Raw genomic sequence first — 57,671 nt, 5'->3', positions numbered from 1 at the left:
GGGCACTTGAGTGGGCGTAAAGCGAGCATTTTACGCGGCTTTGCCCCGGGGGGGCGGAAAGACACCCGGGGCCATGCTAGAGCCGCCCGTCTTGCGGCCATGCCAGGAGGTTGGCCGTAGTCGTCCATCGAATGCAGAGTCATGTTCGGCGAGGTTGGCTCCGCGCCAATTTTTCCAGTTGCTAAGGTCCGCTTTCGACCCAAAGCGGACATTTTTGTTTCCCTCGGACAGGGGGATTTTGAAATGGATAGCCAGCTCGAAGGCGCTACAGCAGATGCCCATATCGCAGCTCGGTTGCTTGCCCAATTCCTGAGGAGTGATGGGTTGAACGGGTAGGCCGAAAGGTTCGAGAGGATTGCGGTAAGCGTTGAGGGTGGGCGGCGCCGCGCGCCGAAAGTCGGTGACCTGCCTTTTGCTAAGACGGTGCTACGGATCCAGCCCTATTCAGAAGAGGCGTTGATTTCCATATCGCCGTGTTACTCAGAACTGGAGGGCGTCGGGTATGCTTTCGTCATGACACCACGCCAGATCCATGCCGCCCGCTATGTCACGCCGTTGCGCGAAGGCGGCTCGTTGCCTGCCGTCATCGAGGGCGATGACGACGGCTTGTACGTGCTCAAGTTTCGCGGCGCGGGGCAGGGAGCGAAAGCTTTGGTCGCCGAATGGATCGCCGGCAGTCTCGCCCGCGCATGCGGGCTGCCCGTGCCGGAAATTGTGTTCGTCGAACTCGACGCCGATCTGGCGCGCACCGAGCCCGATCCCGAGATCCAGGATCTGATCCGCTCCAGCGCCGGGCTCAATCTGGCGCTGGACTACCTTCCGGGCGCGATCAATTTCGATCCGGTGGCCGAACAAATTGACGGGACATTGGCTTCGCAGATCGTGTGGCTCGATGCCTTCGTTAGCAACGTCGATCGCACGGCACGCAATCCCAATCTGATGGTGTGGCACAACAGGTTGTACTTGATCGACCACGGCGCCGCACTGTATTTCCACCATGCCTGGAACGGTCGCGATGTCGATCCCACAAAACCGTTCCCATTGATCCGCGATCATGTGCTGCTGTCGTCGGCCGACCGTCTCGCCGCGATCGATGCGGCGATGGCCGAACGCCTGACGCCGGCGGTGATCGAAGACATCGTCGCAGCCGTACCGGACACGTGGCTGCAAGGTCCGGATGCATTTGCCGATGCGGCGACCCAGCGCGCGGCGTATAACGATTACCTCGTCCGCCGCCTCGCGGCCCCGCGGGCCTTCGTACAGGGAGCCATTGATGCGCGCGCATGACAGCTACGACTACGCTGTGATCCGCGTCGTGCCGCGGGTGGAGCGCGAGGAATTTATCAACGTCGGCATTCTGCTGTCTTGCGCGGCGACGCAATACCTGGAAGCTCGCATCGAGCTTGACGAGGCGCGATTGCGCGCGCTCGATCCCGCCATCGATCTCCCCGCCGTGCGGCGTCACCTGCAGAGCTTTCCGATCATCTGCCGCGGCGGCCCCGACAGCGGGCCGATCGGGCAACTGCCGTTGCGCTCACGTTTCCATTGGCTGACCGCCAAACGCAGCGCGATCATCCAGACCTCGCCGGTGCACACTGGGCGTTGCACCGACCTGCCCGCGATCATGGAGCATCTGCTGGAGCGGATGGTTCGCGTCGGCAAAACCTAGATCGCCGGACGGCGTTATCGATGACAGCCAATAGCGTCTGACCGTTAAACGACGAGCGAAGGCCGCACAAGTGCATCAAAGAGAAAGCCTCCGCGTGAGCGGGTTTTTTCGTGGACACGGCGGGAACAAGTGAGGCAGGGTGTTGACGCGCATCCAGGACTGGCACATTTCCGCTTTCGACCCAAGGCAGACTTCGCAGGGCGCATCTAAAGAGGAAGCATCATGCGAAAGACGGGGATATGGCTTTCGATGGCACTGGCCGCTGCACCCTCATGTGTATTCGCCGAGGGCTGCGTGACCGGCGTAGGAGTCGTCGGCACGAGACATGCGGACAGTTCGGCCATCGGCGAAGTTGTTTTCGTCAACACATATGCAAGCATCAAGGCCTGTAACGAATCGATGGCTGAGGCCTCCAAGAATCCGTTCGCCCACCCGGCGCCGGAAGGGTCGGCGCCTTTTGCTAGCTTCACCTTTGTATGCAAGCTGCCCAGCAGTTGCAATCCGCCGGGTGCTGGCCAAGTCCAGCCATTTCACAAAGTGCTCGTCTGGGCGAAATAATGGAGTTGGGAATGCCCGCCTTCGACCCATAGCGGACACCGAAGGCTAGGGACATTGGGACACCAACTGGGATCGGTGTAAACAATGAGGAGATCTATCGCATGATCTCTCGGATTGTCCTGTTGCTCGCGTTGAGCGTTGCCAACACGCAGGAAGCACAGCCTCTCGCCCATGCATTCCCCAAATGTCCAGTAGTGGAGAACGACTCCCAACTCGCGGAAGCCGCTGCCTTCAACAAGAGCTCTTGGCAAGGCCCAATTGGCGTCCAAGGAGTTGAGCGCTCAAATATGAAGACCAATGCCGATGGGGCGCCGATTCCCTTCGGGAAGTTCAATGATCAGTGGCTTGAGTTCAAACGTTCGATGAAGCCTGGTGATCGCATCTACTCGGCAGCGCACACCGAGGGGGTGTATCTCCAGGTCTATATGTTGGTCAGGGGTGGGTGCGTCGCCCGATTTGGCACTATGACTGTTTTGAGCTGAGAGGCCACGGCCTGCTTTCGACCCAAAGCGGACACCAACACATGGGGATAGACGTGACCAAGAGCCTCGTTTGCTGCGTTGCGGCACTGGTGTCCGGCTGCGCTATCTTCGGCGGCGACAAGCCGATTCATGTCATGGGTCTAGTGCCGGTGCAAAGTTCTGCGGAGCAATCGAGCTGCTTCCTCACAATGTTCCACGCAGAGTCAAATCAGCCCGCCTCCAGTCGTGCTGTGCAGGCTAAGTTTTCAACTGAGTTCGTAGTTCCAGCGCAAGCCAAGCCCTACTACTTTGTAGCCAAGTGTCAGGACGGTCGCGAGTATCAATCAGCAACAATTGATGCAGGCGGTTCGGGAACCTACGGCAAGCTTTTCGATTTGGGCACACTTGCCGAAAAGTAAGAGGTCTAATGTCCGCTCTCGACCCAAAGCGGACATTCGTGAGGCGGCTCGTCACAACAACCGCATCGCCCGAAAGGCTGTGAGACACTATTCGTGCCGCCATCGAGCAATCGGAGGTCACATGTTTACCGTATTTCTGATCTTGGCGATTTTGGTTGTTTCAGTGGGTGGCGCAGCAGTGGCGCCACGCCTGTTTCATCTCACCAAGAACGACAAAGACAAGTAGTTCGTTTGGCGGGCGCAAGCTTGTTGCTCATCTGATTGAAAGTCCGCTTCCAACCCAAAGCGGACACCAGGCAAGTGCATGGAAGATTTCCAGTTCCATACCAAGGAGGTTGGTTGGCTATGAAAATGCGTTCGATGTCGTTGAAGTCGATGAGCACCCCGGTGATCGCCATGGCGATCACCGCTTCGTTTGTATCGGTCGTTGCGGCGGACGGGATTCACGATCCTCTCGCCAACAGTCCGCAGGGCGGCGTGGTCGTCGAACCTTCTTCTCACGATGGCGGAACGAGCGCCACGGTCTCCTTCGAGTATTTTCCTAACGGGAGCATCCGGCGTATTCAGATGCACTGCTCTCAGGGCACGGTTCCCCGCATTGAATCCGAAGGTGGGGTCATAAGGCAGTCCTGCCAGCAGGTTGCCGATCAGTCGGGCCAGCCGGTGCCATCACGATAGCGGATGGGAAAAGAAGGGTACGTCCGGTGTGTTTGACTGTCTTCGACCAATGGCCTCTTCAGCCTCGGCCTGAGACATGCAGGCAGGCTGGTGAAGTGGGCTGCGCCATGTTCGCTTTCGACGCAAAGCGAACACCCTGCACTAAAGCAAGCGCGCGAAACGCGGGCTAAACCCGTGGCGATGCATCTCGATATATCTGGACGCTGCGCCTGCTGATCCGCGTTCCGCCAGGAACATGCCCCTACCCTGATTTCGGGGGTACCCCCGTTGACCGGGGCGGTTCGATAATGTGACGCTTCTCACTTCGTCCCTGCCACGGGGCGTGCGCTCGATCCCGTTCACGGCAGGGGGCTCCGTGTTCCAGTGCGACCATTCCATGGCGGGCCTGCTGCGCGCGGGCGCCACGTTGCCATCCGCGCCGTTGCGCCAGAATCCTCGTTTTCGTGCGGGCATGAGCGGGCCACAGGCTGTTCTGTCCGGGGCCTTTCCGGGCGGGATGCGTGCGCGCCGTGGGTTCTCCGTGCTCATCGATGACGCGCCATGCCAGCGCATCGCGCATGGCGTGTCCGCCAGGGCCATCCACGATTTCCTCGGCGAGCCGCCGTTCTCGCACGATGGAAATCACGTCGTGCACGACGCCGGCAACGCCGACATCCATGGCGGCACGTTGGCGCGGCAAGCGGTGCGTGCCGCGGTGAAAGCCGGCGAATGGACGTCCATCCTGGCGTCCGGTCTGTTCGGTTGCTTTGCCAACGGCGCCTGCTGGCGCCATCCCACGTTCAATCCACGACGTGCGCGCATCGCCTGAGCGCGCGCGGTGGTCGCCATTTGCCATAGCTCAAGTTCACAGGGGAAACACCATGAATCGCATTTATCGCCTCGTCTGGAACCGTGCGAGACAGCAATGGCACGTTGTCAGCGAGATGGCACGTGCGCGTGGCAAGGCGGGCCGCACGGTCGATGCACGGGTGCGCCAGGGTGGCGATCATCGTTCGGGTGTGTGGCCGGTGATGCTGGGACTGGCCTTGCTCGGTGCGGGGGTGCCCGTCGCCGCCGCGCAACAGCTCAGCGGCCAAGGGGGCACGGGTACGCTGGGAAAGGGCAATGGCGGTAGCAATGACAGTGGCGGCAGCTCGAACACTGGCGTGGCGGATGGGTCTGTCTCGTCGCAAGGCACGGGTGGCTCCGGCGGCGGAACCGGCGGTGGAGCCGGTGGCGCGGCGGGCTATGTATCCAATGCCAACGGCATGTGGACGTCCTCCGTCACGGGTGTGGCAGGTGGGGCGGGTGCAAGCAATGCGGGCGGTGGCGGTGGCGGCGACGGGGTCTACATCCCCTCCGGTGCGCAGCAGAACGACTCGATTACCGTCTCCACCGTTGTGACCGGTGGTGCCGGTGGTGCCGGCGGTGCCGTGGGTGCCGGCGCCACGCTTGGCGCGGGTGGCGGCGGCGGCGGTAATGGCGTGGAGGGTGGGCTCAGCCAGCTCACCAATTTGGGAACCATCCAGGGCGGGGCTGGCGGCGCTGGCGCAGGCCCCTCTGCCACGGGGGCGGGTGGCGGCGGTGGTGGTGGTGGCAGTGGTGTTGTCGCAACGGGAGCGACCATCACCAATGACGCAAGCGGCAAAATCTACGGTGGTGCGGGCGGGGCCCCCGGCGGCGCTGCCACGGGTGGTGCGGGCGGCGCGGGTATCACGGGCAGCGGACTCACCGTCGAGAACTACGGTCTGATTGCAGGCGGCGCCGGTGGCGCGGGGGTTTCACAGGGGCGGCCTATCGGTCACGCGGGTGCTGCCGGCGCGGCGGTGGAATTCACGGGCGGCAGCAATTTGCTGGGCATGTACCAGGGCTCGCAGATGACGGGGTCCATCCAGGTCGACAACGGCGCTATCGCCCGGATCGATGCGTGGAGCTCCATGACGCTCAATGGTGGCGCCGTGATCAATGGCGCGACCAGCATCAACGTTCTCGGTGCCTACGTGCTGACGGAAACCGGTGTGATCTCCGGTAGCGCCGGCCTCAGCCTTTTGGCCGGCAAGCTGGTCCTGGCGGCCGCGGAAACCTACGGCGGTGGCACCGCCATCTACACGGGTACCTTGCAGGTCGGTACGGGGGCCGCCGGTGGTGACGGCGGGCTGGTCGGCAGTGTCATGGACAATGGCGTGCTCGTATTTGCCAACACAGGCGCCACGACCTTCGCAGGCAATATCACCGGCAGCGGCAGCGCGATCCAACAAGGCAGCGGCACGCTGACCTATACGGGCGTCAGTCAGGGGGTCGCCTGGAGTGTGGCGTCTGGCAGCACCCTTCAGGCTGGCGATGGCACCACGGCCAGCAGCATCACCGGTGCCGCTGGCGTCTTGAACCGCTGGGGCACCGGCGGCACGGGCGCAGCCGGTATCGCCGCGCTGGGCGGCTCGACCGTCAATGTTCAAACAGGGAGCACGGTCACCGGTGGCGTGGGCGGTGCAGGCGCGATGGTGTCGGGCGCCTTTGGCGGTACCGGTGGCGCGGGCATCACGGGCAGTGGTTTCACCATGGCCAACACGGGCAGCATCAACGGTGGCCAAGGCGGTGCGAGGGGCATGCTTCCCGGTAGCGGGGGCGTGGGTTTCGTATCCACGGGCGGAAGTTCGGTACTCAATGCCGGAGGCATCAGCGGTGGCGTCATGGGCGATGGCAGCGCGCCGCCTGCCAACGCGGTGGCTTTTTCCGGTGGCGGCAACACGCTGATCCTGGAAAACGGCTTCAGCTTCACCGGCAACGTGGTGTCCACCAGCGGCAGCACGAACGGCGGCGACACGCTGACGCTGGGCGGTAGCGCCAACGGGTCGTTCGACCTTTCCCAGATCGTGGCCGCTGCGCCCGCCAGCTGGACGGGCACCGTGCAATACAGCGGCTTTGCGAACCTCGCCAAAACCGGCAGCGGCACGTGGATCGTCACCGGCAGCACGGCGTCCCCCGCGCCATGGACCCTCAGCGGCGGCATCTTGCAAGTGGGCAGCGGCAGCAGCGGCGGCGATGGCGCGCTTGGCGGCAACATCACCGACAACGCCGCGCTCGTGTTCGACAACACGGCGGCCACGACCTTCGCCAGCGCCGTCTCGGGTACCGGCACAGTCACCCAGCAAGGCACGGGCGCCTTGACCTATAGCGGAACCAGCCAGGGTGCGATCTGGAACGTCGCCTCCGGCAGCGCCCTCCAGGTAAGCAGCGGCGCCACCATCACGGGCGGCAACGGTGTGGCCGGTGCCAACGGCGGCAATGGCGCTGACTCCAGCAACGGCAGTGTTCCCGGCGGCGGCGTCTGGGGCGGCACGGGTGGCAATGGCAGCACCGGTGTCGACATCACCGGCAGCAACGCCATGCTGACCAACCAGGGGTTCCTCAATGGCGGTAGCAGCGCCATGGGTGGCAACGGTGGCGCTGGCGGTGCGGGCTGGTCGTCCTCCAACTCACCCATGGGCGTGGGTTTTGCGGGAACGGGTGGCAGCGGCGGCGGGGGTGGCAGCGGTGGTCAGGGCGCGACGGCTCTTTTGCTGTCGGGGGCGGGTGTCACGGTGACCAATAGCAGCACGGTGGCAGGCAGCGGCGGCAGCGGCGGCGGCAATGGCGGTGCCGGTGGAACGGGCGGTTATGGCGATTTGATCCCTGGGCAGTTGTCCCAGGGTGGTACCGGTGGCCTCGGCGGCCGTGGCGGCGCCGGTGGTAGCGGCGGCGAGGGTGCCAGTCTCGGTAGCACCGGCATCAGCCTCACCAACACCGCTGCCATCACGGCAGGCAATGGGGGTAACGGCGGCAGCGGCGGTAGTGGCGGCAATGGCGGCTCGGCTTACGGTGGCCCGGCCGATGACGGTCCCAATGGTGCCGGTGGCCAGGGCGGTTCGGGCGGTAGCGGTGCCGTGGGCGTCAGCCTTGCTGGCAACGGCACCACCCTGACCAACAGCGCCAGTGTCACGGGCGGCGCGGGTGGCAATGGCGGCGCCGGAGGCAACGGGGGCGCGGCGCCCACCATCAACGGCGGCCAGGGCGGGGTTGGCGGTGCAGGCGGCAACGGCGGCGCCGGTGTCAGCCTGAGCGGTAGCGGCGCCAGCCTGGTGAACAGCGGCAGCATCAGCGGCGGTGCGGGCGGCAGCGGCGGCAACGGAGGCGCTAGCTCGTTCTCCGCCGGGAGTGCGGCCAACGGCGCCGCGGGTGTGGGTGGCGTGGGCGTGGTCAGCCTGGGCGGCGCCTCCATCATCACCAGCGGCGCGATCAGCGGCGGCGTGGGCGGTGGCGTGCAGGCCGACGCCGTGGATCTCTCCGGTGGCGGCAACACGCTGACGCTGGAAAACGGTTATGCCTTCACGGGCCATGTGATCTCCACCAGCGGCAGCACCAACGGCGGCGACACCTTGGCGCTGGGCGGAAACACCAACGGTACCTTCGACCTTTCGCAGGTGGTTATCGCACCACCCGCCAGCTGGGCCGGCACCGTGCAGTACGCCGGTTTTGCCGGGCTTGCCAAAACCGGCAGCGGCACGTGGATCGTCACCAACAGCACGTCCTCCGCGGCACCATGGACGATCAGTGCCGGTACGCTGCAGGTGGGCGACGGCACGCACGACGGCGCGCTGACGGGCGCGATCACCAACAATGCCGCGCTGGCGTTCAACGACATTCATGCCAGCACGTATGCAGGCATCATCTCGGGCCCGGGCACGGTGCATCAGCAGGGCACCGGCACGCTGACGCTGACCGGCGCCAACACCTACACCGGTGCCACCCTCATCAGCGCGGACACCCTGGTATTGGGCAGCGCGGGCAGCATCGCCCATTCATCGGATGTAGTCGCCAACGGCATGTTCGATATCTCCGCGACCCCCGGGGCGTCGATCGTTTCGCTGGATGGCAACGGCACCGTGAACCTGGGCAATCAAACCCTGACCCTGACCCTGGCGGGCGGCCATTTCAGCGGAGCCATCGGCGGAAACGGTAGCCTGGTTCTGCAAGGCGGCACCGAGACGCTCACCGGCGCCAACACGTGGGCCGGTGGCACCACCATCAACGCCGGCACGCTCGTGGTCAACAGCACCAGCCTGCCCGGCAACGTCACCAACCAAGGCGCGCTGGTGTTCGACCAGGCGAGTAATGGCACCTTCGCGGGTGCGATCGCCGGCCATGGCAGCCTGGTCAAGACCGGTGGCGCCACCTTGATCCTCGATGGCGACAGCCATGCCTTTGCGGGCGCCACCACCGTCTCCGGCGGCACGCTGGAAGTGGGCGATGTATCCACGCCATCGGCGGCGCTGGGTGGCGATGTATCGGTGGCCGCCAGCGGCATCTTGCGTGGGCACGGCAGCATCGACGGCAACGTCACCAACGCTGGCATCGTATGGCCGGGCGGTTCGGTCGGTGTGTTGACCATCAACGGCAACTACATCCAGAGCAGCAACGGCGTCTTGCAGATCGACGTGACGCCCACGCAGGCATCGTCCCTGCTGGTGAACGGCAACGCCAGCCTCGCTGGCGCCCTGGACCTGATCTATGCGCCAGGTACTTACACGGTCAACAAGACCTACACCCTGGTGCAGGCCAATGCCTTGACGGGCACCTTCAGCACGGTGAACTCATCCGGTTCCGTGCCCACCGCGCTCTATCCCACGGTGAGTTACACCGGCACCGGGGCTGATCTGACGCTGGCGGCAGCCGCGCCAGCACCTGCGCCAGCACCGGCACCTGCGCCTGCACCTGCACCGGCACCTGCGCCTGCACCTGCACCGGCACCGGCACCGGCACCGGCACCGGCACCGGCACCGGCACCTGCGCCTGCACCTGCACCTGCACCAGCACCAGCACCAGCACCAGCACCCGCACCAGCACCAGCACCCGCACCCGCACCCGCACCCGCACCTGACCCCGGCGGCCCCGCTTCTCCGGGGCCCGCTATCCGCGTGGCTCCACGTGATGGCGCGCTATACGCGAACCTGATGCGCGCCGCCAATCAGGTCGGTCAGCAGACGGTGGGCACCGTGCTCGATACCGCCTTGCTCCCCGACTCGCACTGCGATGACATCACCGCGCCTGCCCAGAACCAAACGGCCTGCCGCTCCAACGTCTGGGCACGGGCCACCGGCGACAGCCAGCAACTGGATGGAACCCCGGGTCTGCGGAGCACCGCCTTCGGCCTGCTGGCGGGCGCGGAGGACGAGTTCGCCGGTGCAGTGCACCTGGGCATGGAAGCGGGCGTAGGCCGCATCAACGGCAACGATGCGCTGGGCGGCTCTGGCCACATCGATACCGCGCATGCCGGCCTCTATGCCTATGGCAACCTCGGCTCGCTGGTGCTCTCTGTCACGGCTAGTGCAGGCATGGCGAACTATCACGTGCAGCGCAGCACCGGCATCGGCCAAAGCGCGACCCAGCCGGACGGCACCACGTATGCCGGTGGCGCGCAGGTAGCGTGGCCCCTTCAGTCGGGCGCCTGGACGATCACCCCCAAGGCGGGTGCGCTCTACCAGCACCAGCGACTGGATGGCTTCAGCGAAACCTTGCCGAACAGCAACCCGCTGGCCAGCGCTTACGCCATCCACGGCGAGCAGAGCACGTACTCCACACTGCAACCGTATGCCGGCGTGGATGTCAGCAGTTCGTTCCAGGCGGGCGGCGTGATGTACCTGCCGCAATTCACCGTGGGCTATCGCTATGACACCCACCAAGGATTACCCAGCGTGCGCGCGACGTCGCAGGATGGCACCGAATTCACGTTGGCAGGCAACCCGGCCGGTCGCGGCACCGTCACCGTGGGTGCACGAATTCACGCACAGATCGACGCCACGCTGAAGGTGTACGTCGACTATTCGGGCGCGTTTGCCCAACACCTGCATGACAACGCGCTGACGTTAGGTGTCAGCAAGCAGTTCTGATTTCTGGATAGCTGATGGTGTGGCTCGTCATCCGCAGGGAACGCGGGATGACGAGCCAGCAGCGAAAGCAGGCAGGGGCCCCGCCACCGGGTGATGGCTAACCGCCGCTACCCGGCCACGGCATGACGCCAGCCGTATCGCTCGCGCCGCTGCAGCACCTCAGAACCGATCTGTGGCGGACAGATAACGCCACTGCCCCGGCGGCAGCCGCGACATGGAAATGCGGCCGACACGCAAGCGCTTCATCGCGAGCACCTTCAGGCCCACGGCGTGGCACATGCGCTCCACCATGTCCGGTGCGACGCGCTTCAGCGCAAAGCGCAGGTGGGTTTCGTTCTGCCAGCTCACCTTGATCGGCGGCAAGGCATAGTGGTCAAAGCGTAGCCCGTGGTTGAGCAGGGCAAGGCCATCCGGTGCCAGCTTGCCGCTCACTTCCACCACCAGCTCCTGCTCGATGCGGTCGGCATCCTCTTCCAGGCGGCGCTTCACCCGCCAGTCCTGCGTAAACACCAGCAGTCCGCTGGCGCTGTCCGGCAGCGACAGCGGCGATTCCAGCCGCGCAAAGTGACGCTTCAGCAGGCGCACGCCCGAGGCATCGTCGGCGGCGTGGTTCTCCACGCTTACCAGCGCCCGCGCGGCATCCGCCGAGAGGCCAGCGGGCTTGTGCAACACCAGCGTCGCCGGTTCGGCCGCCTCGAGCCGGGCATCCGGGTCGATCTCGATGTGCTGTTCCAGCACCTTGAACTGCGGCTCCTCCACGGTCACGCCATCCACGCGCACCCAGCCGCCTTCGATATACATCTCCGCCTCGCGCCGCGAGCACTGGGCGAGGGCGGCGACACGTTTGGCGAGTCGTACAGGTTCGGTCATCGGCGTGGCCTGGGAAGCAAGGTCGCCATTATAGGCGCCGCCGACAGCGCGAACCCGTGGGCGGCGGCAGGGGCCACGCCGCCTGCACCGGTCAGCGCGCCGGTGAAAGCACCACGGAGCGTATGGCCACCGGAAGACGGCTGCCCTGCTCAAAGGGCGACGGCGGCGTCACTTCCACCTGCATCGCGTAGGGGTGCGCCGCGCGATCCCGGTGTACCGGGATCGTCTGGCTGGCGACGTCCTGCGTGCCAGCGGGGGCGCCTGCCAGGTTCAGGCGATAGCGCTGCCCATCGATCCACACATCCAGCGGCGTGGGCTGTGGCAGCGGCGTGTAGGTGACCGTGCAGGTGTAATCCGATGCCTTCGCATCGATCTGCCACATCAGCTTGTACAGCGTGGCGGGATCTTCATAGCCTTCGCCGTTGTAATTGAGATAGTGCGAGGCCTGCGCGGGCTGCAGCTGAAAACTACCATCGCGCGCGGCGGCAATCGTTGCCGGGCGCACATGCAGCGCCCCCTTGAACGGCAGCACCACGACCGGCATGAAGGCCTCCACCGTGGTGCCGCCGTTATCCGCTGCCGGCCAACCGGCAAGACGATCCAGCGGAATGCTTGCGCCGTCGGCATCGTGCCGTACCGCCACCGTGGCATCCGGCGAACCGAGTCGATAAGCCCGCCCAAGCGCGGTATCGACCAGACCCGGCAAGTGGAGCTGTCCATCCGCCGGGGGCTTCGCGACGAACAGATAGATCGCCTGCGGGCCCACGGTCGCATAACCAAAGTCCAGTGCCGCAAACGGCTGCTTGCGGGTGCCATAGATGGCTTCGCCATTGCGTTGCAGCCACGCGCCGATGCCGTGCAACACCTGCGCCTCATACGGCACAACCGAGCCATCCCCTTCCGGCCCAATGTTGAGAATGTAGTTGCCGCCCTGGCTGACAACGCGAACCAGCCGCGTGATGTTCTCGCGGATCTTGCCGGGCAGGTCAGCTCGTGGCTGCCACGAGCGATAGCCCCAGGTTTCAGGAAACATGGAAGCCGGCGCTTGCCACGGCAGCTCCATCGCCACATCGGGTTCGCTGTTGTCGCCCATCACCGCGAAGTCGCCGCGATGATTCCAGACGCGTCCGGAGATCATCGTCTGCGACTGCAGCGCATGCACGGTCTGCGCGAAATGGGCGCTTTGCGCCGGCGTCGGCTTGCCCATGTCAAACCAGATCTCCGAGATGGGGCCGTAGTGGCTCATCAACTCCTTGAGCTGAGCGACGTTGAACGCCTCCTGCGCTGGCGTGATCGGATTGCTGTTGCTCTCGATGTACGTGTTGCCACCCGGGTGATGCCAATCGATCGTCGAGTAATAGATGCCGAATGTCAGGCCCGCCCGCGCGCACGCCTCCGCCAGCTTCTTGACGATGTCCTGGTGATAAGGCGTGCCATCCACCACGTTGTACGGCGTCTGCGCCGTCTGGAACAAATTGAATCCATCGTGGTGCTTCGCCGTGATCACGATGAACTTCATGCCGGCTGCCTTGGCCAGGGCGGCGATGGCATCGGCGTCGAAATGCACGGGGTCGAACTGGTTCGCCAGCGCTTCGTACTGCTTGGGCGGCACCTGCGCATTAGCGAGGATCTGCTCGCTATAACCCTTGTCCACACGCTGGCCATGCCACATGCCACCGGCCAGGGAATACAAGCCGAAGTGAATGAACATGCCGAACTTGCGATCCTGCCATGCGGCCAACGTGGACGCGTTCGGGCCAGCGCCCGACGGCGCCTGCGGTTCATCCAACGGGCGTCGCGCCGCCGTCGGGCTGTCGGACATCCGCGTCTCCGCAGGCGCGGCCCACAGGCCCAGTGACAACACCAACATACCGGCCACCACACACCGCACGATGCCTTTCCCCGTGAACCCACCCGCCATACGCGCTGCCCCCATCGCCCCATCCCATCAAGACATTCATAGCCCGCACTTCCCGAACAGCTTGCCGCAGAAAGCGCTTGTTTAGATCGATCCAGCCGCCATGCCCAAAAAAAGGCATCACGCGATGCCCCGATACTCAGATGCCCGGCAACCCCCATCCCCGCCCGACTCTACCCCGTTTCCGCCGCACGACGCTTGTTGCGTTGCAAAAGCGTGGACGCCACCAACGCGCTCATGGGTGCTACAGCAGCCGGCTGCTTCGCGTGGACTAAATTCGTGATGCGGATACGCAGCACCCGCCACCTCCGCACACGCGAAAGGCGTGTTCCTCCACGGCGTGTCGCAGTGTCCGTTTCAACCCGTAGCGCGCCGTGGTTGGGCGCGACACATGTACGCCATGTCGATCCCGTGCATCCTCGCTCGTCTGATAGGTAGGACCTGGCCAAGCCCGGCACCGTGGCTGGCATCCAGATCCGACCCATAGGGAGGCTCTCATGACTACTGATGGCAAAGTTGCGGCTCAACGGTACTTGATTTCGTTCGACGACGGCGCGATGGACTCTATCCCCGAGGAAGACTTGCCATCGGTGGGCGAGGCGGCACACAAGGTGCTTCGCGACGCAAAGGCCGCAGGCGTCTGGATCTTCGGCTGCGGTGTAGGCCGCCAGCAATCGACCATTGTCGCAACCGACGGGACGATCACCGCCGGTCCCGTGCAGGAGACAAAGGCAGTTATCGGCGGCTTCTCGATCATCGAGGTTTCGTCACGCGAAGAGGCACATATCTGGGCTGCCAGATTCGCCGCTGCGTGTCGCTGCGCGCAGGAGGTTCGCGAGATCATGTTCGATCCGGAGTCCTGACAGCGGTTTGCAGGGCTGTGCGGCGCAATCACTCATGCAAGCCGATGCCGCCTCGCGGCCCGGCGTGATCCACGCCATGCATGTCCGCCTCGACCCAAAGCCGGCCTCATGAAAACGAGGGCAGAGACAAGATGAGGCGGCGCGCACCGGCGGCGCCTGCCCGGGGCTGGAAGCTGGCGGCGGAGTGGGGTTTCCTCCCTCCTGGGCAGCTACGGTCGGGAGCTGACGAAAAGTACACTCCGCCCCCCCCTTTTCCGTTTTCAAATCGACCGCATCAGCTCAACCGGATGCATGCGCAGCCAACGCTGCAACGACAGGCTGACCACGGCCCCTGCCAACAGCAGCATCAGCGCCACCGACAGCAGCAACATGGTCGGCCCGAAATCCAGGTAGACATGTCCGAACGTGGCGCTATAGGCCAGGTCGAACAGCAAGCCAAGGGCCAGCCCTGCCGCGACCAGCAAGCCACTCTCGAACAGAAAATGCCGCAGGATGTCCTGCTTGCTGGCGCCTAGCGCACGCCGCGTCGCGATCTGCCGGCGGCGGCGTGAAACCCAGTAGTTGGTCAAGCCGAGAATGCCGCAGAGGGCGATGACCAGCACAACACCCATCACAACGGCCAGTGCGGCCACCGCTTGTCGATCCGTCGCGAAATAGGCGGTGCGGATGCGGGAATAGGGGGCGAAACCCCAGCGCGCCTTGCCGGCATCCGCCTTGTTCAAATCATGCGTGACACGGTTCAGCTCGGCCACCGGCCCGGTATAGCGCACCAGCAGCAGCGCGTCATCACTGGGAAATTCAGGCAGCAGAAACGTGGAGCCGGACTGCACCGCGCCCATGTAGGCGGGGGCTTCCAGCGGATTGGTCACGCCAATCACCGTATAGAGTTGATGGGCCACCCGAACCTGTTTGCCAACCGCCGGCTCACCACGGAACAGCCGCTGGGCCAGGCTGGCGCTGAGCAGGATCACATGGCCGGATTCGCCAAAGCGAAGCGCGATGTCGTCGGCCTGAAAACGGCGCCCCTGCCGCAGCCGCAGGCCAAGCACCGTGGCGAAATCGGCGTCCCCCTGGTAGGCGTAACCCTGCAACGGCACGGTGCGGCTTGCATCATCCGGTGCGCTGATCGGCATCAGCTGGGCGCCGGTGCCGTAAAAGGGCACGCTGGAGCCCAAGGACACCTGGCCCGGGCCGGCCAGCGCGCGGAATCGGTCCGCGGCCTCCAGCAGCTGCGAACGATGCACGGGTTGGTCGGTACCCGTGCCGCGCACGACATACAAGCCGTGCTCGTCCACGCCGCTGTCCTGATTCATGCCGGCGACACGTGTCACGAGCATGCCGGAGGTGGCCAGCACCACGGCAAAGGTAAAGGCGTATTCCAGCACGAGGATGCCGGCGAGCACGCGGTGGAAGCGCCATATCGAACGCCAGGTGCTGCCGAGCGCGCTCACTGCGCCACCTTGATGATCAGGGCCGGATCAGCGCGGCTGGCCAGCCACGCCGGCAACACGCCTGCCAGGATGCTGCAGGTGACCATGAGCAGGAGCATCACCACAAACATGATCCCGTCCATCTGTGCCATCACGGTGTAGCGCGCATCATCCAGTGATAGCTGGCGCAGGGCATATAGGCCGCCAAAGGTCAGGCCCACGCCCAGCAGGCCACCGGCGCTCCCCACCAGCAAGGCATCGCAAAGGTATTGCCGGACGATATCCAGGCGGCTGGCGCCCAGCGCACGCCGGATGCCGATCTGCGAGGTGCCGCGCATCAGCCGGGAAAGCTGCATGCCCGAGGCATTGACCACGCATAGCGCCAGGAAAACCAAGCCCAGCCAGCTACCGCGATCCACCTCGGAGGGAACCACGTCCGCAACGATCTGCCGGACATTCGATAGCTGCAGCGCGCGTGCCTGCTCCGGGGGAAAGAGCTGCGGCAACTGGCTTCTTACCGACTGCGTCAGGGCCCAGACATCCTTTGGCGTGGGGGTGAGGTACCACACCGACAGCCAGTTGCAGCGGGACGCAAGCAACTCCATGGGCACGCATAGCTGCGGATGGTCCCGTGGCATGGACTGGAAGATACGCATGCTGGCAGGCGCATAACGCACGGCGGTCACAGGCAGGAATACGCCTTCGCCACCCACGCCAAACGCGCCCAGCGTCATGTCGATGTAGTGGGGCTGGGGAAACCACGGGCCCGCGACGCCGATCACCGTGTACAGCGTATCGCCCACGCCCACTTGCCGCCCCAGCGGCGAAGCGTTTGGAAAGAGCCGTTGGGCGACGTCTTGGGCGAGTACGGCCACGGGGGCTGCATCCCGCTCCTCCTCGCGTGTCCAGCTTCGCCCGCTCGCCAGCGGCACATCAAACACGTTGAAAAAGTCGGCGGTGGCATAACGCACACCCAGCCCGCCATCGATGGCGATGCGATGCTCGCCGACGGCGATGCCGTCGATATCGCCATAGCCTGTCTCCACGGCATCCGCCGTGCCGCCGCCCAGCCGACGCAGCTGCTCGGCCTGCGCGTAGGTGACCCAGCCGCCCATGCCCTGCATGACCTGCGGATCCTGCAGCTTCAACAAACGCTCGCTTTTGCCCGGAATCGGATCCATCGCCAGCGCGTGACGCAGCGTGATCATCACCATGCTGGCCGACAAGCCGACGGCCAGGGTGATCACCATGAGCAGGGCCAGCCAGGGCGTGCGCCGCAGCCCCTTCAGCGCCAACGAAAAGTAATAGCCGGACATGAGTGGCGACGCGCCGCGCAGGGACTCTACAGGGAGTCCTGGCAATTTATCTTGAAGGTGGCGGAGGGTTCCAGCTCCAGCGCGTTCACCGTATAGGCGCCTTGTACAGATGGCTGGTTCGCGGCATCGCGCACGGTCTGCTCAATGTGGTGGCGCACCTTCAGTGAGTTCGCGCAGGCTTCACCCTGCAGGCCAAGCTTGGCCACCAGCAACGTATACGGCGTTTTGCTGCTCACCAGCGCCTGCGGGGAATAACCCATGTCGGCAAGATAGCCCTTCAAGGTGGCGTCCGTGCGGGAAAGCTCCGGCTTGCTGTAATCGGCAAAATTCCGCGTGCCAATGGCCGACACGATCTTGTGCGTGATGTCGGCGGTATCGCCCACATGCATTTCCATCACGCCGGCCAGGGAGCCGGATGATGTGTACACGTACACCACCAGCGGACTGGGAATAGGCAAGTGCTCGTGCAGGTAACGGGCCCAATCACCCTTGGCTTCCGGCGGCGCAGACGCCGCGGCATCTCCCGTGGACGCATGGGCAAGCCCCATCGCACACGCTGCAAAAAAGCCCATGGTCCTCAAAAATCGAGACATTGATCGTTTCCCCATTGCATGAATTGAAAGTCGTCGCCGCTCCCGGACTGGCCTGTGCCGACGAGCGCGATCGGGCCATTCGTCTGCCCGGCCGGCCATCCGCGTGCGACGGAATCAGGGTGCGGCTAAACCAAGGCGGCCTCTCGCCCGGACGGCTGTCGCCAGCCTTCCTCGGGTTCCCCTTGCACGGTGGCGAATGGCTTGGCCATAGCAGGCGTTGCGCTTGAATCGGTTCGACAACGGCCCGCCCGGCATCGCCGTGCGGGCCGCTGATTCAAGCCGGCATCACGTGTTGCCGACGGGCTGCGACTGGAGCTTGATGCACTTATAGAGAACGTAGGTTGTGCCGTTGACCACGGTGGTGCCTACTTCTACTGCAGTGGTACCTGCAGGACAGCCGGCAAACGCCGGCGCAACGGACACGAACACGGACGCCAATGCGATGGCGCATATCGCCAATTTCCTCATGTGTTGCTCCCTGGGGACGCTCAGACTACGGACGCTATGGCTGGTCCCCTTGCAGCCGCAGCGTGCAGTAACTCTTCCCTAAGCTACCAACGTAATCGAGTTGGCGCGTTCACCCACGCTAACAAGAATCGGGGTTTGCGGGAAGGGTTGTTCCGTCACGATGCTTCAATCTGGACGTCCAGGTGGCTGGCCATGCCAGCGCTTTGGAAGCGGTTCGCAGGGTGTGCGGTGAGCAAGGACGGGCTGATCCGCGTCCAGCGATAAGCCTGGCGTAAGGTCCACTGTCGGCCCTCGGCGGATATGTCATCGGCGATGGCAAAAGGTGAGAATCCACCACCAAGGGAACGCTATCAGCCGGATACAAGGGATGGCAGCACGTAGCACGTAGCCCGGATGACGCCGCTGGCTCCATCCGGGCTACTGGGCTAACCAAACTCCGTGGAGTCTCAACCTCGTCATTCCGGCGCAGGCCGGAATCCAGTAACGGTATCGCTCGGTTTTTGCGGAGAGCTAATCAACCTCGTTACGAAAACCAAGCCTAGCGGCCACTGGATTCCGGCCTACGCCGGAATGACGATCAAAAACACGGCCTTCGAGGCGCTCGGTCACAAGTAGCCCGGATGAAGCGCAGCGAGAATCCGGGAGGACCGTGCGAAGTCGATCCAGCTAAACCAAGACAACGGCGCCGGTTACCCCATGCACGACCGCAAGCGTGTCGCAGCGTGATCCCGGATGACGCCGCTGGCTCCATCCGGGCTACTGGGCTAACCAAACGCCGTGGAGTCTCAACCTCGTCATTCCGGCGCAGGCCGGAATCCAGTAACGGTATCGCCCGGTTTTTGCGGAGAGCCAATCAACCTCGTTACGAAAACCAAGCTGGTCATCCAGTGGCGGGAACGTCCGGTTTTTGCGGACCCCGATGCGAACTGAAGAACTTCGATTTCAACCCTTACTTCTGCGTTGAACATATAAAAACGAGCAAGGGCATGCTCGACGCGCTGATGCGTGGTGAAGGTTGACGACAGTGCAACGATGATGGACGTGGCTGATTCAGCCTGACGGCGTCCTGACCTGGGAGCATTCAGCGTTGATCGTCGGGCGCCATGCCCCTCTCGACATGCCGATGGCTGGTTTGCTGGCGCTGGCCCTTGATGGGGGCGGCGGTCAACTTTCGCTCTATCGACGAACTTTGTCCGACCCGTTATCGTGCCGCCCATTGCGGGGTCCATCGCGTGGATAGCGCCATGCATTGCCGATACATCGCCTTCGGTGCCGTGGTGATCGATCTGGTCGGCCGGCGTACCCGTGTCACCGGCGAAGATGTCGCGCTCGAACCGAAGGCGTTCGACGTGCTGGTTTTGCTCGCGCAGACGCCTGGCAAGGCGTTTACTCGCGACGAGATTCTGGATGCGGTATGGGGCCATCGACATGTCACCCCCAGCGTGCTCAATCGGGCGGTGACGCTGATCCGCCAGGCGCTGGGTGACAGCGGCAAGGTCCTGCACACGTTGCATGGCATCGGTTACCGGTTCGATGGCCAGGTGCAGTATTGCTTGACTCGCGAAGAGCTTCCGGGGGCCGGGCCGGCTGGCGGCCCGGCGGACCAGGCGGAGACGCCCGCACCAAGCGACGATGAGGTAGCGCCCACGGCGGTTACGCCGTTGGAATCCGCGCCGGTATCGATCGACCCTGAGCTGCCGCAGCCGATGGCGGAACCGGTCGTGGCGTTGCCCGAGACAGTTGCCGCAGCGCGACCTGCCGCACGACGCGGGCGTCTGCTGTTCGCCGTGGGGTTGGTCGGCGTCATCATCGTCTTGATCACCGGGTACGTGCGACATCACGAAGGGACCAAGGCGCCGATATCACCCACCCTGGTTGTTCTTCCGTTGCACGTGATCGGCGATGACAAGAACGAAGCGGCGTTCGCGGATGGACTGAGCGAGGAGTTGACCACGCACCTTGCTCGCATCGAAGGTCTGCGCCTGATTGCCGGCAACTCGGCGGAGCGTGCGCAGCGCGCGGGCTTCGATGCCGCGCAGCTGGCGGAGCGCCTGCATGTGACGCACGCCATCGAAGGCAGTCTGCGGGAGGCGGGCGATCAGCTGCGTATCGATCTGCGCCTGATCGAAGTGCCCAGCGGCAAAACAATCTGGGCGCAGGGTTATGACCGCAAGCTCGCCGATGTCCTCGTGGTGCAGCAGGACATGGCACAGAGCGTCGCCTCGACCTTGTCGCTGCGCATGGGCCTGGCTCACGAAAGCACGCGTGTCCCCGACCCGCAGGTACTTCGTGAATTTCTGACGCTACGCCATACCTTTCTGAGCGAGGCCGACGACACGGCCTATCAGAAGGCAGAGGTGGATCTGAATATATTGGCCGCACGGGCGCCTGACTACGCGCCGGTACACGGCCTGCTCGCTCTGAATCTGGCGTCCGACTTCGAAGGCGAGGGCAAGGAGAGCGAGGCCGTGCAGGAGGCCAGGCAGGCGCTTGCGCTGGACCCTGGCGATTTCTATGCGCATGCGACCCTGGGCACCATCGCAGAGAAGCAACGTGACTGGCGCACGGCCAAGAAGGAATACGACACCGCGTTGATGCTCAACCCGTCCGACGTGATCATGCGCAACATCATGGGGATGTGGCTCGGCAGGTTGGGCTATGGCGATCTTGCCGTTGCCCAGTTCCAGATCGCTTACGCCTCCGACCCGCTCGGCTACTGGGTGACCTACAACCTGGGTACGCAGCTTGACGCGATTGGCCATCACGATCAGGCGCAAAAATATCTCGACGAGCTGCCCCGGTTGGAGCATGCGTCGGCCAGGCTCACCGCCGCGGCACGCTGGAGCAATGCCGTATGGCGCCATGACCTTGCTGCCGCGCGCGAGCTGGCCGCGCGGATGCCTGACGAAACGGGCATGGGCACGGCGTATGCCACGGTGACGCAGGCCTTGCTCGATCCCTCTCGCTGGCCGCAGGCCAGCGCCGCCATCGCGGCCTACGAAGCCAAGACCGGCGAACCCGCGCGGCTGCGTCTGTTCGAACCACAGGGGGATGCCGATGCTTTGCTGAGGCATTTCGAAACCGGCACCCAGCGTCCCGATGGCGAACTTGTGTGGGTTCCCGAGTTCAAGGCGTTGCGCCACGCGCCCGCTTTCCAGGATTTCCTCCGGCGCATGCAGTTCATCCCTTTCTGGAACGTCAACGGCTGGCCGCCGCAGTGTCGGCCCGAGGGCGAGGGCGCGCGCTGTGATTGACGCGCCCGTTGTCTTTGCACATCGCTGCGGGTGAACCCACGGCGGTGCCGGTCGCCGTGCCGTCCCTGGCAACGGCGACAGCCTGGGGCCGTGCACGGGTGTCACGCGTGCGGGGACACGAGGGGGCAGATCAACACGTTCCCGGTAACGACTTCATAGGGATTGGTCGCATTGGGATCGGTATTGATCGGCAGGAACTCGCCTTTCGCCTCCGCCTCGTCGAGTGCGGTGACGCTGGTTACCGGCACGAAATGGGGATCGCTGAGCACGCTGGGGTTGTACATCAGCACGATGACCTTCCATGGCCCCTTGAACTGGCCCGCCGTGCCATTGGTACCCAGTCCCGGCGCACCGGTCAGCACGTGATCGTGATGGACGAACGCCAGTGGCAGCCCCGGATGCATGCAAGGGTTGCACTGCGGCTGGTAGCCGGAGGCGAGCGTGATAGGCGCTGTCGTCCCCGGGGGCGTCGGGTAGGCGAGCAGGTACAACTCCTGCGACTGCGCAAACAGGTTCAGGCTTGGATCCGTGATCATGTGCGGGGCGATCATGTAATAGGTCTGCCCATCGACATAGACCTGGTCGATAGGGGGCTTGTCCGCGCGGGCCACGGCGGCCGTGGCAAGCAGTTCGATGGCCAGGACCAGGGCGCAGATCACGCGGAGGTTTCGACGCAGAAACCCCTTGAAACCGGTGGCCTGATATCCGGTCGACCCTCGCTCCGCGATTAACAAAGATGAACGGGCACGCATGGCGATCCTCCTGACATCGGCGCTGGATGCGCCGGCTGCAGGCAGCATGGCGGGCCGCCTTCGCGCTTGCCTTAGGGCGCGATGAGGAAATCCTTGGGGATTTCAGAGTGGCTGCTTAGGTTCGGCGGAAACGCCGTTCCATCACGCCTTGGGTAGGGGCCGCGTTGGCGTCGGCGCTCGCTTTACCTGCCTTCCGTCGCAGCCCCATACTCCGGGCGCGCCAAACATCAGGGCGCACCTTACAGACAACTGACGCACGACAGCCACGGCTTTCAGGGGGAAACCATGCTGCTGTACGGATTCATCGGCCTTTGGCTTCCGCAGATCATCAGTTTCGCCAGCGCGCTCTTCGTTCTTGTCATGATCTTCAAGGCGTGGCGGGCCACGGGCAGCCAGGGCCTGCTGCTGCTCGCCATCGTTACGGCGATAGGCGAGCTCGAGTACCTCGCCATGAAGTTGGTTCCGCCCGTGATCGTGATGCAGCGGGTCATCTTCAGCACGTGGTTCTCCGCGCTCATCGGGGCTGCCATGGCGGTCGCATGGTGGCTGCACAACAAGCATCTGGCGGCCCGGGAAGCGACTGACACGGACGATTGACCGGCGACAGCGCGGGCGTGTGGCGCGCCATCCCGCGCGATGGGGCGCATGGAGTCAAAACCTAGGGAGGGGACGCGATGAAGCAGCGCATGATCGGCGTGGTTATCCTGCTGCTGGCCTGGTTCATGTACCACACGGCGGTCCATGTGCCATTGCAGCAGATGAAAGCGCACGCGCCGGAGATCAAGGTATGGGTGAAGGCCCTGGTCTTTCTTCCGGCCCTCATCGGCATGGGGCTTTTTTATCTGGTTCTTGGCGAGAAAATGGAAGACAGGGCGACCGGTGTGTTCGCCTTGGCCGCCATTCCGATGTTGGCCCTGGGGCTCTGGTGGTGGACCTGGTTCGAGCACCAGAAGGACATCTATGGTTACGGTGGGCATCCGCTCCCGTCCGCGCCGCCCGTCGCCGTTGCCGATGCCAACCCTGTCCCGAATCCAGCGCGGGCGGACGTCGTCCCGCCGCACGCTGCGCCACCCCAGCTACCGACGCAGGAACTGCACGACCTCTTCGCCGCCGCCAGCGACAGCGGGGAAGCACGCGGCATGTTGGTCCCGGGTGAACGCATGCGCAGGTCGGTGCCCAACCTGCAGATCACCGATCTGGTCCGCGTCGTGATCAAGAAAGGCGACGACCTGGTTCCTGCCGGCTGCTCCCGCTACCACGTGACGATGCAGCAAGGGGGTGACGTGATGCAGGTGCCCGGCGAACCACGGGTCCTCAGGCCGTACAGCCTGAACCTGACGTATGCACTCAACTATTGCCTGGACCGGACGACGCCCAGCGAGGGCTACGACATTCACGTCGAATCGTGATTCATCGATGGCGGCGGGGCATGGACCGTCGTCATCGTTGAGCGACGGAAGGGCGCGCAGATAGCAATCGACGAGTCGGCATTCGATCCCGGCTCGTGCGACCACTTTTTTTCCAAAGCAGGCATCGCGACATGCCACTTGGCGGCCACTCGTCATGGTCTCGAGCCGTGGTGCCTGAGAGTATGATTCGTGGGCCTTGTTCACTGCCCATGCGGCGGTTGCGAGCGTAAGCAAGGCCGATAGCCATCGACAAAGTCATCATGTCACTGCGTGAGCTCAACAGGAGGTCAGCGTGTGCCGCATGAAATGGATAGCATCGACGTTCGTCATCCCATGGTGTTTCGGCGTGGCACTGTTAGCCGGTTCGATGGCATCCCATGCTGCGGTCGACGAGGCGGGAAACCCCACGGCGGTATTCACCGCACCGGCACGGGACGGGTCGCACGATTTCGATTTTCTCATCGGTGACTGGAAGGCGCATGTGCGCCGGCTGCCTGACCGCCTGAATAATTCGACGGCGTGGGACGAGTACGACGGCGTCTCCAACCATCACAAGCTGCTCGATACCAACGCCAACTTCGAGCAGTTCGACGTGACGAGTGCGGACCGGAAGTTGCACATCAAGGCGCAGACCTTGCGCATGTACAACCCGGACACGCATCAATGGAGCATCTACGGCCTGGACCTGGACAAAGGCGAACTGGACGCGCCCGTGGTCGGCGAGTTCCACGGTAATCGCGGTGAGTTCTACAACCACCAGGCATGGCGTGGCCGCGTGATTCTTGTTCGCTGGATGTGGTTGAACGTTTCACCCAGATCCGCGCGGATGGAGCAGGCGTTCTCTCCCGATGGCGGCAAGCATTGGGAGGTGAACTGGATCTGCGAGTTGTCGCGTTAGGCGCCGCTTTGCCCCGGCACGAATGGCTTTCGTACCCTTGGAGCAACGTATGAACAAGCAGATGGCGGATCGGCTGCGCGGCAGCTTGGTGGGCTTCCTCTTGATCGCTCCCCTGGCGATGGCGGCGACGCCCGAGCCATCCGACGGCTCACACGATTTCGATTTCGAGATAGGCACCTGGAAGACCCATGTGTCGAAGCTGGTCCATCCGCTGAGCGGCTCCCGTGAGTGGGCGCAATACGACGGCACGTCCGTGGTGAGCAAGGTATGGAATGGGCGCGCTAATCTGGTGGAGCTGGAAGCGGACGGGCCGCAGGGCCATCTCGAGCTCGCCTCTTTCCGCCTCTACAACCCGCAGGCACACCAGTGGAGCCTGAATGTCGCGAGCAGCCGGGGTGGGGCGTTCGGCACGCCGACGGTTGGCGAGTTCAAGCATGGCCGCGCCGAGTTCTACGATCAGGAAACCTTCAACGACCGCACCGTCCTGGTCCGGTTCGTGATCTCCGATATCAAGGCCGACTCATGCCACTTCGAGCAGGCCTTTTCCGCGGATGGCGGCAAGACCTGGGAGGTGAACTGGATTGCCGACGATACGCGCGTGGACCTTGCCGCGCATCGTTGATCAAGGCGGCTAGGACAGCTTGTTCGCGACCCTGCCCGTTGAGCTCGCCGAGCATGGCGGCGTCAGTCTTGATGCCATGCCACCGATGCTGGTGTGCGTGGAACACCACGGTGCGCCGAACGGCAGGCGTGTTGCGTTCGCCCTGGACAACGGCTGGCACGTCCGGGCGATCCTGGTGAGGTTCACACGACGCCCACGTGCGTGAAAGCAGCTCGTCGAATCGCCGCGCGCCGCGGTGAGACATCACCCGAGTAAGGTGGTGGCGCGTGGAACGATGGTTGCCGGTCCATGTTTGATATGAGCTATTACACACGTGAACAACTCCAGGAGATCTTGAGCGAACTCGACGCCGCCATCCCGCAGATGAAAGCCAGCCATCCGGACGAGACCGAACTGGTCATGGCCTTCGCGGAGAGGGCCAATGCGGCGGGCAGGAACGTCAGCGATGCCGATGCCGGCTGGTTCATTGAGCAGCTGAGTGCCATCCAGCACCGCCACAGTATCTGCGGCTGAATGCCCCCACGACGCGGGGCCGGTGGAAGCGCGGTGACGTTCGCCCCGGGGCGGTGAGTGCCGCCGCTCGCGATGGTGGTAAGGTCCGTTGCCGGTACGGGAACGGCAGGCGGGCTGATGCGCCCGGCGGAACGGACACACCCACCAGCAAGGAGGCGGTGATGGCATCGAGGGCAGGCGTTTGGGGGATGTCCCTTTTATGGCTGTGGTCAGTTCCCCTGCCATCGCTTGCCAGGGAAGCGGACCGCAACGCGCCCATCACCACCGTCGCCAAGGTGACCAACGCCTACGACAGCCCCAACTCCGTGACGACCCTGACAGGCCATGTCAAGGTGACGCAGGGGAGTCTTGTCGTCACGGGGGACAGCGTCAAACTTTACTTCGACGCTTCCCAGCAGATATCGCGCGCCGTCGTCACCGGCCATCCTGCGCACATCCAGGAGCTGGATGAGCAGGGCCGGCTTATCCAGGGTGATGCGGAAACCCTGGACTACGACAACGAGAATCGCATCGCCGTGCTGAGCAAGGGCGCCGTGGTGACCATGGAAGGCCAGGGCGAGGTGCACGGCGACAAGCTGACCTACCACTTCGATAGCACCGCCTTGATCGGGGAGAGCGGCGAAGAGGGTCTTGTGCACGGGACCATGCTGCCGAGACACACCCCTGGGCAGGGCGCTGCCGGCGTGGCGCGGCCTTGAAGCCTCTGCGAATGCATCGGCAAGACAGCTGGACGGATGGATGGCCGGGAAAGCGTGCCGTCAGGATCATGGCATCGGCGGCACGCGACGCGCTCAGGTGCGCGGGCCTTTGAGGTAGACCTCGTCGGGCACCTTTTCCAGCCAGTGCACCGCCACGCCGTTCACCGACTCCTGCACGGCCACGTGCGTCATGGACGTGGTGGGCGTGGCGCCGTGCCAGTGCTTGTGGCCCGGCGGGCAGATGATGATGTCGCCGGCCTGGATCTCGACGATGTCTTCACCCTCGCACTGCGTCCAGCCCTTGCCGGCCGTGACGATCAGCACCTGGCCCAGCGGATGCGTGTGCCAGGCGCTGCGGGCGCCGGGTTCAAAGGTGACGATGCCGCCGGAGAGGCTCGCCTCGCCAAGCCCTCTGAAGGGCATATCGATGCGGACGGTTCCCGTGAAGTACTCGGCCGGGCCCCGGGTGGAAGGCAGGGAGCCGTTGCGGATGAGCTGCATGGATCGTTCCTCTTGGGGTAGGGGATCTGGCCGTCCATCCCGGGCAGGCGGGCATGGACGCGCCGTTCACGGCATGCCTGGCGCCCGGCTCGCACGGTGTGGGAGAGCCGCGCTGTCATAACGAAATCCACACCTGAACTATGCCGCGCCTCGCCACACGATGGGTGTAACCTGACCGGGAACCGGAGCGACAAGGGAGGTCCAACAGATGGACGTCGAGTCCGCCTCTGCTGCGTGGATGGCGTTCGGTACGGTCGAGATCGATACCCTGGGCCATCGCCTGTTTGTCGATGGTGAAGAGGTCGGGCTCGAACGCAAGGCATTCGCCGTGCTCGTGCTGCTGGCACGCGAGCCAGGCCGCGTATTGGGTCGTGATGAGATTCTCGACGAGGTCTGGGGGCATACCCATGTGACGCCCGGTGTGCTCAGCCGCGTGATCGCGGTGCTGCGCCATGCGCTCGGCGAGAGCGCAGAAGAAAGCCGTTATCTGCATACCGTGCATGGCGTCGGCTTTCGCCTTGACGCCCAGGTGCGATGCGCCGGGTCGCGCGAGGAGTTGATGGGCGAACGCGTGCTGGCCGACGCGGCGCTGGCATTCGTGCCGGTGCTGGCCTCCGCCAAGGTGGCCGCGCCACCGGTTGTCACGCCGCCCGCTGTCACCGTCGCCGCCGAGGCCGCCACCGAGGCCGCACCTTCGCTGCCCGGCAAGACGCGTCGGCTGGGGAGGGGGCTGCTTGCCACGATCGCGGCATTGCTGGTGGTGGCGGCCGCGTGGTTCGGCTGGCACGCCATCGCGCGTCACCACGCGGACACGGCGGCGGCGGTCGATCTGAAGTCCATCGCCGTGCTGCCGTTCGAGAATCTCAGCACCGATCAGGGCAACGCCTATTTCGCCAGCGGCATGCAGGACATGATCCTCACCCAGCTGGTGGGTATTGGCGGGCTCAAGGTGATTTCGCGCACCTCGACGGAAAAATACCCGAGCCATCCCGAGGATGTGCGGACGATTGCGCACCAGCTTGGTGTGGCGACGCTGCTTGAGGGCACCGTGCAGAAGGTCGGCAACCAGGTGTTGATCAACGTGCAGCTGATCGATGCCACCAGCGGCAACCACCTGTGGGCCAAGGCGTATACGCGCACGCTGGACAATGTATTCAACGTGGAAGGCGAGGTCGCGCAGAACGTGGCGGAGGCGCTGAAAGTGCAGCTCACCTCGGCCGAAACCGCGCGCATCGACAAGGTGCCCACGTCCAACGCGCAGGCCTACGACCTGTACCTGAAGGCGGGCATGCACGCCAACCGCGCCTACGATGACCCGTCGCTGTCCTCGTCGGAGGCGCCGCAGGCCATCGCGCTGTATCAGCAGGCGCTCGCCAGGGATCCCGACTTTGCGCTGGCGGCGGCGGCCTTGGCGCGTGCCCACATGCAGCTGTATTTCTTTGGCCCCGACCGTACGAACACGCGACTGGCCGAGGCGAAAGCCGCCGCCGACCGCGCCCTGGCATTGCAGCCGAATCTTGGCCAGGCCCATTACGCGATGGGCTTGTATGACTACTGGGGGCATCGCGACTACGCCGGCGCTATCGCCCAGCTGGAAATGGCGCGGCAGGCCATGCCCAGCAGTGCGGCAGTCGAGCTGCTCATCGCCGCCATCGCGCGGCGCCAGGGTCACTGGGACGAGGCGGTGGCGCGCTTCCACGCGGCGACCCTGCTCGATCCGCACAGTGAATTTGCCTTCAACCAGCTCGGCGTGACCTATCAGAGCCTGCGTCGCTATGCCGATGCCGACAAGGCCTACGCGACCGCGCTTGCATTGAGCCGCAACCCGACCGGCGAACACATGGCCCAGGTGTTCAACCTGATGATGTGGAAGGGCGACCCGGCACCGTTGCGCGCCGCGCTGGCAGCGCTTACGCCGGGCAGCGACGCCTACACCAGCAACGTCATGGGCATGTATTTCGAGCGCACGCTGGTGCACGACTATGCTGGAGCCATCAAGGTCGCCGAGTCGGACAAGGCGGAGAACTGGGACGATCCGGACAACATCGTCCTGCCGCGGCGCCTGTATCTGGCGTGGGCTTTGCAGGGCGCGGGCGACACGGCCAAGGCGGCAACGACCTTCGGCGAGGTGGCGGAGCGCACGCGTGCCGCCCTCATCGAGCGTCCGGATGATGCCGACCTGCATCTTGCGCTGGGCTTCGCCTATGCCGGACTTGGGCGAAAAGCCGAAGCCCTGGCGGAAGGCGATCGTGCCGTTGCCCTCATGCCGATCACCGAGGATGCCCTCACCGGGGCGGACATGCTCGAGCACCAGGCGCAGCTGTACATGCTGGTCGGCCAGCACGATAAATCCATTGCCCTGCTGGAGCGCCTGCTGTCCATGCCCACGGGCGCCATCCTGTCGAGCGCGCTGCTCCGGCTGGATCCCGTGTGGGATCCGCTGCGCGACGATCCGCGCTTCAAGGCCTTGGTGTCGACGTCGGCCAGCGGCAGTTAGCGGGCGCTCGCGGCGAGGGACGGGGGCATGCCCGCACAAGCGCGTGAGCGCCACCACCGTCTGCGCTGCCCATGCTTGCGCCCGGGCGTCGATGCGAGTTGAATCGGACTCACTCCAGCTCCTTCGCGCGGGTGCATAGAGAGATATGGAACATCATCCGATGTTGACGCCGTTCTGGTTTCACACCGACCATGGACTCGGTTATGGCGTGACCGCACGTTCCATGATGGATGCAGAGTGTCTTTTGCGTGACTTCGGCTATCCCAGGGAAGGCGAACTGGTGATGGCCATCGTGACCGGCATCACCCACTCCCAGCTGGAGCCGCACCACGTAGCTCCCAACGCCGGGCCGATCATCGTGCGTGGCGTATGGTTTCCGAATCACACGTTCAGTGAATAGCATCCGTGCGGGCTGCCCATGAGCTGGCGTTGAGAGCCATGCTTGCTGGCGAGCCGGCGCAGGCATGCCGCTGGATGCTGGCGGATGCCATGCGGCGACACCCTGGGCTGTGTGGATGGGTGTGGTTCTCCACCTGAGGAGGTTTGCATCGATGTCCCGTTCCATGAAGGGGCTGCACCGCCCTGAAAGCACACCGTACCTGCCGCTGCGCTTTCGGCTTTCCTGCGGCGTGATCGCCGCACTCGTGCTGTGGGCGGGGTTCGTGTTGCTCCCGTCGCTGGTGCCGGGATACGACGGGGTCAGGCAAACCATCAGCGAAATCGGCGAAATGGATTCCCCCGCCAGGCTTCCCTTCGCGGCCATGCTTTGCGTCGTCGCGATCTGCGTGTTGCTGTTTGCCTGGGGCCTTGCGGACGTTTCGGCCAGGCGGGGGCGATCATCGGCGGCGGCTTACCTGACCGGATGCATGGCGATATCGTGCGCTGGCGTCGGCATCTTCGCCTATCCGCACCCGCTGCATGGCGTTTTTGGATTGTCCGAATTCATTGGCTACCAGGCCCCCTGGGTGCTCGCCCTTACGTGGCGTCGCGAAAAGATACCGCGCGCACTCGTGCCGTTCTCGTGGACGATGGGTGTGCTGCTTTGGCTGGCGATCATCGCGAACCTGAGCGTGCTGGATTTTCACAGTTGGCTCTGGAAGCTCGAAAAGCCGGTCTACGGCATCATCCAGCGCCTGCTGTTCTTCACGTGGAGTCTCTGGCTCGCCGGCATCAGCGTGATGGTTCGGAGAAGCCGCGACGTTGCGGATGACGCGGCTTGAGGTCCGCTTTCGGCCCAAAGCGCACCTAACGGACGGGACGACAAAAAGAGGGGGCGGTCGTGCCATGCATTGGGAACAGGGCTAGCTCTCGCCGCCTCACGTCCGTCATTCCGCTGCTAGAAATAGGGCTTAGCTTGGTGGCTTCCACAGGGAGGGTCGAGGCGTGCGAATTCTGTCTGGGTTCGTTTCAGTACCACTCATTGCGCTTTTTGCACTCTCCTCCATTTGGCCATTGCCTTCCAAGGCGGAAGAGGCCGAATGCAATCCCAACTGGATTGCACCGGGCCAACGCACCGTAACGCCAGCGCGAATCACGGGAGAGTCGAAAGAGCATCTCGTGTTGCATATCAATCGTGACACCCCACTTCACAAGGACACCTCGACACCGGGCGCGGACTACCTCATTTCTGGTGATCCGGTTGACCTGGTCACTACCTGCGGCGATTACTCGTATGTACGGTTTCACGGCCAGAAGCAGGTCTCCACCGGATGGGTGGACAAGGCACGTGTGAAAGTCGAGGGTGATCCGTACGTTCCTCTTCCCCCCAATGCAAATGCCCTCTGTCAGGCGGCAGAAGATGTCCTCAACAGCGACCACGCCCACGGCAAACTTCCGAACCCGCCAAGCGAAGAGCTGGATCCCGAAGTCGGCAGGCGATTCGACCTTCCCGGACAGCCAGCAGCGGCGACGCCCCAAGTAGCCCACGTCATATCGGGCGGCAGGTCATTGGCGGTCGTCACTGCTGATTGGGGCGGGACGTGCCACGCCTTTGAGACTACGGTACTCAGTGGCGACATGACATCGCTACTTACCCCTAAAGACAAAGCGGATCGCGACCCCTACAACACGGGTGAAGAACATTGGGGCTTTGGCAATGACGAAACCCTTGTCTCCGTACTTGGTCAGCCAATGATCATGACCGCTGCCGAAGGGAGCACTTCGTTCTATCTGTCGCTCGTCGACAGGAACGGTGACCTTGTCGCCACCTGTCACGGAGAACTTGTCGCACAGCGCGAAAGAAGCATCATCGCTAGTCATGATGACGCGGTTTGTCATGCGATGTTGGCGGGAAGGCAAGAGCATTTGAACCTTGGTAAACCGTCCCCAAAAGAATCATTTTCTCTATCGGGACGGCTCAAGGAAAATTTTGGCAACCCTTCCCGGGGGGAAGGCGACGAAGCGACACAGCTAAGATTTTTCTTCCTTGGCGGCACCGTCACCTATTCACTAGATCAAACCGGCGACGTCGATCTCAACAATAGCGGCCATGCCCAGCGTGTGGGAATTGTGTCCTACAAGTTCGGTGATTCACAGGCGGGCTGCGGGACTGCGAAGGACAGTCAGTCATTCCCTGTATACATCGATGCTCACGGTGTGGGCGACCCCGGAGCTCCCGCCAACCAGGACATTGGCGACAAGCTCCCGCAAGGATTGGGAAACGCGAAGCTCTCGAAATACGCTGGAAGGACCTATGTTGAACTGTCCGACGGACCCGACAATCCATCGGCCGAGGTTTGGCAGATCAACGCGCATGGTCCGAGTCAGGTTTGCGCCTTCCAAACCACACGATATGTAGTTTCGCCCATCAACTAGTATCGCGAGTTGGTATTGTGGATGGGATCTGGAGCCGTCCGCTTTCGACCCATAGCGGACCTAAATTGAACCCATGGATTAAGGGCACGATGAGAATTTCTAGCTTATATGTCGGGATTTCGCTGATCCTCATTGTCGTTCTATCGTTTCGCGTCGTTTTGCGTCGATGGAAAGTCCGCGTCGGATTGGGTGACGGTGGCGACATGGAGTTACGCCAAAGAATTCGAGCACATGGCAATGCTGTCGAATACCTTCCAATGGGCTTGCTGGCACTCCTAATGCTCGAAATTGGAGGTGCTGGCCCGATGGTTCTACATGGTTGCGGCGGAACATTCATTTTTGCGCGCGTTGTGCATGCCATTGGCCTTTCGCGCAAAAGCGGCGTGTCGGTGGGGCGCGAAATCGGAATGCCCCTTACGTGGCTTGCATTTCTTGCGATGGCTTGGTTACTGCTATCTAGATATCTGCACGGTCCCGGTGCGTAAGGACAAGCACGTCCACGACGTCCGCTTCCGACCCATAGCGGACATTCTGGCAAACGGTGAAACTAATCACGGAAGTAACTTGGTTGGTACCCGTGTACGAGCAAACGATAGCTTCCCGGGTCGGCTATAGAGTCAAACAAACAGGGGAAATGGATGCGGAGATATCTACTGGTTGTCGCAGGCGCGTCGCTGGTCGCGGCTTTGGCTGCATACGGCTTCATGGTGAGGCCAGTCCCCAAGAATGCGATGTACGAGATTCCCGGTATGGGCGTGAAGCTTGCCCTGCCCAAGGGCGTGAGCCCGCCACCCTTTGGAGCGATGTTCCGGAGCAGCGACCGGACAATAACCATCACCGTATCCGTGAGTTCAACGGACCTCCCCAGAGAGAGTGAGGAGGCTCTGGAGCAAACCTACCCCGAGCCCGTCACGACGTTTCATGGCGACACGCTGGATGGAATATTGCATCGTCGAACGCGGGGGGATGGCCGGACCTGGGATGGGTGGTGGCTGAATGTCGAAAAGGGCAAGCAGCATCTGGACGTTATGGTCAGCTATCAAGGAAATGACCCGAAGAAGTTCGAGGAACTGAAGTCGGTTCTTTCCACCATCGTGTGGGATGGAAGGACACCCGATCCGGAAACCGTGTTCGGCATGAAAGTCGATGCCCCGGGATTGCAGCTCGTGAGGGAAAACTCCGGCGCATTGATGTATAGCGCAAACGGTGGCCCGGATTGGCACCAGCCCTTTATCCTCCTGATGGCACTTCCCAACAAGCTGGAAGAAGACAAGCTTGGAAACGGCGAGATATGCGGACTTGCCGCCACCAAGTTCTTTGAAGGAAGGAGTGCGTCAGAGCCTCGATACAGCCAGACGGGAGGAGTCAGGATGTGTGATGTCCATGGGGAAACCAGTGATACGGGCGTGAACTACTACGCCGCGATGGCATTCCCGGATGGGGCGGCGATCCAGGTGGTTGCGGAAGGAGAGCCTGATGCGATTCGCGCAGCCATTCAAAGTGCCAAGCGGGATTCAAGGCTCTAGCGGTCTGTATGGCGTCCCCTTTCGACCCATAGCGGGCATCTTCACTAATTTTGAAAGGAGCTCGACCGTGACTGGACCGACTGTCACTGGCTATACCCGGGACACCGGTGATCGAGCGTTCCTCTTCTTTGTTACAGATGACGTCCATGTCCCTTACAAAAAGCTCAAAGAGGACTTCGGACGGCTGGGGCTGGCGCCTGGCGCGCACGGAGGCCAAGTGGCATTTGGAGAGTTTTACGAGGTCTTTCTTCTCGCTGGCGAAAAGGTATGCCTGATCATGGATTCAGATTCAGGCGAAATTTATATCAGTGCGGACAATCAGAAGATCATCGATTTGCTCGTTCACAAGCTTAGCTCTCTGGGTGGATATAGCATCGATTCGACACCTTCGGCGTGAGCGGAAGGTATATTCGAGATGGTCTGCTTTCGACCCAAAGCGAACATTCGGTGAACAATGATCAGAATGTTGACGAAACGCGAGTTCCATTCAACAAGCTAGATGCCAAAACTCGATACCGGAGTCGCAAATGAAGATGGCAATACTGTTTGGAACGCTGATCCTACTCGCTGGTTGCGCCGATCACTTTGTGGCGCCCACGAGCGGTCCAGTTGCTGAGGCCAATTTCGCTGCTGCTGGACTTGACCACGGAGCAACGATTCTCGTTCAGAACTTTGACAACGAGTCTTGTGCGCCAAGCAGGAATGGAACTCGTCTTGCTACCTTCACAACCACTGCTATTCAAGGCAAGGGTGATTCTCATGATGGAGTTGCTCGAACAATTCCTGCAGGAAAACCCGCTATATTCACTTATGCTTACAACGATGGCTCGTCGGGTGTCATGGACAAGACGTGCTCAATAACCGAGTCGTTCGTACCGACTGCGGGTGCTCGTTACCTTGTGAAATTCCATAAGCTTGATAAGACATGTGATCTGTCGGTGACTCGACAGGACGGTAACGATCCAAAGGCGGTAGAAGGGCTTCATCAGGTCAAGCCGATATGCCTCAATGGGCTTACGGGGTAGTCTGATCTATCGAACGTACAAGAGGTCCGAAGACCCAGATCTCTATTGGATCGGCATCGTCCTTCCGTCCTTGTGCATTGCCGGAATCGTCTACGGGATCCTTTTCACATAACCGACAAGGATGGCCTCACGCAGCGGCGTTGGAGGGTATCGTTATGTCCGCTTCCGAAGAATCGCCAAAAAAGGGAAATCCATATGGGCACGTATCAAGCGCCAGGCGTGCTTAGGCGCTGGACCAGGGATGTTCCTGGTGGCGACCTTCACGAACTCACCATTCTGAGCAACGATCAGGTCTGTGTGGCGTCTGGTCGGTATGCCCACAGCTCTGGCGCGGTCTGTTGTACATGGCGAGACTTTGAGGACGGAGCCTTGAATGCTCTTGCTGTCGAAAGTTTGGGCAAAGAAGTCGTTGACGACGCCCTCGCGTACATTTCCGGACATCGGGCCGGCTAGGACTTCCTAAGGTCCGCTTTCGACCCAAAGCGGACACTCCTCCGCGACTAGTTGAGCGCACATTCATGGCCGAACTATGTGAGCACCTTCGTCCTCTCTTCGACGATGCGCTTGCCAACGGTTGCGTTGTCGGCGAGGTGTCGGCCGGGTGGTCGAATGCGGATGTTGTGTTGCAGCTTTTGCCAGCGATGCCTGCGCTCTTGAGGCGTCAAGTCACCGTTCCGGTTCGCTATTACCAGTCAGCCAGGACGCCCCACAACCGGGCCGATGAGGGCTTTTTCTGCGCGGCCTGCCGTATGGGCCTGACTTTCCCTTTGCAGGGGCTTTGAGCTGAAGTGCTAGTGTCCGCTTCCGCTTCACAGCGGACCCTGGCCAGCCAGGGGGCAGTCGCTCGCCTGCAACAAAGGCTGCCGCTCCATTGGGAACGCGGGTAAAACAGGATAAGCGCGGGAACCACCCTGATTTCGGGGATGCCTCGAGGCTTCAATTCCCCGTAAGCTCGCTGACTGCGTCCGCGTTTTGCCCGGGGACGCGCGTCGCACGCAACACTCCTGGCGAGCCATCCAGGCACGGGGGATGTCGCAAGATTCCGCGTGCACCCGGGTCATCTCCCAGGGCTCGGCGATCGGCCGGGGTGACGGGTTGAGGTTAGACTGGCGGTAAATCGCAGGCGCTTTCACCGGGGACCCGACCGCTCGGGGCAAGTGGTTGCCTGCTGCATGAGTTCGCCTAGGGATGTCCCAACAGGGGGGGATAGGGTGATGGAATCGAGTCGGCTATCGATGCCGGGCGCCGGCCTGCGTCGCGGTGCATCCTGGGCGGGACTACTCGGACTGGTGCTGTTGTTGTGCCTTGGGCTCTTCCCTCCGGCTGTACACGCGCAAGCTGGCTGTCCGACAAGCTTGACCGTGGTATCGGGCGGATCATCCATGTTCGATACTTACCTTTGCACGAGCAACAAGGGCACGAATGGCGCGTTGTTCCTCCCGACACAGCCCGGCCACGGCACGGTAACGCAGGACGCCAACGATCAGTTCGTCACTTATCAAAACAATGGTGATACCTCGACGTCCGATTCGTTCGTGTGGCAGGACTTCTTCGGTGTCAGTCACCCGGTCTCGGTGACGATCACGCCGGCGCTCAGCATCACTACCGGCAGTTTGCCACCCGCTACCGTGGGCGGTACCTACAACCAGGCCATCATTGCCAGCGGTGGCGTCACGCCCTATACCTTTTCGATTAGCTCAGGCGCCATGCCGGCGGGGCTGAGCCTGAGCAGCGGCGGCTTGATCTCCGGTACGCCTACGGCGGGTGGCACGTTCTCGTTCACGGTGAAGGTGACCGACGCCAGCAGCAACACGGCCACGAAGGCCTATACCAACGTCACCGTCGCCGCGCCGATCATCAGCGTGACGCCTTTGTCCCTTCCTTCGGCGACACAGAACTCGGCCTATAGCCAGACCATCACCGCCAGTGGTGGAACGTCCACGTACACGTATGCGGTGACCAGTGGCAGCCTGCCGCCGGGCGTGACACTCTCTAGCAGCGGGATGCTGAGCGGTACCCCGACCTCGTACGGCGGCTACCCGGTCACCATCACCGCCACGGACAGCAGCACTGGTACCGGCCCCTACACCGGCAGTGCCGGCTACATGCTGGTGGTCAACGCGGTGACGCCGACCATTACGACGGTCACGGTGCCCAACGGCACCGTAGGGATTAGCTATAGCACGGCTCTTAACGCTTCCCACGGCAACGCACCCTATACGTTTTCCCTTGCCAGCGGTTCCTTGCCGCCGGGTTTGTCCATCAATGCCGCTGGCGTCATTTCCGGCACGCCTACGGCCGGTGGCGCCTACACGTTCACGGTGAAGGTCGCGGATGCCGCCAGCAGCACGGCGACGCAGACCTATGCCGGCGTGACCATGGCGGCGCCGGTCATCACCCTGTCACCTGCGACGCTGCCGGGCGCTACCCAGGGCAGCAGCTTCAATGCGTCCATTGCTGCCAGCGGCGGTAGCAACCCGTATACCTATGCGGTGACCAGCGGTTTGCTGCCGGCTGGCGTGTTGTTGAACGCCAGCACGGGCGCGCTGAGCGGTACACCGACGGTGTTCGGCAACTTCAACTTCACCATCACTGCCACGGATAGCAGCGGCGGCACCGGGCCTTACACGGGCAGTCAGCCGTACAGCCTCTCTGTAGCCGCGTCGATGCCGGTGATTTCTTCAGCCGCCTTGCCAAGCGGTACCGTGGGCACGGGCTACAGCCAGACCATTACTGCCAGCAACGGCAATGCGCCGTATACCTTCAGCATCAGCGCAGGCAGCCTGCCACCTGGCCTGGTACTCGCCAGTGGCGGCCAACTCTCTGGCACGCCCACGGGGGGCGGCAGCTACAGCTTTACGGTCAAGGTGACTGACGCGTCCAGCAATACGGCAACGCAGGCCTATACCGGCGTGACCATCAATGCGCCGGCCCTGACCCTGTCGCCGTCAACGGCCCCCGCCGCCACGGTGGGCATGGCCTACTCGCAGAGCTTCAGCGCGGCCAACGGCACGGCACCTTACGTCTATGTCGAAAGCAACCCGCTGCCTCCGGGCCTTTCGTGGAACGCCGCCACGGCGACCCTGTCGGGTACGCCGACCCAGGCGGGCACTTTCCCGATCACCATCCAGGTGACGGACAGCAGCGGTGGGAGCGGTCCGTATACCCACAACTTCACTTACATGCTGCAGTCGAATCCGCCATCGCTCGCCATGGCCCCAGCGGGCAATTCGGTGCTCAGCGCCGTCTATGCCACGGCCTATTCGCAGAGCTTCACGGGGACTGGCGGCACGTCGCCATACTCATACCGGGTGAGCAGCGGCAGCTTGCCGGCGGGCTTGTCGCTGAGCAGCAGCGGCGTGCTTTCCGGTTCCCCCACACAGTGGGGCAATTTCAGCTTTGCGGTCACGATGATCGACAGCTCCACCGGCGTGGGGGCACCCTTCAGCGTCACGGCGAACTACAGCATGACGGTGGCGTCATCGTCCATCACGCTGTCTCCGACAACCATCGCCAGCGGCACGGTCGGCGCAAGTTATACGGCAACGTTGAACGCCAGCGGCGGCATCGGACCGTACAGCTTCGCCATCACCGCGGGCAGCCTGCCCGCCGGGATGAGGATGAGCAGCAACGGCGCGTTGAGCGGCACGCCAACGGCGGCGGGCGCGTTCAACCTGACCGTGACGGCTACTGACGCGAACAGCTTCACGAGCAGCCAGGCATACACGCTGACGATTGGCGCACCCACTCTGGGGCTGAGCCCCGTCACGCCGGCCTTGCCGTCGGCCACGGCCGAGAGTGCGTACAACCAGAGCTTCTCTACCACGGGGGGCGTCGGGCCGTATCACTACGCGGTGACGTCCGGCGCATTGCCGGCGGGGCTTAGCCTGAACTCGTCCGGCGTGTTGGGGGGCACAGCCACGATGGCGGGGGTCTTCAGTTTCTCCGTCACGTCTACCGATAGCAGTACGGGCACGGGTGCGCCGTTCACGGCCACGCGCAGCTACACCCTGACGGTGCAGGCGCCGAGTCTGAGCATTTCGCCCGGCACCTTGCCCAATCCGCAGCAGGGCACGGCCTACAGCCAGTCGCTCAGCGCAAGCGGCGGCACCGGCGGTTACAGCTATTCGGTCAGCGCGGGAGCGCTGCCGGCCGGCCTGGTGTTGAGCAGCTCGGGCCTGCTGTCGGGCACGCCGACGGTCAATGGTCCGTTCTCGTTCTCCATCACCGCGAGCGACAGCAACCACTTCACGGCGACGCAGAGCTACAGCATCGTCGTGGGCGTGCCTGTCGCGCCCACGGCTGCGGCAAAGAGTGCAAGCACGCCGTACAACACCGCGGCGACGATCAACCTGGGCGGTTCGATCACCGGTGTGGATATCACCGCCGTCAATATCACGACGGCACCCGCGCACGGCACGGTCAGCGTATCGGGTGAAACCGTGACGTATACGCCATCGTCGACCTTCTACGGCGGCACCGACAGCTTCACGTACACGGTGACCAATCCGGGCGGCACGTCCATGGCCGCGACGGTAACGGTGCTGGTGGGAACCCCTGCGGCGCCCACGGTGGCCGCAACGTCGGCAAATACGACGTACAACACGGCGGCGAGCATCGACCTGTCCACGGTTATCAGTGGCGTGGATGTCACCGCGGTGCATGTGGCGACCGGGCCAGCGCACGGTACCGCGTCGGTATCGGGCATGACGGTGCTCTACACGCCGTCGTCGACCTTCTACGGCGGTGCCGACAGCTTTACCTATACCGCGACCAATCCGGGCGGTACGTCGACATCGGCGACAGTCACGGTGATGGTTGGGGCGCCCGCGGTAGCCACGGTGACGGCCAAGTCGGCAAGCACGCCCTACAACACGGCCACGGCCATCGATCTGTCGAGCTTGATCAGTGGCGTGGATGTGACGAGCGTGGCCATTGCCACGGCGCCGGCACATGGCACGGCGACGCTTTCCGGCAAAACGGTGACCTATACGCCGGCATCGACCTACTACGGCGGCACCGACAGCTTTACCTATACCGCCGCCAACCCGGGCGGAACGTCGTCGCCGGCAACCGTCACGATCACCGTGACGCCGCTCAGCGTGCCGACGGCCAGCGCCCTCGCCGTGACGACGACCACCGGCACGCCGGTGACGATCCAGGCGGAAACGGGGGCTTCCGGCGCACAACCGTTCACCGGCATGAGCGTGGCAAGCACGCCGGCGCACGGCAGTGCGTCGATCAGCGGAGAACAGATTCTGTATACGCCGAGTGCGGGTTTCGTCGGTACCGACAGCTTCACGTACCTGATCACCAATCACTTCGGCAGTTCCGTGCCGGCGACGGTCACGGTGACGGTAACCGCCGCTGGCAGCACGTCGGGACGAAGCAAGACCGTGCTTGCGGCCACGGGCAAACCGGTGACGGTGGACCTGAGCCAGATCGCCCCTGGTACCTACGTGTCCGCCACCGTGCTGGGCCTTTCGCCAGGGGCGGCGGGCAGTGCGGCCATCGGCGCGCCAGCATGGCTGACCTTCACGCCTGCGAACAGCTATACCGGCCTGGTACAGATCACGGCGGTGCTGACCCCGGCCAGCGGACAGCCGATCACGGTGGAGGTACTGGTACTGGTGAGCAGCCAGCCTGATCCGTCGAACAATGCGGATGCACTGGGCATTGTCCATGCGCAAGCGCAGGCGGCGCTGCAATTTGCCAATAGCGAGCTGGACAACATCGGCCAGCGCCTGTCCAGCCTGCACGACGGTTCGGCGGAGCTGTTCAGCAGCCACGTGGCGGTAAGCGTGGATGGCAAGCCGTTGCAGGCGGGCGGCATCAGTCCGGATGCGCGCCGGTGGGGACATACAGGCAGCAGCGGTGTTGGCAACCGCGATGCCTTGATGCAGGCCTGGGGGCGTACCGGTATCGGCGCCAGCGGTGCCGATGGCACGGCAGCACCGGCGTCCGATGGCAGTGCGGACGGTGGCGGAAGCGTGGCGGACGGCAGCCAGGGTGGCGCGGGTGCGTCCGCGGCGACCAAGGCGGGAGGTCCGGAAGGCCTGGGCGTGTGGATCAACGGCCGCGCCGATTTCGGTGCATTCAACGCCTACCGTCAGTCGGCCGGTTTCGACAGCGACAATATCGCCATCAACACGGGCGTCGACCAGCGCATCGGCGAGAACGCGCTGGTGGGCATGAGCCTGGGCTATGCGCACGACAACAGCAGCATCGCCCATGACGGCACGCGCAGCATCGCCCAGGGGTACAGTGCATCGCTGTATGGCTCTTACGCACCGACGTCACGCACCTATGTGGACGTCATTCTCGGCGGCGGCGGCCTGCGCTTTGACAGTCGTCGTCCCGATCCCGACAGCGGCGGCTTGTTGACTGGCCAGCGTACCGGTAGCCAATGGTTCGGTTCGTTGACGGGTGGCTATGAATACCAGTATCACGATGTGCTGCTTTCGCCGTATGGCCGCTACCAGTGGTCGCGCAGCGAGCTGAATGGCTATGCCGAAAACGGCGCGGCCAGCGCCGCGCTGGCCTACGGTAGCGAAACGGTACGCAGCTCGCTGTTGGCGGTGGGCCTGCGGGCGAGCGGCCAGGTGAAGTTCGACAGCGCCGTACTGGTGCCAAGGGCACGACTGGAGATCGGTCACGACTTCCAGGGCACCAGCAACACCTTGTTGAGCTATGCGTTCATCCCCACCGCTGGCAGCTGGAGCGTGTTGTCCAATCCGTATTCGGCCAATGGCACCAGCGTCCAGTTCGGCATCGGCGCCGGCCTGCAGCTGCCGCGTGAACTGAGCCTGGGCATCGACTACGGCTACATGCTTCAGCCGCATGCGCACGACCAGATGTTGCGATTCGATCTGACCAAGCAGTTCTGACGGGGCGGGCTCTCTTCGGGCGCGATGAGAGCCCGGCCTCGTGCTGGCAGTCTATGCAGACAACTGCGGAAACGCTGCAATCACCACTCATGTCGAGCCCTCGATCAAGACGGTACGGAATCTATCGAGAGCTCGATGACACCCCCTTTCGACCCATGGCGGATAATCCCTTCGTTGGGATGCGAGGAAAGGATCTTCCATGAGGCACATACGCGTCATCGCGATGCCCCCGGGTGAAGCGCCTGAGCGAATCCGTGCCGCCTGGATTGGCGTGGTCCTTCCGCTTGCGGAGACCAAAGGATCGCAGCCTGGCATCTGGATCACCCAGGGTGTGCTGGGCAAAGACCGTGGCCTGCTGGCTCGTATCAAACGCCTGCTAGGCATGCTGGTCGTGGAACAGCCTTCCGTAGCCTACGCCGTGGACGTGTTGGCCGCGATGGAATCGTTGCGGGCACACTCGCCATCGGCCGCCATGTGGTGGGAGCGCCACACCCCACACTTGCTGGTGCCAGGCAAGCGGTTTTGTTTTTCGGCGGCATGTTGCGAAGAAGTTGGTACGCAGGCCTGAGTCGTAGAAGGACGCTCGGACGCGAGTCCAGGCGGCTCGTCGGGGAAGCAGGCAGGGCCTACGCGTGTGTCCCGTGGCCGCTTCTGAGCCAAAGCGGACCGTTTCCCCAGACGCCCTGTGTCGATCCCCCAGGCACTCGTTCGTCGCATACTTGAAGGTGACCACTCCGGCCACCCCTTCCGCCAGGGAGACAGTCATGTCCTACATTGATGGTTTCGTGATCGCCGTACCCAACGCCCATCGGGAACAGTTCATCGAGCACGCCCGTACCTTCGACGTCATTTTTCTGGAATACGGCGCCATCCGGGTGATGGAATGCTGGGGCGATGACGTGCCAGATGGCAAGCTCACCGATTTTCGTCGCGCTGTGCAGGCAACGCAGGATGAGTCCGTGGTCTTCTCTTGGGTGGAATGGCCCGACAAGGCCACTCGCGATTTCGGCATGGGAAAACTCATGGAAGATCCGCGCATGCCTGCCGCCAGTGATATGCCCTTCGATGGCAAGCGCATGATCTTTGGCGGCTTCAAGCCGGTGGTTAGCGTGCCTGACTAGCGAGGGCTTGAGCAGCGCGCTTTCCCAAACGGGGGGAGGTTCACTTCTGACGGACTTATCGGTGAACCTGGCCCCGTTGTTGAAGGATGTTGAGTGTCCGCTTTCGACCCGAAGCGGCCCTGCCGGTGCAGCATTTGATGTCCGGCTTTAGGTCGGATGGTTGTCCTGACGTGCACATCCGTCTATTTGATAGCTTGGGAGTCAGGCGCATGACTGAGCGAGCGATCTCTGCGGTGCTGAATCTGATCGTGCCGGCCTGTGGTGGCATCTTGATTGCGCTTTGTATCCGGAACAGACGCGCACCGTTCGTCGCAGCAGCTATGGCGTGGTTCGCCTATTTGGCTTTCAACCTTTACACGGACGGTCACTCTCGCGAGAGCGAGCTATTGCGTGGCACATGGCCATTCTTCCAGCTCACGGCTGGCACCTTTGTGGCATTACTTGCAGCCGCCTGCGCGGCTGGCACACTTAAGGTTCTTGGCAACGCTCGTAACTATTCGTCCAAGCGGAAGAATGGGCCGCCAGCCGCGTAACTCAGGCGTTAGCCACCAGCAAGGGGAAGAGTCCGCTTCTGACCCGAAGCGGACATGGGCCATAACGCGGGCATGACCAAGCGCGAAGCTAGGCGTCGTTTCGTTCCATGGGTTACATTGGCCCAAGGGGACAATCCAGTAAGGCTCGGCACATCGCACATTCTTGCGAATGGCGCGGCGTGCGCAGGCCACATCGGGTCAAACGCTCCCCGCACTTCACATCGGGGAAGCCTATGAAGATGTTCGATGAATGGATTCGTCGCCAGAACGCCTCGGCAAAACGCCGGCATCGTCGCGAGGACGCAGGGTCGTCCGGCCGGGCGTCCTCACCATGCTGCTTGGCCATCGCTGCAGCGGCCTTGATGGTTGTGTTGGCGGGTTGCAGCCCATCGTCTCCTTCATCATCTGCGACAACTCCCGCTGCTCCCTCTCCCGGCGCGGTGGCCTCGCCCGACAGCCTGGCAGCCAACGCCGTTGAGTGCATGCACAAGAATGATTTGGCTTGCGCAGAGGCGAACTGGAGCCAGTACGTCAAACTAAGGCCGATGGATGTGCGTGGTATTGCCAGCCTCGGCGTTGTCCTCAACAAGGAGGACAAGAACGAGCAAGCCATCGAGGCCTTCGAAAAAGACATCAGCATGGGGGCCGGGGCATACGATCTCTTTGCTTTCTATGCGGACAGCCTGTCCAAGGTCGGCCGCATCGACGAAGCCATCGACTGGTCGTACAAGTGCCTGACGCTCATGCCATCGCTGGTTGACGTTCGCGAGAAGCTGGCTCAGTTGCTGGTGCTCAAGAAGCGTAGCTATGAAGCGCTGACGCTACTTTCAGAGTTCGATCAGTATCTGGACGAGCATGGGCGGGAACCCCGGTTCCTTGGCAATCGCATGGCGATCGAATCCGCCATTCATGATCTGGGGTCGAGCAACACGCAGGAAGTTCAAGCCCTGCGGCTGGTGAAATTCCAGGATACCTATTACGCACCGGTCAGCGTGGGCGAGTCCGGCGTTCATCCTTTTGTGGTGGATACCGGCGCAACCACGGTGGTGGTGAACGACGACTTTCTTGCTGCCGCCAAGATTCCTTACAAGACGATACGTATGCAAGCCGAAGCGCAGCTTGCCGACGGTCGCGTGGTGGGCGCCAGGGAGATACTGATCGACCACCTGAAGGTGGGCCCGATGGAGCTCAACAAGGTCAAAGCCATGACATGCCAGTCCTGCGAACTATTGCTGGGCGCCAACGCGCTGTCGGCTTTCACCATGACCATGTCGCAAGTGAAGGGCGTAGATGTTGCGACGTTGACACCGCACGGCTAACTCGCGACGTCCAAACCCTCATCAGCGGCGGCCGCCTGAACATCGGGCGGCGTGGCGCGAAAGGTCCTGCTGTTGGTTTGCCGTGCCGATGGGAATGGCCGCCGCCGCCCTGTCGTCGGAAAGTTAGGGCATGCAAGATGAAGGGAGCGCCATGATTTTTAAGGACAGTGCCAGCTTTCGAGCGGTTGGGGCGGATACCGCACCATGGCTGGAACAGTGACATCGGTTGCCAATGGGGGGCGACATGAAATGCGAGAACTGTGGAGAGGTGACGGGGGACGAGCGGTTCTGTGGTGCGTGCGGGCATGCCCTGGCACCAAGCTTCAGCTTGCCGATGCAAGAGCTGGCTACTGCCGATAGCCCGCGAACGCCACTCGGTGGAAGTAGACCCGCCGCCAGCGAGGCAAAGCGGTCGTCGCCCGACGTGTCGGTCGGCCCCTTTGCGCTGAGCATGGCTTTGTACTTCGTGGCCATTTTCGTCAGCTACTACGGCTTCGTTAAGCGTGACGTGCCAATAGCCCTGGGCTGGGCCCTGGGGGGATGCATCATCTGGCCGGGCCTGATCGTCGGCATCTCGCGTCTGTTGGGTGCCAGGCGGCCACGCCGCAGTATGCTCATCTGCGTACCGATCCTTTCCGTCCTGTCCTTCCTTGGCACCTCGTCCCAACACGGGGACGCAGCCGACAAGAAGCAACTGCATGAGGCCGTCGTGGCCATCCAGGCGCAGGAAAGGGGCGATGCCACCGCCATTTCCCCGCAGGCGCCGCCGCAGCAGTCCCCAGGCTCCCGGGCGGACGGCACGCAGAGTCTCCCGCAAGCCATGAGCAACATTGCCGGTCGGATGCATGACCAGCTGCTCAGGAACAAGGAACGCCATGACCAGATGGCCGCCCTGCATATCGAAACCGCCTTGAGGCCGGCCTCTCTGGTGCGAGCCGAATCGATCGCTGACAGTCGCGAGCGTCTGGAAAAGTACTTTCAGATTCAGCAACAGATGTTTGCTGACTACGACGAGACGTCGGCTGCGGCGAAAGACGAGCTGAGCAGACTCCCGCCAGGCGAGCGCGAGCAAGCGCTCGCCGGCCTGGCGAGAACTCGGCCGCGTGCCGTCGCTGCCATGGGCAATTTCAAGCGCGTCGAGCAGCAGCTTCATGCCGATTTCACCGAGATCCTCGATCTGGCCGATGCCAACCTTGGCAAAACGAGGGAACAGGACGGGAAGATCTACCTTCCGCCCGCCGCGTTGCAGGCCTACCGCAGGCTGGTGGGTGACGTACGAGATCTCACGCAACAGGAAGCAAACGTCCGGGACGAGCTGCGAAGCATCCAGGCTGATAGCGAGCAGATGTTGGGAAAGCTTGAGCAAGAGACTCGCGGCTCGTAGCCGACGAGCGGAAGGCGTAAAAAGTGCGAGGGTGCGGCTTAAAGTGTGCAGAATGAAGGAAGCGCACGCTGACCCCGTTTTTTTAATGCCGTGCAGGTCCGCTTTCGACCTAACGCGGACACTGCGAAGTACCTAGTGCTTTGACAAGGATGATAGAGCAGTGAAAGGTGCGCCCAATGCCATGCATTCGACGAACGTGAACGCAAAGGCCTCCGTCCGCTGGCCGTTACGGATCTTCGCGGCGTTGATTGTTCTAGCCGGCGGGGCGGCAATCATCGGTGAGGTATTTACCGGCTCGTCGCACCACGCGCCTTCACGATGGCAACTGCTCGCTAGCCTCCCTGGCACTCTCTGGCTAGTGCGACTGGCTTGGCATGCTGCCGTCCGAGGTATGTCGCCCGCACACCCTTGCTGGCCGTTCGCTACTGATCGATTACTGTTCTGCTACATGGCGACGTGGCTGGCCGTCTATTTTTATGCATGAAAGGTTCACTTTCGACCCTGAGCGGGCAAGGTGGCTGGACACCAAATAGTTGAAGGAGGGGAGTCGTTGAAAACGACCTATGCCTGGCTAATGGCAGCAACTGCCTTTGCGTCGGTAATAGCTCTGACCATCTTTCTGTGGATCGTTAGCGCGAAACTGCTTCAGCCTCATTGGGTGAGAACGGTCATTGCTATTTGTGGCGGAATGTTCTCGCCGAGGGTTGCCCGATTTGCATGGCTGAAGGCTCGCCGCGGGGAAGCCTGAGTGTCGGCTTTCGACCCAAAGCGGACATCATCTAAATTGAGAGTGCAGCCTCAAGGGGAGAGGGAACATGTTTCCATTGCAGTCAAAGAATCTACGCCGACTCGCCCAGATCCGCTCGATTCTCTACGTCGTTATGGCGGTCGTGGGTTTCGTGCTACTAGGCATCAGTATGCTCAGGGAGCACTGAGCCAAATGGGCGTCAGCTTCCGACCCAAAGCGGACCTAAATCTCTGACGATCCATAGCCAAATCAATGGAACATTGAAGACAACATCCGCTTCAGGCCTTGACCATCTTCCACGGCGATCCAACATGAAGCCATTGCTACTCAGAGACATTCTCGCCATCATCGGCGCTTCAGCCTATGTTCTGATCTTTTTCAAGATCGGAAATCTTCTCTATGGCGAGATCCAGTTATTCGCAGCAAGAATTCTTCGCCAGGCAGTTCAAGTTTCAGTCGGTGGAGCGCTTGAATCCTTGGCATATATGGCTGGAGCGTTAATGGTTGGCCTGATCGCCAGGCGTCGCGGCTTTGTCTATGGGGCTGCGATCCCCGTCGTAGTTCAGGCCTGCCTCTACGTTTGGTACGGCCCCATGGGTCATACCAATATTCCGCCAGAGTTGCGTGAGCGATATCCCTACCCGTTCTGGCTGTACTTCTTTCCGATCTTCGCCTGGGTGATCCAGACGGGTATTGGCGGCGTCGCAGGTGTCCTCCTGGCCAAGTGGGCGAGTGAAGGAGCCGAGCGAAATCGCTACAGGTTCTTGCTGGCAGCCGCCTTGGTCATCCCCCAGGTGGCTGCATGGTGCTACCTCACGCACGCCATCATGTGGGGCTCCGATTCATACCCGCTTCAAACGATCGAGTTCATCCCCGCGACCATCGTCTTTCTTCTTGTCGGGTACGCCTCCATCCGCAACATTATTAAGAACAGCGCCCCTCTGCCGAGCACTGCCTGACGATGCAGTCGAGTGGATGCGCTTATGGTGCGCCGCTCACTCAGGGCGTTGAATGTCTGCTATTGGCTAGGAACGGAAGTGGCGCAAAGCTTGGTGGACTTCCAAAGCAGAAATGGGGTCAGGTTCACTTATAGGGCTTGTCTGCCTAAGGTCTGCTTTCGACCCAAAGCGGACACTTACAATGACGCGAAATTGAAGCGAGGGCGCAAGATGGACAGCAAAATGAGTCGGCCGATTAGTTGGCTAGCTCTGTTCACGATGGTCGTGGTTGTCTTGTTCATCAGTTGGCAGTCCTACCAGGACAGCCAGAGCTATACCTTGACACCCAAGCAAGTGTTGATCGACGAGTTGAGGGCCTTACCAGTTCCTTCTGGCGCTCAGTCGTTAGGTGATCTGAAGCTGACCGACAGATCGACCTTCTACTTCGTCGATCAGCGATATTCGTCCTCGGTCAGTCGCGATACCGTCGCCAAAAGCTATACGGATGCGCTTCTTGCTGAAGGTTGGCGGCCAGTTTTGGCGAGCAGCAACGAATATCACTCTCTCTGGTTCTGTAAGAGCGGTGTCCATGCGTCCATCGACTTCTTTGGTGACCCGAACTCGCCCACGTATAAGCTATCGCTAACAACTGGAGGCTGGGTCATCCAGACTTGTGGGTAAGGCGGTTCTAGAGAGTGTCCGCTTTCGACCCAAAGCGGACCTTGTGGGAACCGCTATGATCGCGGCAGATCTCGGGGGAATCAGCGACCATGACCGGCACGATCGTAATCAGCTCCACTCAATCGGCCGACGTGCGGACGATCGATTTTTCGCAGATCGTCGAGGAAATCAGAAGCCGTATTGAGGACCCTCTTTTAATCGCCAAGCTGCTAGATGCCGTAGATGGTGGCGGAATCAACATGATCTTGGCCGACGGGCTCAATGCCCGTGAGTTGGTCGCATTTGAGCGGGCTCTGGAAGCTTTCGGTTTGAACCTTGGCGCCCAGGATCACGGACTGGCGAGCTTCATCCGAAACGTATGTGAACAAATTAAGGTGGACCGGAGACTGGATAGCGCAGGTCGCTAATGGCCGCTTCCGACCCGAAGCAGACCTTCGCATTCAATACCTGAGAAAGGCGAGTTGGGGAGATCATGATGGTTAACCAGGTGTCCCAAGAAGACAATTGGGAAGGCTATCCAACTGGGCGCACTCTTCTATGCGCCGCGTTGTTTTTGGGCGGCTTGTACCTGAGTCGCAAGGGTGGTGACGCGGCTTCGCACCCTTGGGGCTGGTTACTGATCGGCTGCGCGACACTTCTGTTTACCATCATGGATGTCAGAAGCGGCTGGGCGGTTCTTTACCACCGTCCCGTGAGTCGCTCCAAGGAGCCAAAGCTCTTTTGGGCGAGCATTGCCACCGGAAGTGCCCTTGGCGCGGGCGTTATCGTGTTTTCTGTCGGTGCCATGCTGGGGTATTGGAGCTCCTGACTGTCACTCGATGACATCAGGAACTCAAAAGGCTCCTGGCGGTGATTTCGTCAGTCAAGTAGACGAATTGGAAATGTCCGTTTCCGACCCATAGCAGACATTCCAGAATTCACCCGTTGGCGTCGCCATCAGTGGTGCCATGGTGGACGGTCCGCAGCAGCGGCGTGTTCAGGCCCCATCGGAACCGGTGGCAGGTTTGCCGGACTTCTCAGCCTGGCGCGGTGTTTCCACTCAAGACATGCATCATGGCGAGAATCTGCTGACCCGTAGCCCGTGGATGTAGCAGCAGGAAGCAACTGCTGCCGTAACGCGAGGGGCGGCGTGCAGCGGCTGTGCACACTTCACCGTCGTCGGACGCGAGCACAGGAGGTCCGGCGCACTGGGGGTCCCAGAGTTGACGACGCTTCAGGCCATGCTGCGGCCCACCGGCGATCAGACATTCGACGATCTCTTCCATCGTGGCCCCCTGAGCGTTGAAGCTTTTTTGTGCCTTGCCTACGGGGATGCATGGGCCGCGCCATGCTCGCGGTAAAAATGTGCGATGCATCACGATTTCAAAAGGACCCGGGCGTGGGTGAAGGTGATTTCCATCCGTTTGGATGTTCTTGGTGCCCTCCGGGCCTTGCGGATCGCTACGCCTGAGAGTGGCGGCATATCCCGAATACCAAACTGGGGGTGCGTCCCGTCGCCTCGCCGTCGCGTCTTGTCGTCATGGTTGACCCGTTCTTGACGCTCCGGCAGGCGATACGTGCCTTTTTGGCGAGGTTCTGACGTTCTTGGGCCGCAGCCGCGATGGTGACGTTGCTCGTCATCACGGGAGGCCTTCCGATAGGCGGCGCGCCAGAGGCCTGCTTCTAGCCTTGAACCAGCGGACCGGTTTGGACGTCCGTTTTCGCCGTCACGGCGGGCTCCCTGCTTCGCTTTCAACGATCAGAGCCACGTAAAAGCCCATCCGCCCGGCGTCGTGTTTTTGCGCCGCAGCGTGACAGCTTGCGACTTCGGGGTCTTAATCACGACCAGGGGAAATTAGATCGATCCAAGTTCAGAAAGCTTCGGTTCATGTCGCGGCTGCGCCGGAACCGGGCGACCTGGAGTGGGGCGGGGAGAGGCTGTGAGCGTGGGCGTCGGTTGGCGCCCGGCATGTGGCTGCTTTTCGCCAGACCGGTTAAGGGAATGGGGAGCCGTCGCATGAAGGCAGACATCGTTCGCATGGCCCTGACGAGAGGTTCTCGTGCCGCGGGTACATCCGCATTCGCGCCCACCATGGCGGGCGGCGGCCAGCATTTCCGTCGAGTGTCTCGGGGCCGTCGCGCAGCGGGGGACACCGGGTGCCGCCATGGCCTGACTTCCATCGAACCCGCCTTGAACCGCGTGCCGGGACGTGCGCCATGCACGGCCCTCGCGCTTGTCCGCATCACCCTGTCAGACGGCTGCCCGAGCGAGCGCGCCCGCGTTCGCGACATCGGCATCGCTGAAGTGCCAACCCCCGGTCGTGCCGGGGCAAGCGGCTGCCTGCCGCTTGGGCAACACCAGGCCCTGGCCCTGACCACAGGGCTGCCGGGGGCCTGAAACAACCATCACCGACGAGCCGGGCGCTCGTTGCACGCCGATAATTTAGATCGATCTAAATTCGAAAGGAGGGAGTCGCCGGCAGCCATACATCGCGCACGCAGAAGTGATCGAACGGGGGATCACCGCGCCAACTCCTCAACAAGGCGCACACCAGTAGGGGAATCGAAAAAATGACTTACCTGCCACACGTGTTTACGCGCAAGCCGTTGGTCGCCGCCCTCGCCATGGCGACCTTGTCCTTTGGCGGTGGCCTTGGCATGCCCGCCGCCGCCTTCGCACAAAGCGCCGCGCCTGTCGCGTCGCCAGCGACGACACCGGCGTCGACGTCTGATGGTGCAACGGGCAAGAAGGACGACAAGAACAAGAAGGCCGACAAGGAGGATGCGACCACGCTGGGTACGGTCGTGGTGACGAGCTTCCGTCAGTCGGTCGACCAGAACATGCAGGACAAGCGCGACTCCAACTCCATTGTCGAGGTGATCAACGCGCAGAACATTGCGCAGTTCCCCGCCAAGAACATCGCCGATGCGCTGGCGCACGTGCCGGGCGTGGTCATCACGCGCGAATCAGGCGAAGGCAAGACGGTCAGCATCCGTGGCCTTGCGCCCGAGCTGACGCTGACGGAGTTGAACGGCAACTACGTGGCTTCGGCCGATACGTCGGCCGGGCTGTCCCGCTCGTTCAACTACACGCTGATGCCCGCCAACATGTTCTCGGACATCAAGCTCTACAAGAGCCTGGAAGCCCGCCTGGACGAAGGCGGCATCGGTGGCAATGTGGATCTGCACACGCGCCGTCCGCTGGAGATGAAAGCGAACGACGGCTTCGTGTCCATCAATGCCGCAGGCTCGGACAACAGCAGCAAGGTCACGCCGCAGGGTTCGGCGCTGTGGTCGTGGAAGAACAAGGACGAAACCTTTGGCGTGCTCGTGGCGGGCTCCTACCAGAAGCGCCGCGACGTGGACTACATGGCCAACGCGTCGAGCTGGCACTGGTGGTCCAACGACTGTACCGACCACACGACGTGCACCGCGCCGCCCACGGATGTGCATGGCCATGCCTACGGCCCCGACGTGGCGCCGAACATCGACATGTGGTCCGGCGGCGGCGTGACCGACCAGTCCGGCAAGAGCTATTCGGGCTACTGGATGCCGCAGCAGTTCGCCACCAGCCGCAACCAGTTGGACCTGACCACCAAGGGCTGGCAGGCGACCATGCAGTTCAAGCCCATCGATCACTTGCTGCTCACGGGCAACTACTTCCGCTTCGAGCGGCAGCAGACGCAGATCACCAACACGCTGGAGGTTCCCGAGTGGGGCCTGCCCACCGGCAGCTATGCGGACCAGCAGGGCCGGCTGCTCGCGCCCAATGGCCTCACGTTCGACCCGTCGCACACCATCGTCACCGGCGCGAACTATGTGCTTCCGCCCGCGGGCACGGGCTGCAACGCGCTGACCAATCCCGTCACCGGTGCGCAACGGCAACCGGTGGATGTCTGCTCCACGGAAATCCCGTGGCTCAACGGCAACTACTCGGTCGAAAAGGCTACCTCGCAGACGGCCAACATCGAGGGCGAATGGGATAACGGCGGCGCGCTCAGCGGATCGTTCAACGTCGGCCGCACCTGGGCAACGGGTGGCCCGTCGGTGGAACTGGGCATGGCCGCCAAGCCGCGCAACTTCGTCAACGGCCAGTGGGTGGATGGCAGCAACGGCGCGTCGTGGACGTTGAACGGCAGGCCGACGCTCAATGCGTCCTCGAGCGTGCTGCAGAACATGCTGGCCGGCGAGGGCCAGGTGGACCTGGGCTCGACCGGTTCCAACATGGTCAATACCAGCACCTCGCAGAACTTCGCGCAGGCGGACTTCACCTGGGCCTTCGAAGACAGCTGGATGCAATCGCTGCAGTTTGGCGCCAAGTACCGCGACAACCGCGCCGAGCAGCAGCAGAACGAGCTGCGCTGGTACTGCAAGGGCACCACGCTGCAGTTCCAGACCTGCGACCCCAATGCGGGACAGCTGCCGGCCGGCTTCCTGCTTGCCAACCCGCTGGATGGCAGCAACCTGGCCTACAACGACAGCATCTTCCCGGCGATCAATTTCCCGGCCTACTATAACCACCTCAACTCCACCTACGACCGGGTGGTCTACAACCATCCCGAAGACAAGTCGTCGGTGAAGGAACAGATCTCGGCCATCTACGCGCAGGCCAACTTCGACACGGGCGCGGTGCGCGGCAACGTGGGCCTGCGCTATGTGAGCACGAAGCAGGATCTCACCGTCGCCGACCAGATCACCACCAACAACGCGGTGTACTACCACGATGCGAACGGCAACATCCTGATCTGCCCGGCCACCGGCGTGAACGCGGGCGGCGGCCCTTGCGCACCGGGCGATTTCCAGTACCTGCCGCGCGAGCAGTCGGTGGTGCAGACCTACTCCAACGCCACCACCTCCAAGCGTTACAACAAGCTGCTGCCGAGCTTCAACGTGGCGTGGACCTTCGCGGATGATTTCGTGCTGCGCGCCGCCGGCTCGCAGGCGATGGCCCGAGCCAACTACACGGACCTTGCCCAGCTCGGCAACCTCACCAACGACACGCAGGCGTACTACAACGACCGCAAGCAGTTCGGCGCGCCCTTGCCCGGCTGGTACGGCAGCGGTGCCAACGCCGAACTGAAGCCGTTCACGGCCACCCAGTTCGACGTGGCGGGCGAGTGGTACTACGCACCCGAATCGGTGGTGGGCGTGGATCTGTTCGAGAAGAAGGTGAAGAACTTCGTCGTGCCGGTCACCGTCAACAACATCACGGTGAATGTCGGCGGCACCGAGCAGAACTTCATGCAGTACAGCACCAATGCCAACGGCCGCTCGGGCACGTCCAAGGGCGTGGAGCTTTACACGCAGCACACCTTTGAGATGGGCTTCGGCTACATCGCCAACTACACGCTCAACAAGACCAACGAAACACCGGTCACGCTGGGCGACACGCAGGTGGGCAAGTCGGAGTTGATCGGCAGCGCCAAGTACGCGGCGAACATCTCGCTGTTCTATGAAATGAACGGGTTGCTGCTGCGCGCCACCAGCAACTGGACGGGCCGCACCATGCAGGGGCTTGCCGCTGGTCTGCCCATCTACACCGAGCCTTACAACCAGATCGACCTGAACGGCGACTACGAGTTCACCAAGCACCTGATGGTGACCGCGTCGGTGCTCAACCTGACGCGTTCCATGCCCCACCAGTACCTGGGTGGCGACACCACGCAGCGCCTGTACCAGCTCGAATATGCCGGCCGGCAGTACTACGTGGGCCTGACCTACAAGTTCGGGGACGGTGGTTGAACCAGCACGGGCGGGGGCCAGGCTTGCGGCCTGTCCCCCTTGACCCGTGAGCTTCGGCGTTCGCCTTCTTCCGGGCGGGAGAAGGCGAACGATGGCCGCACGCATGGCGACGCCTGCGCCGCCACTTCGTACGAGACGAGATCATGAACCTATCGCCTGCACATTTTCAGCGTCGAGCCACGTCCACGCTCAACCGTTACGCCAGCGTGGCCATCGCGCTGGCCATCTTCGCGACCGGCAGCATCGGCGCGTGCCTTGCCGCGAACGGCGGCGCACCGTCATCCACGACGTCGGCCGTCGATGAAGCCAATCCGCTGGTCGGCACCGCGCCGCTGGATCGGCAGGAGCTGATCGGCAACGCGCCGCCGCCGGGCGAGCCGCTGTATTCGGGCATGACGTCGCCGGGCGCCAGCCTGCCGCAAAGCTCCACCGAGGCGGCGCCGGTCAACATCAATGCGGATCTGAGTTACCCCACGGGCGTGGCGGCGTCCTACGGTTATGGCCGTCCGACCATGATCGGCTTCACCGGCGGCGGTTCGACTTACGGCGCGCGTGCCGCGCCGATGATCATGCCGGTGGTGGGCGACTGGACGGTACCGCCGGACTATGCGCAGTCCACCTACGACAAGGCGAGCGAGCAGGCGTCGCCCGGCTATTACGCGGTTGACCTCGCCACCTTCCACACGCGAGTGGAGCTGACGGCGGCACAGTGGAGCAGCCTGATGCGCTTCACCTTTCCGGCGAGCCATCGCTCGAACGTGGTGGTCAACCTGCGCCGCGGCGGCGGCACGGTGGAAGTGGTCGACGATCACACGATCCGTGGCCTTGCCGAGGGCCGCGCGGAACGTGATTCGGACGGCAACTGGTTCGTGGCCGAGTTCTCGCGGCCGTTCGCGGGCTTCGGCAGCTTCCGCGCGTTGCACAACGACCAGGGCCGCGGACTCGGCGACGAGGACGTGCAGGCTGGCCGGCGCACGGTGTCCGGCAGCTATGCGGGCGCCTATGTCACCTTCGACACGAAGGCGGGCGAGCAGGTGCTGGTAAGGATCGCGCACGGGCATAGCGCCGAGGAGGCCGAACAACGCCTGCACGCCGAGGGCGACCGCTGGGATTTCGACCGCGTGCACGCCCAGGCGCGTGCGGCCTGGACGCAGCTGTTCGACCGCGTCGAGGTGACTGGCGGCACACCGAAGCAGCGCATGCTGTTCTATTCGACGCTGTACCACTCGTTTGCCAGCCCGCGATTGCTCGCGCGCAAGGGCGGCCGCTACACCGATGCGGATGGCCACGTGCAGGTTGCCAGCTACGACCGCTATGGCCCGGTGCCCTTCTGGGATACCGGACGCAACCAGATCACGCTGCTGATGTTGCTGGAGCCGGACGTGGTGCAGGACATCATGCGCTCCGAGCTGGATCGCGCACGCGAACGCGGCTACATGGACACCTCGTTCCATGGCGACCATGCGGTGTTGCTCTACGACGGCGCGTGGCAGCGAGGCATCCCGTTCGACTACGCGGCCGCTTACGAGTACCTGCGCAAGAACGCCACCGACCCCAAGGGGCCGCGCGGCGACCTGGCCGAGTACATGACGAACGGCTGGATCTCGGACATGGTTCCTCCGGCCGACGCCAGTCCACCTTATGCCGGCGGCAAGGCGGGTGCCGCCACCACGCTCGAATACGCCTGGGACGATCATGCGCTGGCTGATATCGCCCGTCGCCTCGGCAAGACCGACGACGCCCAGTTGTTCCTGCATCGCGCCGCGAACTACCGCAACGTGTTCGATCCGTCGGTGGGCTTCGTCCGTGGACGCACCGGGGACGGCCAGTGGATCTCGCCGTTCGATCCGGGTGAGCCGTACTACAACTTCATGATGAAGGAAGCCTCGGGCTGGTCCACCTTGTGGCTGGTGCCGCATGACGTGCAGGGCCTGGTGGATCTGCTGGGCGGACGCGACGCGTTCAACGCCAAGCTCGACGCGTTCTTCGCCACGCCCTACCGAGCCAAGGGCATCTGCCGCGATTGCACCGGGCTGATCGGCCAGTACGTGCAGGGCAACCAGCCCGACCAGCAGGCGGCCTACCTCTATGCCTGGAGCGGCCAGCCCTGGAAAACGCAGGCGTTGGCGCGCCGCATTCTCGCCGACATGTACGGCAGCGACGCGAGCGGCTACGCGTATCCCGGCATGGATGACCAGGGCTCCACCTCGTCCTGGTACGTGCTGAGTGCGATGGGCTTCTACCCGGTGGACCCCTCCCGCCCGGAATACATCCTGGGCAGCCCGATCTTCGACCGGGCACGCCTGCACATGGGCAACGGCAAGGTGTTCGAGATCGTCGCGCGCAACAACTCGGCGAGGAACATGTACATCCAGTCCGCCACGCTCAACGGCAAGCCATGGACCCAACCCTGGTTCAGCCACACCGACATCGCCAACGGCGCCACGCTGGTGCTCACGATGGGGCCCGAGCCGAACAAGGCCTGGGGCGCGGACGCGCACGATGCGCCGCCCTCGATGTCGGTGGGAAAGCAGTGAACGCTGCCGCAACGCAGCGGCAAGCAACGCTGAGCCTGCGCGGGCAGGGCATGATGCGGATAAGCGATTGACGGGAAACGACCGGGTGCGCGGTGCCGCCATCGACATCGCCAACACCGCCGTGCTGCGCGACAAGGGTGTGGCCACGGGCATGTCCGGCAGCGTCTACTCCCAGATCACCGATGTCGAGGGTGAGCACAACGGCCTGTTTACCTACGACCGCAAGGTCGAAAAGGTGGACAAGGCCAGGGTGCGCGCCATCAATGAGGCGACGATACGGGCCGGCGCGCCGCCCTGAGGGCGATCCGCCGCACCCCATCTATCCCCCGGTTGGCAGGCGTTTCGACACCCTCGTGCAAGGCGTGTTGCGATGCAACTTGCCTCGATCTAAACGACCGGGAAGAATTTTCGCTCGATCTAAATGCCCGATGGCGCCGATGCGCCCCCCGGGCACGGCACCGCGCGTCCCACGGCCACTCCTTTGGCAGTCGGGCGTCGGCGGTGGGACGGATGGCGGCGTGGCCCGAGCGATACGGGTCCGAGAGAGGGCGAGGCGTGAGTGAAGGCAACCTGGTGAGCGGCAGCACGGGAGTGGTCTACCCCTTGGCCGGCGAGACCGCGCCCGCGGGCGGGAACGTGGCGGGGCATGACACGCCGGAGCTGCTGCTGGCCGCCGACGTGGGCGGCACGCATGCGCGGCTTGGCCTCATTGCCTACTCGCGGCCGGCTGCCATGCTCGACGTGCTGGCGTATCAGGTCTATCCATGCCGCGACGACGCGAGCCTGGATGCGATCGTGCAGCGCTTCTGCCAGGGCATGGCGATCAGGCCGCGGCGGTTTGCGCTGGCCTGCGCGGGCTATCTGCACGAAGGGCGCGTGATCAACAGCCACCTGCAGTGGCCCATCGAGCCGGCCGCGCTGGAGCGTGCACTGGGGCTGGATGAAGTGTGCGTGCTGAATGACTTTGTGGCGCTGGCGCATGCCGTGCCGCATCTCAACGGCGACGCGGCAACGCCGCTGCATGTCCCCGCGCGCGCCGCGCCGGCAGGGCCGGTGGTGGTGGTCGGTCCCGGCACGGGGCTGGGCGTCGCCGTGCGCCTGCCGGGTCCGGCGCCGCAGGTATTGCCGACGGAAGCAGGGCACAT

The 57,671-nt window shown here is 63.0% G+C and carries 46 protein-coding genes (1 of these 46 cut by a window edge); 38 read left to right on the top strand and 8 right to left on the bottom strand.

All coding sequences use genetic code 11. From position 1 onward, the window contains the following. Positions 1-513: 513 nt before the first annotated feature. The 8 genes from HY57_RS01405 to HY57_RS20690 all read left to right on the top strand — a co-directional run bounded on the left by HY57_RS01405 (position 514) and on the right by HY57_RS20690 (position 10,690). The gene (locus tag HY57_RS01405; RefSeq protein ID WP_019466095.1) at positions 514-1,287 is read left to right on the top strand and encodes a HipA family kinase; all 774 of its coding nucleotides are present in this window, start codon (positions 514-516) and stop codon (positions 1,285-1,287) included. After that, positions 1,274-1,669 (top strand): DUF3037 domain-containing protein, encoded by a 396-nt coding sequence (locus tag HY57_RS01400; protein ID WP_019466096.1) that lies wholly within the window; start codon positions 1,274-1,276, stop codon positions 1,667-1,669. The genes HY57_RS01405 and HY57_RS01400 overlap by 14 nt, the downstream gene beginning before the upstream one ends. A 249-nt stretch (positions 1,670-1,918) precedes the next feature. After that, entirely contained in the window at positions 1,919-2,227 is a 309-nt protein-coding gene (locus HY57_RS21405; protein ID WP_144240741.1) for a hypothetical protein, read from the top strand. A gap of 101 nt (positions 2,228-2,328) precedes the next feature. Continuing rightward, a complete protein-coding gene (locus HY57_RS01395; RefSeq protein ID WP_019466097.1) occupies positions 2,329-2,709 on the top strand; it encodes a hypothetical protein in 381 nt (126 codons plus the stop codon). Between the two features lie 53 nt (positions 2,710-2,762). Beyond that, on the top strand, positions 2,763-3,107 hold the full coding sequence (locus tag HY57_RS01390) for a hypothetical protein (protein ID WP_144240740.1): 345 nt from the start codon (positions 2,763-2,765) through the stop codon (positions 3,105-3,107). A 345-nt stretch (positions 3,108-3,452) separates the two neighbouring features. Further along, on the top strand, positions 3,453-3,785 hold the full coding sequence (locus tag HY57_RS01385; protein ID WP_019466099.1) for a hypothetical protein: 333 nt from the start codon (positions 3,453-3,455) through the stop codon (positions 3,783-3,785). Positions 3,786-4,074: 289 nt separating this feature from the next. Continuing rightward, positions 4,075-4,593 carry a hypothetical protein gene (locus HY57_RS01380; protein ID WP_200873896.1) on the top strand — a complete coding sequence of 173 codons (519 nt, stop codon included), beginning with the start codon at positions 4,075-4,077 and terminating at the stop codon, positions 4,591-4,593. Between the two features lie 52 nt (positions 4,594-4,645). After that, the gene (locus tag HY57_RS20690) at positions 4,646-10,690 is read left to right on the top strand and encodes an autotransporter-associated beta strand repeat-containing protein (RefSeq protein WP_051821625.1); all 6,045 of its coding nucleotides are present in this window, start codon (positions 4,646-4,648) and stop codon (positions 10,688-10,690) included. 159 nt (positions 10,691-10,849) lie between these two features. On the opposite strand, the gene HY57_RS01365 is transcribed toward HY57_RS20690, so the two are convergent. Next, on the bottom strand, positions 10,850-11,560 hold the full coding sequence (locus HY57_RS01365) for an rRNA pseudouridine synthase (protein WP_026033799.1): 711 nt from the start codon (positions 11,558-11,560) through the stop codon (positions 10,850-10,852). 91 nt (positions 11,561-11,651) lie between these two features. Then, the gene (locus HY57_RS20685) at positions 11,652-13,382 is read right to left on the bottom strand and encodes an alpha-L-fucosidase (protein WP_235186599.1); all 1,731 of its coding nucleotides are present in this window, start codon (positions 13,380-13,382) and stop codon (positions 11,652-11,654) included. 593 nt (positions 13,383-13,975) lie between these two features. On the opposite strand from HY57_RS20685, the gene HY57_RS01355 reads away from it, so the two are divergent. After that, on the top strand, positions 13,976-14,341 hold the full coding sequence (locus tag HY57_RS01355) for a YciI family protein (RefSeq protein WP_019464550.1): 366 nt from the start codon (positions 13,976-13,978) through the stop codon (positions 14,339-14,341). Between the two features lie 260 nt (positions 14,342-14,601). Here the strand turns inward: HY57_RS01355 and HY57_RS01350 are convergent, their stop codons facing one another. The 3 genes from HY57_RS01350 to HY57_RS01340 are packed head-to-tail and all read right to left on the bottom strand — an operon-like array spanning position 14,602 to position 17,635. Continuing rightward, positions 14,602-15,792: an ABC transporter permease gene (locus HY57_RS01350; RefSeq protein WP_019464551.1), complete on the bottom strand. Its 1,191-nt coding sequence runs from the start codon at positions 15,790-15,792 to the stop codon at positions 14,602-14,604. Further along, a complete protein-coding gene (locus HY57_RS20680) occupies positions 15,789-17,087 on the bottom strand; it encodes an ABC transporter permease (RefSeq protein ID WP_019464552.1) in 1,299 nt (432 codons plus the stop codon). Before HY57_RS20680 ends, HY57_RS01350 begins: the two co-directional genes overlap by 4 nt. 26 nt (positions 17,088-17,113) lie before the next feature. Then, complete coding sequence (locus tag HY57_RS01340; RefSeq protein WP_019464553.1) at positions 17,114-17,635, bottom strand: hypothetical protein; 522 nt, start codon at positions 17,633-17,635, stop codon at positions 17,114-17,116. Positions 17,636-19,392: 1,757 nt separating this feature from the next. On the opposite strand from HY57_RS01340, the gene HY57_RS01335 reads away from it, so the two are divergent. Next, positions 19,393-21,402: a winged helix-turn-helix domain-containing tetratricopeptide repeat protein gene (locus tag HY57_RS01335; RefSeq protein WP_019464554.1), complete on the top strand. Its 2,010-nt coding sequence runs from the start codon at positions 19,393-19,395 to the stop codon at positions 21,400-21,402. A 101-nt stretch (positions 21,403-21,503) separates the two neighbouring features. On the opposite strand, the gene HY57_RS01330 is transcribed toward HY57_RS01335, so the two are convergent. After that, a complete protein-coding gene (locus HY57_RS01330) occupies positions 21,504-22,061 on the bottom strand; it encodes a hypothetical protein (protein WP_019464555.1) in 558 nt (185 codons plus the stop codon). 378 nt (positions 22,062-22,439) lie between these two features. Here HY57_RS01330 and HY57_RS01325 point away from each other — a divergent pair, with 378 nt between their 5' ends. The 6 genes from HY57_RS01325 (at position 22,440) to lptA (ending at position 26,294) form a co-directional block, all read left to right on the top strand. Further along, the gene (locus HY57_RS01325) at positions 22,440-22,751 is read left to right on the top strand and encodes a hypothetical protein (RefSeq protein ID WP_019464556.1); all 312 of its coding nucleotides are present in this window, start codon (positions 22,440-22,442) and stop codon (positions 22,749-22,751) included. 77 nt (positions 22,752-22,828) lie between these two features. Then, entirely contained in the window at positions 22,829-23,563 is a 735-nt protein-coding gene (locus HY57_RS01320; RefSeq protein WP_019464557.1) for a hypothetical protein, read from the top strand. Between the two features lie 346 nt (positions 23,564-23,909). Next, a complete protein-coding gene (locus HY57_RS01315; RefSeq protein WP_144240739.1) occupies positions 23,910-24,461 on the top strand; it encodes a hypothetical protein in 552 nt (183 codons plus the stop codon). Between the two features lie 49 nt (positions 24,462-24,510). Further along, on the top strand, positions 24,511-25,083 hold the full coding sequence (locus tag HY57_RS01310) for a hypothetical protein (RefSeq protein ID WP_019464559.1): 573 nt from the start codon (positions 24,511-24,513) through the stop codon (positions 25,081-25,083). A gap of 288 nt (positions 25,084-25,371) precedes the next feature. Beyond that, a complete protein-coding gene (locus HY57_RS01305; protein ID WP_144240738.1) occupies positions 25,372-25,596 on the top strand; it encodes a hypothetical protein in 225 nt (74 codons plus the stop codon). Between the two features lie 188 nt (positions 25,597-25,784). Beyond that, a complete protein-coding gene (gene lptA / locus HY57_RS01300; protein WP_019464561.1) occupies positions 25,785-26,294 on the top strand; it encodes a lipopolysaccharide transport periplasmic protein LptA in 510 nt (169 codons plus the stop codon). 93 nt (positions 26,295-26,387) lie between these two features. On the opposite strand, the gene HY57_RS01295 is transcribed toward lptA, so the two are convergent. After that, positions 26,388-26,795, bottom strand: coding sequence for a (R)-mandelonitrile lyase (locus HY57_RS01295; RefSeq protein WP_019464562.1), 408 nt, complete (start codon positions 26,793-26,795; stop codon positions 26,388-26,390). A gap of 208 nt (positions 26,796-27,003) precedes the next feature. Between HY57_RS01295 and HY57_RS20675 the strand changes: the two genes are divergently transcribed. The 18 genes from HY57_RS20675 to HY57_RS01205 all read left to right on the top strand — a co-directional run bounded on the left by HY57_RS20675 (position 27,004) and on the right by HY57_RS01205 (position 49,076). Next, entirely contained in the window at positions 27,004-29,292 is a 2,289-nt protein-coding gene (locus HY57_RS20675) for a winged helix-turn-helix domain-containing protein (RefSeq protein ID WP_019464563.1), read from the top strand. A gap of 160 nt (positions 29,293-29,452) precedes the next feature. Further along, entirely contained in the window at positions 29,453-29,692 is a 240-nt protein-coding gene (locus HY57_RS01285; RefSeq protein ID WP_019464564.1) for a hypothetical protein, read from the top strand. 151 nt (positions 29,693-29,843) lie between these two features. Continuing rightward, positions 29,844-30,512, top strand: coding sequence for a DUF998 domain-containing protein (locus HY57_RS01280; RefSeq protein WP_019464565.1), 669 nt, complete (start codon positions 29,844-29,846; stop codon positions 30,510-30,512). Between the two features lie 163 nt (positions 30,513-30,675). Further along, complete coding sequence (locus HY57_RS21400) at positions 30,676-32,106, top strand: hypothetical protein (protein WP_144240737.1); 1,431 nt, start codon at positions 30,676-30,678, stop codon at positions 32,104-32,106. Between the two features lie 89 nt (positions 32,107-32,195). Beyond that, positions 32,196-32,591 carry an MAPEG family protein gene (locus tag HY57_RS22260; protein WP_081500605.1) on the top strand — a complete coding sequence of 132 codons (396 nt, stop codon included), beginning with the start codon at positions 32,196-32,198 and terminating at the stop codon, positions 32,589-32,591. Positions 32,592-32,744: 153 nt separating this feature from the next. Further along, positions 32,745-33,632, top strand: coding sequence for a hypothetical protein (locus HY57_RS01265; RefSeq protein WP_019464568.1), 888 nt, complete (start codon positions 32,745-32,747; stop codon positions 33,630-33,632). Between the two features lie 67 nt (positions 33,633-33,699). Continuing rightward, positions 33,700-34,029, top strand: coding sequence for a hypothetical protein (locus tag HY57_RS01260; RefSeq protein WP_019464569.1), 330 nt, complete (start codon positions 33,700-33,702; stop codon positions 34,027-34,029). Positions 34,030-34,159: 130 nt separating this feature from the next. Beyond that, positions 34,160-34,657, top strand: coding sequence for a hypothetical protein (locus HY57_RS21395; RefSeq protein ID WP_144240736.1), 498 nt, complete (start codon positions 34,160-34,162; stop codon positions 34,655-34,657). A gap of 1,382 nt (positions 34,658-36,039) precedes the next feature. Then, positions 36,040-41,544 (top strand): putative Ig domain-containing protein, encoded by a 5,505-nt coding sequence (locus HY57_RS01250; protein WP_051821623.1) that lies wholly within the window; start codon positions 36,040-36,042, stop codon positions 41,542-41,544. A 199-nt stretch (positions 41,545-41,743) separates the two neighbouring features. Continuing rightward, positions 41,744-42,112: a hypothetical protein gene (locus HY57_RS01245; RefSeq protein ID WP_019463516.1), complete on the top strand. Its 369-nt coding sequence runs from the start codon at positions 41,744-41,746 to the stop codon at positions 42,110-42,112. Between the two features lie 196 nt (positions 42,113-42,308). Then, a complete protein-coding gene (locus HY57_RS01240) occupies positions 42,309-42,665 on the top strand; it encodes a DUF1428 domain-containing protein (RefSeq protein ID WP_019463515.1) in 357 nt (118 codons plus the stop codon). 209 nt (positions 42,666-42,874) lie between these two features. Continuing rightward, positions 42,875-43,198, top strand: a complete 324-nt coding sequence (locus HY57_RS01235) for a hypothetical protein (protein WP_038579196.1) — start codon at positions 42,875-42,877, stop codon at positions 43,196-43,198. Positions 43,199-43,431: 233 nt separating this feature from the next. Beyond that, positions 43,432-44,517, top strand: coding sequence for a retropepsin-like aspartic protease (locus tag HY57_RS21055; RefSeq protein WP_157786167.1), 1,086 nt, complete (start codon positions 43,432-43,434; stop codon positions 44,515-44,517). A 244-nt stretch (positions 44,518-44,761) separates the two neighbouring features. Further along, positions 44,762-45,901, top strand: a complete 1,140-nt coding sequence (locus HY57_RS01225; RefSeq protein WP_144240735.1) for a zinc ribbon domain-containing protein — start codon at positions 44,762-44,764, stop codon at positions 45,899-45,901. A gap of 1,059 nt (positions 45,902-46,960) precedes the next feature. Then, positions 46,961-47,608 carry a hypothetical protein gene (locus HY57_RS01220; RefSeq protein WP_038579195.1) on the top strand — a complete coding sequence of 216 codons (648 nt, stop codon included), beginning with the start codon at positions 46,961-46,963 and terminating at the stop codon, positions 47,606-47,608. 222 nt (positions 47,609-47,830) lie between these two features. Continuing rightward, positions 47,831-48,268 (top strand): hypothetical protein, encoded by a 438-nt coding sequence (locus HY57_RS01215; protein WP_158407918.1) that lies wholly within the window; start codon positions 47,831-47,833, stop codon positions 48,266-48,268. Positions 48,269-48,357: 89 nt separating this feature from the next. Next, complete coding sequence (locus HY57_RS01210) at positions 48,358-48,675, top strand: hypothetical protein (protein ID WP_038579189.1); 318 nt, start codon at positions 48,358-48,360, stop codon at positions 48,673-48,675. 65 nt (positions 48,676-48,740) lie between these two features. After that, positions 48,741-49,076, top strand: a complete 336-nt coding sequence (locus HY57_RS01205; RefSeq protein ID WP_144240734.1) for a hypothetical protein — start codon at positions 48,741-48,743, stop codon at positions 49,074-49,076. Between the two features lie 208 nt (positions 49,077-49,284). Here the strand turns inward: HY57_RS01205 and HY57_RS21050 are convergent, their stop codons facing one another. Next, positions 49,285-49,533 (bottom strand): hypothetical protein, encoded by a 249-nt coding sequence (locus HY57_RS21050; protein WP_081500702.1) that lies wholly within the window; start codon positions 49,531-49,533, stop codon positions 49,285-49,287. Between the two features lie 1,285 nt (positions 49,534-50,818). On the opposite strand from HY57_RS21050, the gene HY57_RS01200 reads away from it, so the two are divergent. The 4 genes from HY57_RS01200 to HY57_RS01185 form a co-directional block, all read left to right on the top strand. Next, positions 50,819-53,989: a TonB-dependent receptor gene (locus HY57_RS01200; RefSeq protein WP_019466432.1), complete on the top strand. Its 3,171-nt coding sequence runs from the start codon at positions 50,819-50,821 to the stop codon at positions 53,987-53,989. A 143-nt stretch (positions 53,990-54,132) separates the two neighbouring features. Beyond that, the gene (locus HY57_RS01195; RefSeq protein ID WP_019466433.1) at positions 54,133-56,526 is read left to right on the top strand and encodes a GH92 family glycosyl hydrolase; all 2,394 of its coding nucleotides are present in this window, start codon (positions 54,133-54,135) and stop codon (positions 56,524-56,526) included. Positions 56,527-56,593: 67 nt separating this feature from the next. After that, a complete protein-coding gene (locus tag HY57_RS01190) occupies positions 56,594-56,824 on the top strand; it encodes a hypothetical protein (RefSeq protein ID WP_144240733.1) in 231 nt (76 codons plus the stop codon). Positions 56,825-57,081: 257 nt separating this feature from the next. Beyond that, on the top strand, positions 57,082-57,671 hold the 5' portion of the coding sequence (locus tag HY57_RS01185) for a glucokinase (RefSeq protein WP_019466435.1). 490 nt of this gene lie beyond the right edge of the window; only the first 590 of its 1,080 coding nucleotides appear in the window; it begins with the start codon at positions 57,082-57,084; its stop codon lies off the right edge, out of view.

It is taken from the genome of Dyella japonica A8 (assembly GCF_000725385.1).
In the GTDB taxonomy this organism is placed as follows: domain Bacteria; phylum Pseudomonadota; class Gammaproteobacteria; order Xanthomonadales; family Rhodanobacteraceae; genus Dyella; species Dyella japonica_C.
The sequence above is the reverse complement of the archived record's forward strand: the minus strand, read 5'-3'. Positions and strand labels throughout refer to the sequence as shown.

Excerpts from the sequence above, each read along its gene's own strand:
- HY57_RS01365 (WP_026033799.1), bottom strand. The coding sequence starts at position 11,560 with ATGACCGAACCTGTACGACTCGCCAAACGTGTCGCCGCCCTCGCCCAG.
- HY57_RS01400 (WP_019466096.1), top strand. The coding sequence starts at position 1,274 with ATGCGCGCGCATGACAGCTACGACTACGCTGTGATCCGCGTCGTGCCG.
- HY57_RS01280 (WP_019464565.1), top strand. The coding sequence starts at position 29,844 with ATGTCCCGTTCCATGAAGGGGCTGCACCGCCCTGAAAGCACACCGTAC.
- HY57_RS01335 (WP_019464554.1), top strand. The coding sequence starts at position 19,393 with ATGCATTGCCGATACATCGCCTTCGGTGCCGTGGTGATCGATCTGGTC.
- HY57_RS20680 (WP_019464552.1), bottom strand. The coding sequence starts at position 17,087 with ATGTCCGGCTATTACTTTTCGTTGGCGCTGAAGGGGCTGCGGCGCACG.
- HY57_RS01320 (WP_019464557.1), top strand. The coding sequence starts at position 22,829 with ATGAAGCAGCGCATGATCGGCGTGGTTATCCTGCTGCTGGCCTGGTTC.
- HY57_RS20690 (WP_051821625.1), top strand. The coding sequence starts at position 4,646 with ATGAATCGCATTTATCGCCTCGTCTGGAACCGTGCGAGACAGCAATGG.
- HY57_RS01395 (WP_019466097.1), top strand. The coding sequence starts at position 2,329 with ATGATCTCTCGGATTGTCCTGTTGCTCGCGTTGAGCGTTGCCAACACG.
- HY57_RS01220 (WP_038579195.1), top strand. The coding sequence starts at position 46,961 with ATGAAGCCATTGCTACTCAGAGACATTCTCGCCATCATCGGCGCTTCA.
- HY57_RS01405 (WP_019466095.1), top strand. The coding sequence starts at position 514 with ATGACACCACGCCAGATCCATGCCGCCCGCTATGTCACGCCGTTGCGC.
- HY57_RS01340 (WP_019464553.1), bottom strand. The coding sequence starts at position 17,635 with ATGGGGCTTGCCCATGCGTCCACGGGAGATGCCGCGGCGTCTGCGCCG.
- HY57_RS01210 (WP_038579189.1), top strand. The coding sequence starts at position 48,358 with ATGACCGGCACGATCGTAATCAGCTCCACTCAATCGGCCGACGTGCGG.
- HY57_RS22260 (WP_081500605.1), top strand. The coding sequence starts at position 32,196 with ATGAGAATTTCTAGCTTATATGTCGGGATTTCGCTGATCCTCATTGTC.
- HY57_RS01245 (WP_019463516.1), top strand. The coding sequence starts at position 41,744 with ATGAGGCACATACGCGTCATCGCGATGCCCCCGGGTGAAGCGCCTGAG.
- HY57_RS20685 (WP_235186599.1), bottom strand. The coding sequence starts at position 13,382 with ATGTCCGACAGCCCGACGGCGGCGCGACGCCCGTTGGATGAACCGCAG.
- HY57_RS01285 (WP_019464564.1), top strand. The coding sequence starts at position 29,453 with ATGTTGACGCCGTTCTGGTTTCACACCGACCATGGACTCGGTTATGGC.
- HY57_RS21395 (WP_144240736.1), top strand. The coding sequence starts at position 34,160 with ATGAAGATGGCAATACTGTTTGGAACGCTGATCCTACTCGCTGGTTGC.
- HY57_RS01215 (WP_158407918.1), top strand. The coding sequence starts at position 47,831 with ATGAGTCGGCCGATTAGTTGGCTAGCTCTGTTCACGATGGTCGTGGTT.
- HY57_RS01265 (WP_019464568.1), top strand. The coding sequence starts at position 32,745 with ATGCGGAGATATCTACTGGTTGTCGCAGGCGCGTCGCTGGTCGCGGCT.
- HY57_RS01355 (WP_019464550.1), top strand. The coding sequence starts at position 13,976 with ATGACTACTGATGGCAAAGTTGCGGCTCAACGGTACTTGATTTCGTTC.
- HY57_RS01240 (WP_019463515.1), top strand. The coding sequence starts at position 42,309 with ATGTCCTACATTGATGGTTTCGTGATCGCCGTACCCAACGCCCATCGG.
- HY57_RS01325 (WP_019464556.1), top strand. The coding sequence starts at position 22,440 with ATGCTGCTGTACGGATTCATCGGCCTTTGGCTTCCGCAGATCATCAGT.
- HY57_RS01250 (WP_051821623.1), top strand. The coding sequence starts at position 36,040 with ATGTTCGATACTTACCTTTGCACGAGCAACAAGGGCACGAATGGCGCG.
- HY57_RS01310 (WP_019464559.1), top strand. The coding sequence starts at position 24,511 with ATGAACAAGCAGATGGCGGATCGGCTGCGCGGCAGCTTGGTGGGCTTC.
- HY57_RS01385 (WP_019466099.1), top strand. The coding sequence starts at position 3,453 with ATGAAAATGCGTTCGATGTCGTTGAAGTCGATGAGCACCCCGGTGATC.
- HY57_RS01205 (WP_144240734.1), top strand. The coding sequence starts at position 48,741 with ATGATGGTTAACCAGGTGTCCCAAGAAGACAATTGGGAAGGCTATCCA.
- lptA (WP_019464561.1), top strand. The coding sequence starts at position 25,785 with ATGTCCCTTTTATGGCTGTGGTCAGTTCCCCTGCCATCGCTTGCCAGG.
- HY57_RS01195 (WP_019466433.1), top strand. The coding sequence starts at position 54,133 with ATGAACCTATCGCCTGCACATTTTCAGCGTCGAGCCACGTCCACGCTC.
- HY57_RS21050 (WP_081500702.1), bottom strand. The coding sequence starts at position 49,533 with ATGGAAGAGATCGTCGAATGTCTGATCGCCGGTGGGCCGCAGCATGGC.
- HY57_RS01200 (WP_019466432.1), top strand. The coding sequence starts at position 50,819 with ATGACTTACCTGCCACACGTGTTTACGCGCAAGCCGTTGGTCGCCGCC.
- HY57_RS21405 (WP_144240741.1), top strand. The coding sequence starts at position 1,919 with ATGGCACTGGCCGCTGCACCCTCATGTGTATTCGCCGAGGGCTGCGTG.
- HY57_RS01305 (WP_144240738.1), top strand. The coding sequence starts at position 25,372 with ATGTTTGATATGAGCTATTACACACGTGAACAACTCCAGGAGATCTTG.
- HY57_RS01225 (WP_144240735.1), top strand. The coding sequence starts at position 44,762 with ATGAAATGCGAGAACTGTGGAGAGGTGACGGGGGACGAGCGGTTCTGT.
- HY57_RS20675 (WP_019464563.1), top strand. The coding sequence starts at position 27,004 with ATGGACGTCGAGTCCGCCTCTGCTGCGTGGATGGCGTTCGGTACGGTC.
- HY57_RS21055 (WP_157786167.1), top strand. The coding sequence starts at position 43,432 with ATGAAGATGTTCGATGAATGGATTCGTCGCCAGAACGCCTCGGCAAAA.
- HY57_RS01295 (WP_019464562.1), bottom strand. The coding sequence starts at position 26,795 with ATGCAGCTCATCCGCAACGGCTCCCTGCCTTCCACCCGGGGCCCGGCC.
- HY57_RS01235 (WP_038579196.1), top strand. The coding sequence starts at position 42,875 with ATGACTGAGCGAGCGATCTCTGCGGTGCTGAATCTGATCGTGCCGGCC.